At 62.6% G+C, this 56266-nt stretch carries 53 protein-coding genes (1 of these 53 cut by a window edge); 31 read left to right on the forward strand and 22 right to left on the reverse strand.

Annotated features, from left to right (window positions below; all coding sequences use genetic code 11):
* Positions 1 to 250: 250 nt before the first annotated feature.
* Positions 251 to 1015, reverse strand: a complete 765-nt coding sequence (locus GJ700_RS31970; protein ID WP_154381751.1) for an SDR family NAD(P)-dependent oxidoreductase — start codon at positions 1013 to 1015, stop codon at positions 251 to 253.
* A 108-nt stretch (positions 1016 to 1123) separates the two neighbouring features.
* Here GJ700_RS31970 and pyrF point away from each other — a divergent pair, with 108 nt between their 5' ends.
* A complete protein-coding gene (gene pyrF / locus GJ700_RS31975) occupies positions 1124 to 1945 on the forward strand; it encodes an orotidine-5'-phosphate decarboxylase (RefSeq protein ID WP_371868228.1) in 822 nt (273 codons plus the stop codon).
* A gap of 97 nt (positions 1946 to 2042) precedes the next feature.
* Here the strand turns inward: pyrF and sbcB are convergent, their stop codons facing one another.
* Positions 2043 to 3488, reverse strand: coding sequence for an exodeoxyribonuclease I (gene sbcB / locus GJ700_RS31980; protein WP_154381753.1), 1446 nt, complete (start codon positions 3486 to 3488; stop codon positions 2043 to 2045).
* Between the two features lie 90 nt (positions 3489 to 3578).
* Positions 3579 to 4541 carry a GGDEF domain-containing protein gene (locus tag GJ700_RS31985; protein ID WP_154381755.1) on the reverse strand — a complete coding sequence of 321 codons (963 nt, stop codon included), beginning with the start codon at positions 4539 to 4541 and terminating at the stop codon, positions 3579 to 3581.
* Positions 4542 to 4646: 105 nt separating this feature from the next.
* On the opposite strand from GJ700_RS31985, the gene GJ700_RS31990 reads away from it, so the two are divergent.
* Positions 4647 to 5420 carry a helical backbone metal receptor gene (locus GJ700_RS31990; protein WP_154381757.1) on the forward strand — a complete coding sequence of 258 codons (774 nt, stop codon included), beginning with the start codon at positions 4647 to 4649 and terminating at the stop codon, positions 5418 to 5420.
* A 56-nt stretch (positions 5421 to 5476) separates the two neighbouring features.
* On the opposite strand, the gene GJ700_RS31995 is transcribed toward GJ700_RS31990, so the two are convergent.
* From GJ700_RS31995 to GJ700_RS32005, 3 genes are all read right to left on the reverse strand, one after another.
* A complete protein-coding gene (locus GJ700_RS31995; protein WP_154381759.1) occupies positions 5477 to 5836 on the reverse strand; it encodes an HPF/RaiA family ribosome-associated protein in 360 nt (119 codons plus the stop codon).
* A 169-nt stretch (positions 5837 to 6005) separates the two neighbouring features.
* Entirely contained in the window at positions 6006 to 7265 is a 1260-nt protein-coding gene (locus GJ700_RS32000) for an MFS transporter (RefSeq protein WP_154381761.1), read from the reverse strand.
* Positions 7266 to 7422: 157 nt separating this feature from the next.
* A complete protein-coding gene (locus GJ700_RS32005) occupies positions 7423 to 8445 on the reverse strand; it encodes a CDP-6-deoxy-delta-3,4-glucoseen reductase (RefSeq protein ID WP_154381763.1) in 1023 nt (340 codons plus the stop codon).
* Between the two features lie 13 nt (positions 8446 to 8458).
* Here GJ700_RS32005 and GJ700_RS32010 point away from each other — a divergent pair, with 13 nt between their 5' ends.
* Both GJ700_RS32010 and GJ700_RS32015 read left to right on the forward strand, forming a co-directional pair.
* Positions 8459 to 9355 (forward strand): SDR family oxidoreductase, encoded by an 897-nt coding sequence (locus GJ700_RS32010; RefSeq protein ID WP_154381765.1) that lies wholly within the window; start codon positions 8459 to 8461, stop codon positions 9353 to 9355.
* 546 nt (positions 9356 to 9901) lie between these two features.
* Positions 9902 to 10147 (forward strand): hypothetical protein, encoded by a 246-nt coding sequence (locus GJ700_RS32015; protein ID WP_154381767.1) that lies wholly within the window; start codon positions 9902 to 9904, stop codon positions 10145 to 10147.
* Between the two features lie 74 nt (positions 10148 to 10221).
* Here the strand turns inward: GJ700_RS32015 and GJ700_RS32020 are convergent, their stop codons facing one another.
* The 4 genes from GJ700_RS32020 to GJ700_RS32035 all read right to left on the reverse strand — a co-directional run bounded on the left by GJ700_RS32020 (position 10222) and on the right by GJ700_RS32035 (position 16066).
* A complete protein-coding gene (locus tag GJ700_RS32020; RefSeq protein WP_154381769.1) occupies positions 10222 to 11160 on the reverse strand; it encodes a glycine-rich domain-containing protein in 939 nt (312 codons plus the stop codon).
* Positions 11161 to 11404: 244 nt separating this feature from the next.
* Complete coding sequence (locus GJ700_RS32025; RefSeq protein WP_154381771.1) at positions 11405 to 12265, reverse strand: glycine-rich domain-containing protein; 861 nt, start codon at positions 12263 to 12265, stop codon at positions 11405 to 11407.
* Between the two features lie 123 nt (positions 12266 to 12388).
* Positions 12389 to 14110 carry a sensor histidine kinase gene (locus GJ700_RS32030; RefSeq protein WP_154381773.1) on the reverse strand — a complete coding sequence of 574 codons (1722 nt, stop codon included), beginning with the start codon at positions 14108 to 14110 and terminating at the stop codon, positions 12389 to 12391.
* A gap of 177 nt (positions 14111 to 14287) precedes the next feature.
* The gene (locus GJ700_RS32035; protein WP_154381775.1) at positions 14288 to 16066 is read right to left on the reverse strand and encodes a glutamine--tRNA ligase/YqeY domain fusion protein; all 1779 of its coding nucleotides are present in this window, start codon (positions 16064 to 16066) and stop codon (positions 14288 to 14290) included.
* A 145-nt stretch (positions 16067 to 16211) separates the two neighbouring features.
* Here GJ700_RS32035 and GJ700_RS32040 point away from each other — a divergent pair, with 145 nt between their 5' ends.
* From GJ700_RS32040 to GJ700_RS32060, 5 genes are all read left to right on the forward strand, one after another.
* The gene (locus GJ700_RS32040; protein ID WP_154381777.1) at positions 16212 to 16505 is read left to right on the forward strand and encodes a DnaJ domain-containing protein; all 294 of its coding nucleotides are present in this window, start codon (positions 16212 to 16214) and stop codon (positions 16503 to 16505) included.
* Positions 16506 to 16592: 87 nt separating this feature from the next.
* Entirely contained in the window at positions 16593 to 17099 is a 507-nt protein-coding gene (locus GJ700_RS32045; RefSeq protein WP_154381779.1) for a hypothetical protein, read from the forward strand.
* Entirely contained in the window at positions 17099 to 17875 is a 777-nt protein-coding gene (locus tag GJ700_RS32050) for a hypothetical protein (protein WP_154381781.1), read from the forward strand. The genes GJ700_RS32045 and GJ700_RS32050 overlap by 1 nt, the downstream gene beginning before the upstream one ends.
* Positions 17875 to 18747, forward strand: coding sequence for a hypothetical protein (locus tag GJ700_RS32055; RefSeq protein ID WP_154381783.1), 873 nt, complete (start codon positions 17875 to 17877; stop codon positions 18745 to 18747). The genes GJ700_RS32050 and GJ700_RS32055 overlap by 1 nt, the downstream gene beginning before the upstream one ends.
* 5 nt (positions 18748 to 18752) lie before the next feature.
* Complete coding sequence (locus GJ700_RS32060; RefSeq protein WP_154381785.1) at positions 18753 to 19652, forward strand: hypothetical protein; 900 nt, start codon at positions 18753 to 18755, stop codon at positions 19650 to 19652.
* Positions 19653 to 19661: 9 nt separating this feature from the next.
* On the opposite strand, the gene GJ700_RS32065 is transcribed toward GJ700_RS32060, so the two are convergent.
* Positions 19662 to 20567 (reverse strand): LysR substrate-binding domain-containing protein, encoded by a 906-nt coding sequence (locus GJ700_RS32065; RefSeq protein WP_154381787.1) that lies wholly within the window; start codon positions 20565 to 20567, stop codon positions 19662 to 19664.
* Positions 20568 to 20663: 96 nt separating this feature from the next.
* Here GJ700_RS32065 and GJ700_RS32070 point away from each other — a divergent pair, with 96 nt between their 5' ends.
* A complete protein-coding gene (locus GJ700_RS32070) occupies positions 20664 to 21884 on the forward strand; it encodes an MFS transporter (protein WP_229507369.1) in 1221 nt (406 codons plus the stop codon).
* Positions 21885 to 21888: 4 nt separating this feature from the next.
* On the opposite strand, the gene GJ700_RS32075 is transcribed toward GJ700_RS32070, so the two are convergent.
* Positions 21889 to 22578: a hypothetical protein gene (locus tag GJ700_RS32075; RefSeq protein WP_154381791.1), complete on the reverse strand. Its 690-nt coding sequence runs from the start codon at positions 22576 to 22578 to the stop codon at positions 21889 to 21891.
* A 164-nt stretch (positions 22579 to 22742) separates the two neighbouring features.
* On the opposite strand from GJ700_RS32075, the gene GJ700_RS32080 reads away from it, so the two are divergent.
* The gene (locus tag GJ700_RS32080; protein ID WP_154381793.1) at positions 22743 to 23063 is read left to right on the forward strand and encodes a hypothetical protein; all 321 of its coding nucleotides are present in this window, start codon (positions 22743 to 22745) and stop codon (positions 23061 to 23063) included.
* A 50-nt stretch (positions 23064 to 23113) separates the two neighbouring features.
* Here the strand turns inward: GJ700_RS32080 and GJ700_RS32085 are convergent, their stop codons facing one another.
* Entirely contained in the window at positions 23114 to 24349 is a 1236-nt protein-coding gene (locus tag GJ700_RS32085) for a CaiB/BaiF CoA transferase family protein (protein WP_154381795.1), read from the reverse strand.
* Between the two features lie 101 nt (positions 24350 to 24450).
* Here GJ700_RS32085 and ugpQ point away from each other — a divergent pair, with 101 nt between their 5' ends.
* Entirely contained in the window at positions 24451 to 25209 is a 759-nt protein-coding gene (ugpQ, locus tag GJ700_RS32090; protein ID WP_154381797.1) for a glycerophosphodiester phosphodiesterase, read from the forward strand.
* 4 nt (positions 25210 to 25213) lie between these two features.
* Here ugpQ and GJ700_RS32095 read toward each other — a convergent pair whose 3' ends face one another.
* Positions 25214 to 26911, reverse strand: coding sequence for a methyl-accepting chemotaxis protein (locus GJ700_RS32095; protein WP_154381799.1), 1698 nt, complete (start codon positions 26909 to 26911; stop codon positions 25214 to 25216).
* A 218-nt stretch (positions 26912 to 27129) separates the two neighbouring features.
* Here GJ700_RS32095 and alaS point away from each other — a divergent pair, with 218 nt between their 5' ends.
* The 6 genes from alaS (at position 27130) to GJ700_RS32125 (ending at position 34712) form a co-directional block, all read left to right on the forward strand.
* The gene (gene alaS, locus GJ700_RS32100; protein WP_154381801.1) at positions 27130 to 29739 is read left to right on the forward strand and encodes an alanine--tRNA ligase; all 2610 of its coding nucleotides are present in this window, start codon (positions 27130 to 27132) and stop codon (positions 29737 to 29739) included.
* A gap of 198 nt (positions 29740 to 29937) precedes the next feature.
* Entirely contained in the window at positions 29938 to 30165 is a 228-nt protein-coding gene (locus GJ700_RS32105; RefSeq protein WP_154381876.1) for a sulfurtransferase TusA family protein, read from the forward strand.
* 237 nt (positions 30166 to 30402) lie between these two features.
* Positions 30403 to 31152 carry an electron transfer flavoprotein subunit beta/FixA family protein gene (locus GJ700_RS32110; protein WP_154381803.1) on the forward strand — a complete coding sequence of 250 codons (750 nt, stop codon included), beginning with the start codon at positions 30403 to 30405 and terminating at the stop codon, positions 31150 to 31152.
* Between the two features lie 33 nt (positions 31153 to 31185).
* A complete protein-coding gene (locus GJ700_RS32115) occupies positions 31186 to 32118 on the forward strand; it encodes an electron transfer flavoprotein subunit alpha/FixB family protein (protein WP_154381805.1) in 933 nt (310 codons plus the stop codon).
* Positions 32119 to 32218: 100 nt separating this feature from the next.
* Complete coding sequence (locus GJ700_RS32120; protein ID WP_154381807.1) at positions 32219 to 34009, forward strand: acyl-CoA dehydrogenase; 1791 nt, start codon at positions 32219 to 32221, stop codon at positions 34007 to 34009.
* Positions 34010 to 34091: 82 nt separating this feature from the next.
* Positions 34092 to 34712, forward strand: coding sequence for a LysE family translocator (locus tag GJ700_RS32125; RefSeq protein ID WP_154381809.1), 621 nt, complete (start codon positions 34092 to 34094; stop codon positions 34710 to 34712).
* On the opposite strand, the gene GJ700_RS32130 is transcribed toward GJ700_RS32125, so the two are convergent.
* The gene (locus tag GJ700_RS32130) at positions 34709 to 35704 is read right to left on the reverse strand and encodes a proline dehydrogenase family protein (protein WP_371868229.1); all 996 of its coding nucleotides are present in this window, start codon (positions 35702 to 35704) and stop codon (positions 34709 to 34711) included. The genes GJ700_RS32125 and GJ700_RS32130 overlap by 4 nt on opposite strands.
* 102 nt (positions 35705 to 35806) lie before the next feature.
* Here GJ700_RS32130 and GJ700_RS32135 point away from each other — a divergent pair, with 102 nt between their 5' ends.
* Entirely contained in the window at positions 35807 to 36709 is a 903-nt protein-coding gene (locus tag GJ700_RS32135; protein WP_154381811.1) for a helix-turn-helix domain-containing protein, read from the forward strand.
* Between the two features lie 3 nt (positions 36710 to 36712).
* Here GJ700_RS32135 and GJ700_RS32140 read toward each other — a convergent pair whose 3' ends face one another.
* Both GJ700_RS32140 and GJ700_RS32145 read right to left on the reverse strand, forming a co-directional pair.
* Positions 36713 to 37306: an outer membrane lipoprotein gene (locus GJ700_RS32140; protein WP_154381813.1), complete on the reverse strand. Its 594-nt coding sequence runs from the start codon at positions 37304 to 37306 to the stop codon at positions 36713 to 36715.
* A 93-nt stretch (positions 37307 to 37399) separates the two neighbouring features.
* Positions 37400 to 37819 (reverse strand): hypothetical protein, encoded by a 420-nt coding sequence (locus GJ700_RS32145; RefSeq protein ID WP_154381815.1) that lies wholly within the window; start codon positions 37817 to 37819, stop codon positions 37400 to 37402.
* A 212-nt stretch (positions 37820 to 38031) separates the two neighbouring features.
* Between GJ700_RS32145 and rpsP the strand changes: the two genes are divergently transcribed.
* The 7 genes from rpsP to GJ700_RS32180 all read left to right on the forward strand — a co-directional run bounded on the left by rpsP (position 38032) and on the right by GJ700_RS32180 (position 42450).
* Complete coding sequence (rpsP, locus tag GJ700_RS32150) at positions 38032 to 38280, forward strand: 30S ribosomal protein S16 (RefSeq protein WP_154381817.1); 249 nt, start codon at positions 38032 to 38034, stop codon at positions 38278 to 38280.
* Positions 38281 to 38295: 15 nt separating this feature from the next.
* Positions 38296 to 38844, forward strand: coding sequence for a ribosome maturation factor RimM (gene rimM, locus GJ700_RS32155; protein WP_154381880.1), 549 nt, complete (start codon positions 38296 to 38298; stop codon positions 38842 to 38844).
* An 11-nt stretch (positions 38845 to 38855) separates the two neighbouring features.
* Entirely contained in the window at positions 38856 to 39617 is a 762-nt protein-coding gene (gene trmD / locus GJ700_RS32160) for a tRNA (guanosine(37)-N1)-methyltransferase TrmD (RefSeq protein ID WP_154381819.1), read from the forward strand.
* A gap of 81 nt (positions 39618 to 39698) precedes the next feature.
* On the forward strand, positions 39699 to 40085 hold the full coding sequence (rplS, locus tag GJ700_RS32165) for a 50S ribosomal protein L19 (RefSeq protein ID WP_154381821.1): 387 nt from the start codon (positions 39699 to 39701) through the stop codon (positions 40083 to 40085).
* 80 nt (positions 40086 to 40165) lie between these two features.
* On the forward strand, positions 40166 to 40831 hold the full coding sequence (locus GJ700_RS32170; protein WP_154381823.1) for a CoA pyrophosphatase: 666 nt from the start codon (positions 40166 to 40168) through the stop codon (positions 40829 to 40831).
* A gap of 87 nt (positions 40832 to 40918) precedes the next feature.
* Positions 40919 to 41878 carry a CobD/CbiB family protein gene (locus GJ700_RS32175; RefSeq protein ID WP_154381825.1) on the forward strand — a complete coding sequence of 320 codons (960 nt, stop codon included), beginning with the start codon at positions 40919 to 40921 and terminating at the stop codon, positions 41876 to 41878.
* A 233-nt stretch (positions 41879 to 42111) separates the two neighbouring features.
* Entirely contained in the window at positions 42112 to 42450 is a 339-nt protein-coding gene (locus GJ700_RS32180; RefSeq protein WP_154381827.1) for a DUF3579 domain-containing protein, read from the forward strand.
* A 3-nt stretch (positions 42451 to 42453) separates the two neighbouring features.
* Here the strand turns inward: GJ700_RS32180 and GJ700_RS32185 are convergent, their stop codons facing one another.
* Complete coding sequence (locus tag GJ700_RS32185) at positions 42454 to 43071, reverse strand: hypothetical protein (RefSeq protein ID WP_154381829.1); 618 nt, start codon at positions 43069 to 43071, stop codon at positions 42454 to 42456.
* Positions 43072 to 43204: 133 nt separating this feature from the next.
* Here GJ700_RS32185 and GJ700_RS32190 point away from each other — a divergent pair, with 133 nt between their 5' ends.
* The gene (locus GJ700_RS32190; protein WP_154381831.1) at positions 43205 to 45913 is read left to right on the forward strand and encodes a M16 family metallopeptidase; all 2709 of its coding nucleotides are present in this window, start codon (positions 43205 to 43207) and stop codon (positions 45911 to 45913) included.
* 47 nt (positions 45914 to 45960) lie between these two features.
* Here the strand turns inward: GJ700_RS32190 and GJ700_RS32195 are convergent, their stop codons facing one another.
* Entirely contained in the window at positions 45961 to 46701 is a 741-nt protein-coding gene (locus GJ700_RS32195) for a GntR family transcriptional regulator (protein ID WP_154381833.1), read from the reverse strand.
* A gap of 362 nt (positions 46702 to 47063) precedes the next feature.
* On the opposite strand from GJ700_RS32195, the gene GJ700_RS32200 reads away from it, so the two are divergent.
* The 4 genes from GJ700_RS32200 to GJ700_RS32215 all read left to right on the forward strand — a co-directional run bounded on the left by GJ700_RS32200 (position 47064) and on the right by GJ700_RS32215 (position 53176).
* A complete protein-coding gene (locus GJ700_RS32200) occupies positions 47064 to 49715 on the forward strand; it encodes a TonB-dependent receptor (RefSeq protein WP_154381834.1) in 2652 nt (883 codons plus the stop codon).
* Positions 49716 to 49785: 70 nt separating this feature from the next.
* The gene (locus GJ700_RS32205) at positions 49786 to 50811 is read left to right on the forward strand and encodes a glycoside hydrolase family 18 protein (RefSeq protein ID WP_154381836.1); all 1026 of its coding nucleotides are present in this window, start codon (positions 49786 to 49788) and stop codon (positions 50809 to 50811) included.
* On the forward strand, positions 50808 to 51986 hold the full coding sequence (locus GJ700_RS32210; protein ID WP_154381838.1) for an acyltransferase family protein: 1179 nt from the start codon (positions 50808 to 50810) through the stop codon (positions 51984 to 51986). The genes GJ700_RS32205 and GJ700_RS32210 overlap by 4 nt, the downstream gene beginning before the upstream one ends.
* Positions 51987 to 51988: 2 nt before the next feature.
* Positions 51989 to 53176, forward strand: a complete 1188-nt coding sequence (locus GJ700_RS32215) for a DUF5009 domain-containing protein (protein WP_154381840.1) — start codon at positions 51989 to 51991, stop codon at positions 53174 to 53176.
* A 152-nt stretch (positions 53177 to 53328) separates the two neighbouring features.
* On the opposite strand, the gene GJ700_RS32220 is transcribed toward GJ700_RS32215, so the two are convergent.
* From GJ700_RS32220 to GJ700_RS32230, 3 genes are all read right to left on the reverse strand, one after another.
* Positions 53329 to 54636, reverse strand: a complete 1308-nt coding sequence (locus GJ700_RS32220) for a tetratricopeptide repeat protein (protein WP_154381842.1) — start codon at positions 54634 to 54636, stop codon at positions 53329 to 53331.
* Positions 54637 to 54731: 95 nt separating this feature from the next.
* Positions 54732 to 55859, reverse strand: a complete 1128-nt coding sequence (locus GJ700_RS32225) for an ABC transporter ATP-binding protein (protein ID WP_154381844.1) — start codon at positions 55857 to 55859, stop codon at positions 54732 to 54734.
* Positions 55860 to 55861: 2 nt separating this feature from the next.
* A protein-coding gene (locus GJ700_RS32230) for an MFS transporter (protein ID WP_154381846.1) crosses the window boundary here: on the reverse strand, positions 55862 to 56266 show its 3' portion. Its footprint extends 912 nt past the window's final position; the window shows 405 of its 1317 coding nt (coding positions 913–1317); its start codon lies off the right edge, out of view; its stop codon occupies positions 55862 to 55864.

Below are 56266 nucleotides of genomic sequence, written 5' to 3' on the forward strand. Positions count from 1 at the left end.
TGCCATGAGAGCAGTGGTTTAGTTTTTGGGTTTGGTCGCACAAACACAATAACTCTTCCTTACTGCTCTCTTGCGTTTACGGCATGCTCATCCCGGCAATCCGTGAAGAACCAAAAAAAAGCCCGCTGTTGCGCGGGCTTGAAACTATTTTCTTTGGAGGAGAATAGTGGAGACAGGTGTAATTATGTTGCATCGCCACATATATGTCTAATTTTTAGTTTCCATACCTGATATAAATTTTAAGAATATCTCAGTCGCGTACGGGAACCGTGTAGTTCAGTGCCAAGCGGCCACCGTCGACAAACAGCGTCTGGCCTGTCATATAGCTGGCGTCATCGCTGGCCAGGAAGGCGGCAATCGACGCGACTTCTTCCGGTTCGCCGCAGCGGCCCATCGGCGTGCGGGACAAAATCGTGTGGCGCGCTTCCGGACTGCCCAGCACGGCTTTTTTCGCCAGTTCCGTCAGGATGGTGCCGGGGCCGATGCCGTTGACGCGCACGCCGTGCTGCGCCAGGCTCAGCGACATGACCTTGGTCAGCTGGTTGATGCCGCCCTTGGACACCACGTAGGGCACCTGGTCGGGAATCGCCAGTTCCGAATTCACGCTCGACATATTGATGATGCAGCCGCTTTGCTGCTTGACCATCACGCGGGCCGCCGCCTGGCCGCACAGGAACATGGATTTCAGGTTGATCCGCAACACGCGGTCGAAATCGTCTTCGGTGAGGTCGAGGAAATCGGCCTTGTGCGTGACGCCGGCATTGTTGATCAGGATATCGATGCGGCCGAACACGGCCAGCGTTTCCGCCACCAGCGCATCGACATCGGATTTCTGGCTGACGTCGCCGGTGAAGAAGCGGGCCTGGTCGCCCAGTGCTTCGGCAGCTTGCGCGCCTTCCGGTTTGATGTCGACCAGCATGACTTTGGCGCCTTCGGCGACGAGGCGTTGTGCGCAGGCCAGACCGATGCCTTGTGTGGCGCCGGTTACGATCGCGACTTTATTGGATAGTTTCATTCGCGCGGTCCTTTCAATGGGTTGTGTGGCGGAATTTTACTCCAGCGGCCGTGCGTATCGGGCAGGTTATAATTGCGGGTTTGCCATTCACTGTCCAGGAGGGAAGTCGTGACTTTTATCAATAAACTCAATGCCGCATGGGCAAGCAACGACTCCCTGCTGTGCGTGGGCCTGGATCCGGACATGGACAAGCTGCCGGCGCAATTCCGCAACCAGCCCAACGGCATCTATGAATTCTGCAAGGAGATCATCGATGCGACGGCCGACCTGGCGTGCTCGTTCAAGCCGCAGATCGCTTACTTTGCCGCGCTGAGCGCCGAGCGCCAGCTGGAAGACATTTGCGCCTACCTGCGCGACAACTACCCGCACATCCCGCTGGTGCTGGACGCCAAGCGCGGCGACATCGGCGCGACCGCGCGCCAGTATGCGCGCGAAGCGTATGACCGCTATGGCGCGGACGCCGTCACGGTCAACCCGTACATGGGCTTCGATTCCGTCGAACCGTACATGGAGTGGGCCGACCGCGGCGTCATCATCCTGTGCCGCACGTCGAACGCGGGCGGTTCCGACCTGCAATTCCTGGACGTGGGCGGCAAGCCGCTGTACCAGCACGTGGCGGGCCTGGTGGCCAATAAATGGAATGCCAACGGCCAGTGCGCGCTGGTGGTGGGCGCGACGTTCCCGGAAGAACTGGCGCAAGTGCGCGCCATCGTGGGCGACATGCCGCTGCTGGTGCCGGGCATCGGCGCGCAGGGTGGCGACATTGCCGCCACCGTCAACGCGGGCCGCACGGCGGCGGGGACGGGCATGATGATCAACTCGTCGCGCGCGATTCTGTACGCGGCGCCGCAGGCGGGGGAAGACTTTGCCGCCGCGGCGCGCCGCGTGGCGGAAGAAACCCGCGACGCGATCAATCAGTACCGCAAGTAAGCAATCCCGGGCGTCAACGCGGCGCTTGCATGGCGGCTTCCGCTGCGCGGAAACCGCCCTACGGGGGCAAGCGTATCGGCGGTTCAGGCGGGGTGCATCAATAGCGCTGAGGCGCCACCATCTCCGCATAATCGTACAGCGCCCCCAGCACTTCCTCGCCGCGCTCGTCGACGTTTTCCGACAGCTGGTCGATTTCCGTAAATAACTGCTCCACGGTGCGGGCCCCGCCGGCGCCATCGAACAGGCGGGCGGCGCGGTGCTGTTCCCATTGTTCCATTTCGTGTTCCGACAACGTGTGCGGGAAGTTGCGGGCGCGGTAACGGAACACCAGTTCGGCCAGGCGGCCATCCTCGAATGGCGGCGTGCGGCCCGCCAGTTGCGCGGCCGGCAGGCGACGCAGCGATTCCAGCTGGCGCCGGTCGGCGCTGCCGATAAAGCCGCCATACAAATCTTCATCGACGTCGACGTCGCCGGCGTCTTCCTTGCGGAAAATCTGCGCCCACAGCGCGGACAAATCCGGTCCCGTGGCGGCCAGGTGCGCGTGGCGGCGGCCCGCTTCCAGGTCGATGTTCCAGCGCTGCGCCATGGCGGGCGACAGCGTCTTCAAGTTCGACACCAGCATTGGCGATTTATTCAGGTGGATGCTCTTGATCGGCAGGCGCGTGACGCCTTCCGGCAAGTCCGCGCTGCGCGTGAACATGCGCAGGCGCACCGTGTCGGCATCCAGTCCGAACAGCTCCGTCGGATCCTGCGCGCAATCCCACACCAGCACTTCATTCTTGTTGGTCGGGTGCACGCCCAGCGGGAACACCAGCGCCAGGCAACCGCGCTCGGCCGGGAACATGCCGGACACGTGCAGGAAAGGCTGGCGCAGCGCGGGCGCCACGTGCATGCCGATTTCATCGGCCACGCGGTCTTTCTTATGCAGCGCCAGGCAGAAATCGAACAGGCGCGGCTGTTTCGAGCGCAGCAGGCGCGCCAGCGCAATGGTGGCGCGCACGTCGGACAGCGCATCGTGCGCCGCTTCGTGCGCCAGGCCATTCGCCCTGGTCAAGTCTTCGAGGCGGAAGCTGGGCTTGCCGTCCGGCTTGACCGGCCACTCGATGCCTTCCGGGCGCAGCGCGTAGGTCATGCGCACCACGTCCAGCAAATCCCAGCGGCCGCACTGGTTTTGCCATTCGCGCGCATACGGGTCGATCAGGTTGCGCCAGAACAGGAAACGGGTGACTTCATCGTCGAAGCGGATCGTGTTGTAGCCGACACCGATGGTGCCCGGCGTGGCGAAGGCCTGCTCGATGGTGGCGGCGAACTGGTGTTCCGGCACGCCTTGTTCGAGGCACTGCTGCGGCGTGATGCCGGTGATCAGGCACGCTTGCGGATCGGGCAGGAAATCCGGCGCCGGCTGGCAAAACAGCATGATGGGATCGCCGATCTCGTTCAGTTCCGCGTCCGTGCGGATGGCCGCGAACTGGGCGGGGCGGTCGCGGCGCGGCTGCGCGCCGAAGGTTTCATAGTCGTGCCAGAGGAAGGTGTGGGTGCTCATAATCTAGTGGAATGCGGTTGTGCGGCGCCATGATACGCGATTGGCGCGCGCGGCCGGCATTGCGGGCCGTGTTTTACTCGGTGAGCCGGGTCAGGCGGCTGTTACGCGGTTGCGGCCGGCTTCCTTGGAACGGTACAGCGCGGCATCGGCGCACGCGATCAGCGCCTGCTCATCCTGGCCTTCGGTCAGGCTGGCCACGCCCAGCGATGCGGTAATGTGCGGCATCGGCAGCCGCATGTCGTGGAAGATCACGGACTGGCGGATGCGGTCGCACAGGCGCTCTGCCACCACCACGGCGACGTCCGCGCCCGTGTCCGGCAACAGCACCAGCATTTCTTCGCCGCCGTAGCGCACGGCGAAATCCGACGGCCGCAGCGCATTGCTGATGGCTTGCGCGGCGGCGCGCAGCGCCTGGTCGCCGGCCAGGTGGCCATGGCTGTCGTTGAATTTCTTGAAGTGGTCGAGGTCGACCATGATCAGCGACAGCGGCTGTTCCGTGCCGTGGGCCTGGCCCACCATCGGCGGCAACAATTCATTGAGCCAGGCCCGGTTGTACAAGCCCGTCAAGCCGTCGACCATCGACATTTGCCGGTAAAACTCGCCCACCTTCTGGCGCCGGCGCAATTGCGCATTGGCGGCGCGGACCCGGAAGGACAGCAGGCGCAACAGGTTGCGCGCCGTGCCGTTCGATTCGTCGATCAGCTTCCACACGGTCTCGGCATCGATGGCCAGCACGTCGGAATCTTCCAGCGCCGTGATGGCGGTCAGGTTGGCTTCCTCATCCAGCACCGACTGCTCACCGGCGCTTTCACCCGGCAACACCTTGTTGATATTGCCGTCCGCCATGCCCATGCGGGCGTCCGCCGCCACCGATAACGCGCCGCTCAGCACGATATATAGTGCGCGTCCGCCCGGGTTCAGCGGGCGGCCCGCCGCCACGTGCATGATGGGGCAGGGCGCCAGCAGTTTGCGCACGACGGCCTGGTCGGCGCCCTTGAACAACTGGATATTATCGATGGTGTAGGGCGATGCGCTGAACGTGATGGGCTTCAAGATAATTACCTGCGGAAATGATAGCCAGATGATATCCGATGCTGGCGCATGGCGGCCCCGCTGTGTTTCAATACCGCCACGCTCACCAATCGCCATCCTATCGCCATGACTTATACCGACGCCATCGGGCAAACCTTTGCCGCCGCGCCCGGCGCACGCATCGTGTCGCTGGTGCCTTCCATTACTGAATTGCTGTGCGACCTGGGACTGGCGCCACAACTGGTGGCCCGTACGGGGTTTTGCATCCACCCGGCCGACACCGTGCGCGCCATCCCGAAAGTGGGCGGCACCAAGGATGTGAACCTGAACAAGATCCGCACGCTGGCGCCGACCCACGTCATCGTCAACATCGATGAAAACGAAAAGCCCGTGTTCGACGCGTTGCGTGAATTCGTGCCGAACGTGGTGGTCACGCATCCGCTGGCGCCGCTGGACAACGTGCCGCTGGCCCGGCTGATGGGCGGCATCTTTTGCGTGGAAGACAAGGCTGACGCTTGGTGCCACGCGTTCGAACAGGAATACGCGGCCTTGCAGGCGCTGCCGAAGGGGCCGCCGCAAACCGTCCTGTACTGCATCTGGCAAGACCCGTGGATGAGTATCTCGGCCGACACGTACATCGCCCGCATGCTGGCGGAAATCGGCTGGCGCATCCCGGACCTGGGTCCGGACCGCTATCCGGCCTTCGAATGGAACGATGCGCTGGTGGCGGGGATCGACCAGGTGCTGCTGTCATCCGAGCCGTACCGCTTCACGGAAGCGCACGTCGATGCGCTGGAAAAGCAGATCGGTAAACCCGTACAACTGGTGGATGGGGAAATGATGTCGTGGTATGGCAGCCGGGCGCTGCAGGGATTGCGCTACTTGCGGCAATTGCTGTAGCAGAAATGCAAAGGCCGCCGTTGTCCGGCGGCCCGCCCAGGTTTTACAGCGAAGAATCAGGCTTCTTCTTCGTCTACGATTTCCGGTGTCACCGGTGCACGTTTGTGCTCGGCACGTTTGCCCAGGGCGCTGTCGAGTGCGCGTTTGAGCTTGTCTGCGGCGCCGTTAATGGCTTGGTGCAGGGTGGCAGCGTGGTCGCTGACAGCGACGGGTTGCAGTCCGTTGACACGGGCTTCAATCAGGCAACGGTTGTCGCCATCCAGCGATTTTTCGCGGTTATTGTCGCTGAGGTGGACTTCAACACGGCTGATGTGTTCAGAGAATCGGCTGATGGCAGTTTGCACGACGGTTTGTACGTGGCTATCAAGGCCGGCATGACGTTCAATGGTTTTATCGCAATTGACGTTGATCTGCATATACTGCTCCCGTTTGTTCATCAATACAGCACCGGAAGATGACCGGCCTGTGAAACCATCTTACTCCTTTTGCCACAGAGCGCCAATTTAGTGCAGCGCGGAACTCAGGAATTGCCCCGCGGCGGTGCGCAAGCCTTACAATTGACAAGTTGCCCGGGGACGGTCCACGTCAGGCCGCTGCGGATTTTTCCGCCGCTTCCCGTTCCGCGTGGGGGAACCGGTCCATGCGCGACAGCACGGGGAACAGCACACTCCACAAGCCCGTGACCGCCAGCGTGGCCATGCCGCCGAACACCACGGCGCGCGTCAGGCCGAACCAGCCCGCCGTCACCCCCGACTCGAATTCGCCCAGTTCATTCGACGCGCCGATAAACACGGCGTTGACGGCGCTGACGCGGCCACGGATCGCGTCCGGCGTTTCATATTGCACCAGCAAGTGGCGCACATAGACGCTGATCATGTCGCCCGCGCCCATCAGCAGCAAAGCCGCCAGCGCCACGGCAAAGCTGGTGGTGGCGCCCAGCACCACGGTGCACGCGCCAAACAGCGCCACGCCGCCAAACATCCAGGCGCCGACGCGCCGCGTGATGGGGAAAAACGCCAGCGCAATCGAGCACAGCGCGGCCCCCGCGCCGGGCGCGGTGCGCAGCAAGCCCAGGCCGCCGGGACCCACGTGCAGCACGTCGGCCGCCAGCGCCGGCAACAGCGCGGTGGCGCCGCCGAACAGCACGGCAAACAAGTCCAGGGAAATGGCGCCCAGCACGATGGGGCGCGACGTGACGAAACGCATGCCTTCGAGCACACTGTGCCACGTGGCCGGTTCCTTGCTGATGGCTTGCTTGACGGATTTGGTCAGGCACATCAGCGCCACCGACAGCGCCAGCAGCGCGGACGAGACGACGAAGACCATGGTGGCGCCGTAGTAATACAGCAAACCGCCCAGGGTCGGGCCGAGGATGACGGCCACGTGGAAGGTGGATGAACTGAGGGCGACGGCCTTGCTGAAACTGTCGGCCGGCACCAGGTTGATGACCATCGCTTGCGCGGCCGGCGTCATGAAAGCGCGCGCGCTGCCGAACAGGGCCAGGATGGCAAACACGGGCCAGACGGTCTTGGCGCCGCTCAGCGTAAAGGCCAGCAACAGCAGGCCGCACAACAATTGCGCCGCCATGCACAGCGCCACGATAGTGCGCCGGTTATAGCGGTCCGCGATTTGGCCGGCAGGCAGGATCAGCAGCAGGAACGGGGCGAACTGGGCGAGGCCGATCAAGCCCAGGTCAAACAGATTGCCCGTCAGCGCATAAACATGCCAGCCGATGGCGACGTGCTGCATTTGCACGGCCAGGGTGCCGAGCAGGCGGGCGGACAGGTAACTGGTGAAATTGCGGTGCTTGAGGACGGAAAAACCGGTGGCGTCAAAGGCGGGCATGGCGGGAAATCAGGCGGGCGGGACAAGCCTGCTATTGTGCCTGATATCGCTAACGCGCGCTGATGCCTGCGTCGCCACAAGCTCATACCGCATCGCAATGCAAGCAAGGCGGCTTTGTATAAGCCGCCCTCCGGGATGATGCGCTTGCAGGCCCGGATTATTTGGCCAGGTCCGCCTCGGTGGTGAACGCATCGGCATAAAACTCTTCATCGGGCAGCTTGCACTGGGCGACGAAGTCGGTTTTCGCGGATTCCACCATGATGGGTGCGCCGCAGGCATAGACCTGGTGGCCGGACATGTCCGGCAAGTCCGCCATCACGGCGTGGTGGACGAAACCGGTGCGGCCCGTCCAGTTATCTTCCGGCAACGCATTCGATACCACCGGCACATAGTCGAAGTTCGGCAGCTTGGCGGCCCAGTCACGGCACAGCGCATCCATATACAAGTCCTGTGGACGGCGTCCGCCCCAGTACAGCGTCATCTTGCGGGTCGAACCGATCTGGACCAGGTGTTCGACGATGGCCTTGATGGGCGCAAAGCCGGTGCCGGACGCCAGCAGCACCATCGGCTTGTCGCTGTCGTCGCGCACGAAGAACGTGCCCAGCGGCCCTTCGAAGCGCAGGATGTCGCGCTCTTTCATGGTCGAGAACACTTGCTCGGTAAAGAAGCCGCCCGCCATGTGGCGGATGTGCAGGGTGATCGGGCCGTTGTCCGGGGCGGTCGCCATGCTGTAGCTGCGGCGCTTGCCGCCTGGCAGCATGAATTCAATGTACTGGCCGGCGCGGTATTTCAAGCTTTCGTTGGCGGGCAATTGCAGTGAAATCACCACCACGTCCGGCGCCACTTTTTCAATCGACGACACACGCGACGGCATTTTCTTGACCGGGTAATCGCTGCTGCCGGCCACTTCGCGCGCTTCGATGACCAAGTCGGCATGCGGGGTGGCGCAGCAGAACAGTGACAGGCCGGCCGCCGCTTCTTCTTCCGTCAGCGCGCGTTGCTGGTGCGCCTTGTGCGTCACGTTGCCGGAAATGACTTTGCCTTTGCACGAACTGCACGCACCGTTCTTGCAACCGTAGGGCAGGCCGACACCGGCGCGCATGGCCGCGGCCAGGATGGTTTCATCTTCGTCGCAAGTGAATTGGTGGCCGCTCGGCTGAACAGTAATCTGGAAAGTCATACAATCCTTACTTATGAAAAACGTCAACGTTAATAAATTTGCCCGTCCGCGCTTGCTGATCGTCGGCTGCGGCGATGTCGGTATGCGCCTGTTGCCGCTGGTACGGCACGCCTTTCGCGTCATTGCCATCACCAGTCAACCGGAGCGCTGCGCACAATTACGGGCTGCAGGCGCCGTGCCGCTGGTGGCCAACCTGGACCACCCCGCCACGCTGCGCCGCCTGAAAGGGCTGGCGCGCCATGTCGTGCACCTGGCGCCGCCGCAGTCCGCAGGCCAGTGCGATGAGCGCACGCGCCATCTGACCGCCATTTTACCCGAGCGGGGGCGGCTGGTTTACATCAGCACCACGGGCGTTTACGGCGATTGCCAGGGCGCGTGGGTCGATGAAAGCCGTCCCGTGGCGCCCCGCAATGCCCGCGCGATCCGCCGTGTCGATGCCGAACAAGTGTTGCGGCACTGGGCGCGGCGCAGCGGCAGCACGCTGGCGATCCTGCGCGCGCCCGGGATTTATGCGGAAGACCGCCTGCCGCTGGAACGCCTGAAAGCGGGCACGCCGGCGTTGCGTGAAGAAGACGATGTGTACACGAACCACATCCATGCCGATGACCTGGCGCGCGCCATTGCGCTGGCATTGTTCAAGGGGTTGCCGGGCAGGGTGGTCAATGCGACCGATGACAGCGACATGAAGATGGCGGCGTATTTCGATGCGGTGGCCGATGCGTATGGCCTGGCGCGGCCGCCACGCTTGCCGCGTGCGGAATTGCAACAGTTGGTATCGCCCGCATTGCTGTCGTTCATGTCGGAATCGCGGCGTTTGCGCAACAACCGGTTGAAAAATGAACTGGGTTTGCGGTTGCGCTATGCCCGGGTTGTGGATTGCCTACAACAGCGCAAGGTGTGTGTCAGCTAGCAGGCGCATAATCAATCCGACAACGTTCCTGTAGGAGACCCTATGCAAACCACCCCGCACCCATCCAAGGAACAGGTTCGCTTATATATGATGTTGCGGGGGCGGGCCCATCAGCCGCCACCGGCTCCGAATGAAATCCGGCGCCAGCTGGGATGGAGTTGGCGTTGCGAAGATGCTACGCCTTGCTTGATTTTTCCCTCACCGCAATTCGGGCTGTTTTTCCCTGGTACATTGGCGCAACTGAGTGCGGCCATCGCGGTCGAGTGGATGTTCCTCGCGTCCGGTTTCTATGGCCGGCGATAACGAAAAATCACGATTTTCGTATTTAACAATTCCTATCACAGCTGGCAAGTGAGAAATCTATCGAATTCTCACAAATTTCTCGCCAGATTAGCCTATAAGCAATAAAAACGTGTATCATACGGGTCATGTGCTATAAAACATAGCAAAACCCCCTTGTGGGATAGCGCGCGACCGTATTTATCCCGTTAAATATTTTGTGAAAGTGTGGCTTTTGTACAACATTGGCTGCCAGGAACCGACCAAATGACTACCTCGCTCAAGGAAATCACTTCTTCGCCCACGTACAACCCTAACCGTGTACTGGATGCCATCATTGAAAAGCTGCAGTTGAAAAACGATGCGGCACTGTCGCGCGCGCTGGAAGTGGCGCCGCCAGTGATCAGCAAGATTCGTCACAACACGCTGCCGATCGGCGCCACCATCCTGATCCGCATGCATGAAATCAGCGATTTCAGCATCCGCGAACTGCGTGAAATGATGTCTGCCTGATCGGGCACATCGGAAATAAAGCGGGCCGCCACCTGTCGCCAGGTTGCGGCCCGTTGTTATTTGTAGCCAGTACTTTACGCTGCCGGCGTCAGGCGCGGACGTTCCATGTACATGTCCGCGACCTGGCGGGCAGAGGCGCCCGGTACACCGGAATAGGCTGTTTGTGCGGAAGGCACGCCGGAATACGCGGTTTTTGCCTGGGCTGCCGGCACACCGGAGTATGCCGTTTGTGCGCGGGCGGCGGGAACGCCGGAGTAAGCGACCGCCGGCACGCCGGAGTAGGCGGTCTTTGCCTGGGCAGTGGGCACGCCCGAGTAAGCCGTTTTCGCCTGGGCGGTCGGCACGCCGGAGTAAGCGGTTTTCGCCTGGGCGGTCGGCACACCGGAGTAAGCGGTTTTAGCTTGCGCGGTTGGCACACCGGAGTAAGCCGTCTTGGCCTGGGCGGCAGGCACACCCGAGTAAGCGGTTTTTGCCTGTGCCGCCGGCACGCCCGAATACGCAACGGTTGGCACGCCGGAGTAGGCGGTTTTCGCTTCGGCGGCAGGAACGCCGGAATACGCGACAGTCGGCACGCCCGAGTAAGCCGCGTCCGCTTGCTGCGCAGGAACGCCCGAGTAGGCTGCTTCTGCTTTCAGGTAGCTTTCGCCAAACGTGGCTTCGTACAATTCCTTCATGCGGTCGCCGACGCGGTGGTGCACTTCTTCGTCATCTTCGCCGCGCAAGCCGATGTAAGGGAAGTGGTGCAGGAAATAGCCAAATACGGCTTCGCAGTCGACTGCGTATTTCATCGTGTCGAGGATGTGGTAGTGCCAGAACTTGTCGACGTCCATCAGCGGCGCGGTCTGCTCGTGCGGGAACGTCTTCATCAGGTACAGGAACCGGCGATATTCGAATTCCACCGCGTTGGCTTTTTGCAGAGACCAGCCTTCACCGGACGCTTCGTGCATCAGCTTGACTTTGATCGGCTCGAGGTCGAGGTCCGCAATGGCTTGAAAGCTTTCTGCTGAGATCATGGGTGACATCCCTCTATAAAAGGTTCAGTTGTAGAAAAGATTGGATATACGCAGGAGTTGGCTGAAGGGGCCGGCGCGCTCAGGTTCGTAGGGTTGGGAACGAGAGTTGATTCGTGTCAACGAAATCTAGTATAAGCAGACTGTAGTGGATTGCAAGCGAGTGTTGCAATCGTGCGCGGGGTCAATAAATGCTTGTGGGAACAAAGACTTAGTGTTCCCACGTTCCTACCAAGACAGTAGTGAATCAGGCGGTTACAGGCAGGCGTGGACGGGTGGTATAAAACGCTGCAATGTCCGCCTTGCCGCTGGCAATGCCGGAGTACGCGGTTTCGGCACCAGCCTGCTGAGCCTGGCCCTGCGCCGCAATGCCGGAATAAGCGGTCTTGGTGGCAATGCCAGAATAAGCGGTCTGTGCCCCGGCTTGTTCTGCCTTGCCCTGCGCTGCAATGCCGGAGTAGGCGGTTTTGGCGGCAATCCCGGAATACGCGGTTTGCGTGCCAGCCTGATCAGCTTTGCCTTGCGCCGCAATGCCGGAATAGGCGGTTTTGGCGGCAATGCCCGAATAAGCGGTCTGTGCGCCGGCTTGTGCTGCTTTGCCCTGTGCCGCGATCCCCGAGTAAGCGGTTTGGGCTGCGATGCCGGAGTAGGCGGTTTTGTCCTGTGCCGCAATGCCGGAATACGCCGCGGTGGCGATGCCGGAATAAGCCGCATCGTTGCCTGCCGCGGTGCGGATGTAATCTTCACCGAACGTTTCTTCGTACAGTTCCTTCATGCGCTGGCCAACGCGGTGGTGCGCTTCTTCGTCCGCTTCGCCGCGCAAGCCGATGTAGGGGAAATGGTGCAGGAAGTAACCGAACACGGCTTCGCAGTCGGCGGCGTATTTCAGCGTATCGAGGATGTGGTAGTGCCAGAACGTGTCGACGTCGACCAGTGGCGCGGTCTGTTCGTCGGGGTATTTTTTCATCAGGATCAGGAAGCGGCGGTATTCGAACTCAATCGCGTTGGCGCGCTCGAGGCTCCAGCCTTCGCCCGATTCCTGGTGCATCAGTTTGACTTTGATTGGTTCCAGGTCCAGTTCAGCAATGGCTTTGTAAGCATCATTCATCAGTTCGTTCCTTTCGGTTGTTGAGCAGGGCACTACAGGAACGATTCTTGTCTTTTTGAAACTAATGGGATTTGATTTTCGTCAACATGAGTTCGGGAAATTCCTAATTGCAACAGAATTGTCCTAGGCGAACTGTTCGAGGCGGGGATAGGCGGCGCCCGGCTGCAGCAGCGGCGCCGATACCCGTACCACGGTGCCGGTGCCGGGCGCGCTGTGGATCGAGCACGTGCCGCCCAGTAAATTGATGCGTTCTTCAATGCCGACCAGCCCGAACGAGCCGAATTTATTGCGGCTGCGCGCATGCAGGCCGACACCGTTATCACTGATGGTCATGCTCAGCATGTTGTTTTCACGACGCAGTTCGACTTTCACAAGGCTGGCGTGGGCATGCTGCAGCACGTTGCTGAGCGATTCCTGCAAGATGCGGAAATACGCCGTGGCGCAATGGTCGTCAATACCCTCGTCGCCACCGCTTTCGATGAATTCGCAGACAATGCCCGAGCGCTGCCGGAATTGCGCGATTTGCCATTCCACGGCCGCGCCCAGGCCCAGGTCCAGCACGTTGGGCCGCAAGTCATTGATGATCTGGCGCACGCTGCGGATGGTGTGATCGATTTGCGCCAGTGTGCCGCGCGCCCGGGCATGCAGGCGCGGGTGGCGGTGGCTGGTGCGCGTGGTCAGTACGTCCGCTTCGATCCGCAGCGCCAGCAGGTTCTGGCCCAGGTCGTCGTGGATTTCACGGGCGATGCGCTTGCGTTCCTGCTCCTTGATTTGTTCGGCGTGCGCCGCCAGCCGGCGCAATTTATGGTGCGACAGTTGCAGTTTGGCCTGGCTGTCGCGCAATTCCTTGGTCATGGACTTGGCCATGCGGATCGCCCGCAGCCGCGATGACGACAGCGTGTGGAACAAGGCGTAAATCAGCATGCTGCCGCAGAAGCCCGTCAGCAGGGCCAGCCAAGGCAGGAACATGTCGAAGTGCGAATACAGCGCATGCTTGGATGCGGTGAATTCCGCACGCCACACGCGCCCGTTAAAGTCGATCGGCAAGATGTAGCTCAACGTATCCTGCTCGGCTGGCCCGCCCATGCCCCGCTCCATGCTGTCGAACAGCAGCGTATGATTTCCCTCGGATTCCTGGTCGCCGATGTCTTGCAGGATCAGCCGGGTATTGCGCACCGGCATTTCCTCCAACGCACCCAGCACCAGCCGGTAGACGGAAAAACCGATACCGATCGAGCCCACGTAAGCGGCGCGGCGTTGTTCGATGGTCGCGAGCGGCAGATTGGGGCGGTAGACCGGCATGCGCATGGCCAGCACGGCGTCGCGATTGTTGTCGTCCAGTCCGATCGGCACGCCGGATGAAGTCAGCATGCCGGTGTCGCGTCCGCGCGCCAGCGCGCGCGCCACAGCCGGCCTGGCGGCAATATCGAAGCCTACTTTCCCCTCCAGTCCCGCCAGCGGTTCCAGCAGCGTAATGATGGCGGCCTCCGGTTTTGCCCCGGCTGGCACGTGTTGCGCATAATTGAGGGTGGTGATGGCCGGGAAGTGGCGCGGCAAGTCCAGTCCCCTGACATAGCGGTGGAAGCCGTCGCGGGTAATGGTGTCGGCCGACTGGAAGTAGCTGGCCGCGCCCCGCAGCACGTCGGTATACGCTTTGATGGCGTTGGTGATGATGTACTGGCTGTTGCGTGCGTGGCTGCGGAAACGCGCATTGACTTCGCTGTCCAGGGATCTCGCCGTGGCGCCGTACAGCAAGACACCTACGCCCAAGGACAGCAGGACGCCACTCCACCAGAGTGGTTTGGTTGGGGCGAACAGTCTGTTGCGGGCCATATTCAAGGGCATGCGTTATGCCGAAGTGGCTAATGGTTAAGATTTCTTCCAATCAATTAGTTACATAATATATAAATAAAAGGTGACTTTCGTCAAGAACAGTTTTTGCAAATATTCGGTGTATTAGACAAAGATCAATAAAAAAGCCGCCCGAAGGCGGCTTTTTCCAAACAGGTATTGGTTTGGTATTTATTTTGCAGTCCAGCTGTCTTTCAGCGTGACGATGCGGTTGAACACTGGTTTGCCGGGCTGTGAATCCACGCGGTCGGCCACGAAGTAGCCATGGCGTTCGAACTGGAAGCGCTGGTCGCCTGCGGCGTCCTTCATGCCTGGTTCCAGATAAGCCGTCACGGTTTCCAGCGCATTCGGGTTCAGCGCCGCCATGAAATCCTTGCCGCCGGCATCCGGCTGCGGATCCGTGAACAGACGGTCGTACAGGCGCACTTCGGCTTCCAGGCAGTCGGCTGCGGAGACCCAGTGGATATTGCCCTTGACCTTGTAATTGTCGGAACCCGGCGTGCCGGATTTGCTGTCTTCAAAGTATTTCACGCGCACGGCGATGACGTTGCCGTTGTCATCCTTGTCGTAGCCGGTGCATTCGGTCACGAAACCGTGGCGCAGGCGCACGCGGCTGCCTGGCTGGTCACCCACCGGCGGCGTATAGCGGAAGTAACCCTTGGTCGGGGTTTCCATGAAGTCGTCCGCTTCGATCCACAGTTCACGCGTGAACGTGAAGTTGCGCACGCCCATTTCCGGGTGGTGCGGATGGACCGGGCACGAGCATGGTTCGCTGGCGTCGGCCGGGAAGTTTTCCACGATCAGCTTCAGCGGACGCAGCACGGCGGTGGCGCGCGGCGCTTTCGGGTCCAGGTCTTCGCGCACGCAGCCTTCGAGCGTGCTCATGTCGATCCAGCCATCCGACTTGGTCACGCCGATGCGTTCCGCAAACAACTGGATGGATTCCGGCGTATAGCCACGGCGGCGCAAGCCCACGATGGTCGGCATGCGGGGATCGTCCCAGCCCGTGACGACGCCGTCTTCCACCAGCTGGCGCAGCTTGCGCTTGGACGTGATCACGTACGTCAGGTTCAGGCGCGAGAATTCATACTGTTTCGGCACCGGCAGCGTGAAGAAGCCGCCTTTCGACAGGGTTTCCAGCAGCCAGTCGTAGAACGGGCGGTGGTCCTGGAATTCCAGCGTGCAAATCGAGTGCGTGATGTTTTCCAGCGCATCGGAAATCGGGTGCGTGTAGTCGTACATCGGGTAAATGCACCAGTCGTCGCCCGTGCGCACGTGGTGTTCGTGGCGGATACGGTAGATCGCCGGGTCGCGCATGTTCATGTTGGGCGACGACATCGCGTCTTCGCTGATTTTTGCGCGCAGGATGTGCTCGCCATCCTTGTACTTGCCCGCTTTCATGTCGCGGAACATTTGCAGCGATTCTTCGCGCGGACGGTTGCGGAACGGGGAGTTCACGCCCGGCGTATTGAAGTTGCCGCGGTTGGCCGCCATTTCCTCGGCGCTCTGGCTGTCGACGTAGGCATAGCCTTCGTTGATCAGGTATTCCGCCATCGTGTACAACTGGTCGAAATAATCGCTGGCATGGTGCAGGTGCACTTCATTGCCGTTGGGGCCTTGCCAGTTCCAGTCAAAGCCCAGCCATTTGACGCTGTCGATGATGGTGTCGACGTATTCCTGTTCTTCCTTTTCCGGATTGGTGTCGTCGAAGCGCAGGTGGCAGCGGCCGTTGTAGTCGCGCGCCAGGCCGAAATTCAGGCAAATCGACTTGGCGTGGCCCACGTGCAGGTAACCGTTCGGTTCCGGCGGGAAGCGCGTGATCACATTCGGCATGCCGTCGCGGGTATGGGTGCCGGCCGCCAGGTCATTTTCAATGATGGCGCGCAGGAAGTTGGATGGCAGCGCGGGTAGCGCAGCGGCCGATGCAGGATTTTTTTTGTCGTTGCTCATGTAAAAGTGAGAAAAACCGGATTTTTTGAAAGCGAAATGGTACGCATTTTACCGTACCGGCTACCCGGGGCGGGACGGCATACGCTTTTCTGTAGGATAATTCGTCTTTATAACATCACGGCATACGACCCTACGGAGCTTCCTTATGGAAAATTACTATCTCGTGCTCGGTGTCGCGCCCAACGCCTCAGACGAGGAAATCAAGAAGGTTTACCGTTCACTGGCGATGCGCTACCACCCGGACCGCAACCCGGAACCTGGCGCGGACGTGCGCTTCAAAGGCATCGCCAAGGCATATGAAGTGCTGTCGGACCCCGATAAACGGGCCGAACATGACCAGAGCCTGAACCACCGCATCATCATCGACCCGGAAGCGGAAGCGTACCAGTTGTGGCGCGGCGTGTTCGGCTTGCATGGCGTGACGATCCCGGTCGCATAAGCAGATACACCGATGGCAGGACGAGCAGGTGGCTTCCGCGGCGCGGAAGCCACCGGTACCGCCAATCAATATTGAAAGAGCAACAAAATGAGAAGAGTCCACCCTGAATTCGCCTATCAGGCGCGCGAACTGGAAGGCCAGATCGAAGGCATCCTGGGCGATCCGCCCGACCGCAAGAATTACAAGATGATGCTCGATGCGCTGGTGTCCGAATACGCCGCGGGCGGCGGTATCGAAGACGTCAACATGATGGCGTTCGCGCTGGTCGATCACATCCGGTTCGACAATCCGAAAGCCATGGTGGCCGAAGCGCAGGATTACGAAGATGGCGACCCGGCCCGCGTGTTCTCGCTGGCGTCGTGCCCGGACGGCGTGGCGGCAAAGATGTATGCTGCAATAGAAGAAAACTTCCCGGAAATCGGCCGCCAGGCCGTCATCACGGCGTTCCTGCACAAGCATCCGCGCATGTGGGACGACGACGATGTTTCGCTGGACCAACTGGCTGCAGGCGATGAAGGCGACGATGAATTTGACGACGAGGGCGAAGTGACTGACGACTTCGCGAACATGTTTGACCAGGAAGGAGACCATTAATGTCCGACAAAAATCTGCCAGCCATCAGCAAGCAGGTAACGGAACTGGTGCTGGCCGGCTCGCTGAGCCACGCGGAACAGGCTTTTGCCGACGCGGCCGACCAGTTCGGCGATTACGCGGTGGCCGAAGTGCTGTCGACCATCCCGCCGCAGGTGACGGCGCTGCACATGGCGGGCTTTGACGGCGGCAAGCTGTCGCTGACGACGTTATTAGTGCCACCGAAGGCGTGGGCCGACAGCCTGGCGTTCTTTGCCGCGACGTTCCAGGACGACTTGATCGAAGACGACCCGGAGCGCCTGGCCGAGCAATTGTTTGCGCACATCCACGGCGTGGTGTTTTCCACGGAAGACCAGGAACGCCGCGAAGAATTGCTGCGCGAAGCGTCCGCCACCGACCATGGCTGCACCGCGTTTGCCGTGCTGTTCTCGCTGGCGCCCAAGGAAATCCTGGAACTGGCCGGCGAAATCATTTCCAAGGGCCCGTATGTCAGCGCGCAAACCACGTCCGACAACGACGTCGTGCCGCTGGCGCTGGAACTGGCGAAAGCGTCGGAAGATGGCTGGGACCGCGCCCTGTTCGAACTGTTCCCGGACTTCCGCCACAGCGCCGACCTGGCCGACGCGGAATTTTCCGACGACCCCGACGAGGAACCGAAATTCCTGCAACGCACCACCCGTGAATTGCTGTACCGCCTGCGCAAGCAAGTACCAAGCACGCGCAGTGCGCCGAAAGCGGCCAGCGGCCGCCGCAGCATGGGCACGGGGATCTTCTCCTGATGCTGCCCGCACTCGTCAAGGAAAGCCTGCCGCGGCTTACGCGCGCAATCAAGCTGTTGCCGGGCGATCCCCGCCCGGATGCGGCCTTTATCCTGGCCGACGAACTGACCGGCATCACGGCCATGGTGGCGGAAAAATTCACCAACGAACGCACGGCCGACGGCATCCAGCGCGCGCTGCACCTGACGGTGGGCGGCGTGTCGCTGGGGCTGGAATCCGTGCTGACGGTGGATTCGGACGCGGCGGCGCTCGACTTCCTCATCGATAACGGCGCGGAAGCCGCGTTCCAGGCGGGCTTCCGGCAAATCAAGGACCTGGCGCAAATGCCGGAAGATACGCTGGTGGGCGAATACGACAACGACCCCGTGTATGCGCAGCGCCGCTTGCGCGACTTGTTCGTCGACATTTGCCTGGCCGATCCGAACCAGAACTGGTCCGGTCCGGAACGCTTCGAAACGCAACTGAAGCAGCGCAAGGAAGTGCAAGCCATCGTGCGCCTGGCCGGCTGGCTGCGCCGCCACCATGACGGCGGCGCCGTCAACGACAGCGACTTGAATGCGGAAGGCGTGATTGCGCTGGCCATCATTTTTGCCGTCGAGGGCGGCGGCCGCATCGTGGCGCGCACCGGGCAGAAAGAGTTCGAACGCTTCGTCAAGGCGGTCCGCAAGAACAAGCCGGATTACGAAGAGGGATGGGCCGCGCTGGTGGCCAAGGTGCCGGCGCAGCACCACCCGGTACTGTTGCAGCGCATCGAGTCGTACCGCACCACGTGCACGGTGCTGCAAAACATCCGGGGCCGCACGGCCATGAAAACGCTGTTTGCGGAACTGGAAAACTATGCCGGTTCCGAGCTGGACGCGGACTACGACTGACCGGCATGAAGGCCAGCGCCTGTGTCCCCAGCCCCGCACGCCGCAAGGTGCTGCGATGGGGCGCGGGAACGCTGGCGCTGGCGGCCTGTCCCTTGCTGCCGGCGCAGGCGCCCGCGCACGTGCCGGCGGTGGTGCGCTGCCCCCGCGTCGACAACGATATCGACCAGGTTTGCAAGGAGATGCTGCACCTGGCGCTGGACCATGCATCCGGCGCGTATACGGTGCAGCCGTGGCCCATGCGGGTCGAGCGCAACCGCGCCCTGCATGAACTGGCGCGCGGGCAATATCTCGACGTGGCGTGGGCCGTCACCAGCCGCGAGCGGGAAGCGGCGCTGCTGCCGGTCCGCATTCCGCTGGACCGGGGCTTGAGCGGCTGCCGTATCGCGCTGGTGCCGCGCGCCGACGCCGAGCGCTTTGCCGCGGTCACGCGGTTGGCGGACCTGGCGCGGTTCCGGGCCGGATCGGGTTTCGACTGGGCGGAAACCGCCGTGTTGCGCGCCAACGGCTTGCCCGTCGTCACCGGCAACCATACCGCCAGCCTGCCCGCCATGCTGGCGGCGCGCCGCTTCGATTACTTTCCCCGTCCGTTGCGGCAAGCGTGGGTGGAGGCGCAGCACTATGCGAAGCTGGGGCTGGTGGTGGAGCCGCATCTTGCGCTGCATTTTCCCTCCGCGCTGTATTTCTTCGTCCACCCGGCCAATGGGGCGCTGGCGGCCGTGCTGGAGCAGGGCTTGCGCAAGGCGATCGATGACGGCGCTTTCGAGCGGCTGTTCATGGCGCAGCACGGCCCCTACCTGCAGCGCGCCGGCCTGGCGCGGCGGCGCATCTTCACCCTCGACAATCCGGGGCTGACGCCGGAAACGCCGCTGGCTGAACGCGAGCTGTGGTATTTGCCGCCGTTGTGACGCGGCCGGTCATGCGGCGCCGGTGTGCCGAGCCGCCGCCGTGGCCAGCCCGATGAAGGCTTCCACCAGCGGGCTGGCGTCATCCCTGCGCTGCGCCAGCAGCAGCGCGGTGGTGGCGGCGCTGTCGGCCAGCGGGCGGTAAGCGACACCGGTCATGCGGATGCGGTCGAACGGCTGCGGCAGGACGCTGACGCCCAGCCCGGCCGCCACCAGCCCGATGATGGTGGACGCTTCGCCCGCTTCCATCGCGATGTGCGGCACGAATCCGGCGCTGCGGCACAGGCGGAAAATCTGGTGGTAAATCCCGGTGCCGGCTTCCTTCGGGTACATCACGAACGGCATGCCCTGCAAATCGGCGACACGGATCTTGCGGTGCCGCGCCAGCGGCGCATCGGCCGGCAGGATCAGCACCAGCGGATCTTCGCGCAGCATGGTCAGCGCGATGGCATCCGGCAGCGCCACTTCCGGTGGCCGCACGAATCCCAGGTCCAGCTTGCGCCCTTCGATGGCGTCCAGCTGGTGCAGGGTGGCCATTTCATGCAAGGTCAGCGCCACGTGCGGATACAGTTGCCGGTACTGGCGGATCACTTGCGCAAACAGGGGCGTGAACGGGGTGGAAAACGTGAACCCCACGCGCAATTCGCCCGCTTCGCCGCGCGCCGCCCGCCGCGCCGTGACGACTGCCTGTTCCGACTGGGCCAGGATCTGGCGCGCGTCGGCCAGGAACAGCTTGCCCGCTTCCGTCAGCCGCACCCAGCGCTTGTTGCGTTCCAGCAGGCGCGCGCCCACTTCCAGTTCCAGCGCCTGGATTTGCTGGCTCAGCGGCGGCTGGCCGATGTGCAGCCGTTCGGCCGCCCGCGTAAAGCTCAGCTCTTCGGCGACGGCAATGAAATAACGGAGGTGGCGCAATTCCATATATCGTTTTTAAATATTACTGACGCCTGAAATATATATTGGACAGTATTACAGGGCAATCCTACCATGGGGCCATTGTTTGTCGCAGGAGGCCCCATGGCCATCGCCGCCGGTACACCCGCATTCACCCGCTCCACCCGCGCCATGTTCCTGGGCGGGTTTTCCACCTTTGCCCTGCTGTATTGCGTGCAGCCGCTGATGCCGGTGCTGGGACACGAATATGCGCTGACGCCGGCGCAGAGCAGCCTGGTGCTGGCGGCGTCGACGGCCGCGCTGGCGCTGGCGCTGGTGGTGTCGACCGTGGTGTCGGCGCGGCTGGGACGTACGCCGCTGATGGTGGGCGCGATGGTCGTGGCGGCCATTCTTACTTTGTTGAGCCCGCTGGCGCACAACTATGGCCAGCTGGTGGCGCTGCGTGCCATGACCGGGCTGGCGCTGGGCGGCATGCCGGCCATTGCCATGGTGTACCTGTCTGAAGAAATGGAAGCCGGTTCGCTGGGCGCGGCGATGGGCGTGTACATCAGCGGCGGCGCCTTTGGCGGCATGGCGGGACGGATGCTGACGTCCGTGCTGTGCGATATGTATTCGTGGCGCGTGGCGATGGCGGCGCTGGGCGTGGCGGGCTTGCTCGCCGCGTGGGAATTCTGGCGCAGCCTGCCGCGTTCGCGCCACTTCACCCGCGGCGCCATTCACTGGAGCGGCGCATGGCAGGGCTGGTCGCTGCACTTGCGCGATGACGGCATGCGGTTGCTGTTTGCGCTGGCGTTCGTGCTGATGGGGTGCATGGTCAGCGCGTACAGCTATATCGCATTCCGCCTGCAAAGCGCGCCGTACGGCTTGCGCCAGAGCGTGACGGGGCTGGTGTCGTTCCTGTACGTGCTGGGTATCTTCAGTTCCGTGTGGGCGGGACGGCTGGTCGACCGCCTGGGCCGCCGCAACGTGCTGTGGAAAATCATGGCGCTGATGCTGGGCGGCTTGCTGCTGACGCTGGCGTCGTCGCTGCCGCTGATCTTGCTGGGCATGGCGGTCTTCACGTTTGCCTTCTTTGCCGGGCACTCGATTGCCAGCAGCTGGGTGGGACGCCGCGCGCAAGCGCTGAGCCGTCCGCAGGCGGGGCTGGCGTCCGGGCTGTACCTGTTCTTTTACTACCTGGGTTCCAGCGTGGTGGCGTGGACCACGGGCTTGCTGTGGTCGCGTGGCGGCTGGACCGGCGTGGTGGCGCTGCTGGGCGCCTGCCTGTGCGGCGGACTGTTGATTGCGTTGCGGCTGCGCCAGCTGGAGCCGGTGGCGGAAGCGGCGCCCGCCATCGCCGCGTAAGCCATTACTTTTCGCGCGGACACGTCATCAGCTTGTAGTCGTATTTGGCTTCCAGGCTGGGGTCGGGTTTGTAGAAGCAGTAGGTCCCCATTGCGGTGCGGATTTTATACATGCGCATGCGGCCTTCCGGCACGGACAGCTCGCGGATCTCCGGGGCGCTGAACCACTTGGGCGGCACCGCTTCGCCTGCATCCTGGAACGCCCGTTCCAGTCCCGCCTGCAAGGTATCCGTGGGCCGCACCAGCCTGGCCAGCTTGCCTCCCCTTAGCTCATGATCCGCCTTGCCCGCGCCCCAGTCGCGGCGGTGCAGCAGCGCGTCAGTGGCGGCGGCTGGCGGGGCGTTGGCGAGGTCGAACGGGTCGGCAGGGGAGGATGGTGCCGTTGTTGCTGCCGGGGCGGAGGGCGCCGCGGTTTCCCTGCTGATCGGTTCCGCGCGGGTTCCGGCCGTGGCGGGCGGCACTGCCGGGCGCGGCGGCTGTGCCACGGGCGCTGCCCGGCCGGCATCGGGCACGGGCTTTTTTGATGCTGGCGGCGCGAGTGGCAACAGCCACTGGATCGGCTCCACCAGCTTGCCTTCCTGCGGCGGCACGGCGCGGAAACGCTGCGCCAGCAGCGCGCTGAACAGTGCGGCATGCAGCACGGCCATGACCAGCATCGCAAAGGGATTCAGCCGGGGTGGAGAGGAAAAAGTCATGCAGGAAATGTAACGTTGCCTGTGCGAATTTCTTATAAGTTTCACAAATTCTTACAACGGTGGCGTATTGCGCCGGCTCAAACAAGCGAACGCAACTGAATCAGCGGCGGACGGTCAGATGCATTCCAGGCACGCCGTGCCTGCCAACGACCAAGGAGAGCGCCATGCAGCAACAGCTGAAGCAACGTTTTGACCGGGTGGAACGGGCCATCGGAGAAGCATCGCAAGCATGTTCCGCCGAGAGGAATTTGCCAGGGGAATTACGCGATTGCATACACAAGCTGGACCGGCAGGCGGACAAAGTGCAGCAGGAGGCGGCGGTGCTCGATGCCGCCGCGTTGGGCCGGATGGTGGAAGAGCTGGGCGTGCTGGGTGAACGGGCGCGCCGCGTGTGCATCAACGTGCCGACGTTGACCGCGCAAATGAAAAGCGCGGTGTTGCACGTGCATGAAGAGTTACAGGAGTTGAAGCGCGATCTGCATTGACCGTGTCTTGACGGTCTCAGGGCGCCTGTGGCGGCGCCCTGTTCCCTGCATCAGATGGCGCCTTTGCCCTTCAATTCGCCGATCTGTTCATCGCTGCGTCCCAATACTTCCCGCAACACTTGCTCCGTATGCTGCCCCAGCAGCGGCGGCGCCGTGCCGCCATCGGCCGGTGTGGCCGACAGCCGCATCGGGCTGCGCACCAGCTTGACGTGGCCTGCGGTCGGGTGCGGCGCTTCCACCACCATGCCGCGCGCCTGCACTTGCGGGTTGCGGTAGACGTCGTGCAGATCATTGATCGGGCCGCACGGCACGCCGACCGCTTCCAGTTTATCGATCCACCAGTCGCGCGCCTGCCGCAGCACCATGTCCGCCAGGATCGGCACCAGCTCGTCCCGGTTTTCCACCCGCAGGCGGTTGGTGGCGTAGCGTTCGTGCTGCGCCAGGTCGGGGCGGCCGCCTGCTTCGACGAACTTCTGGTATTGGCCATCGTTGCCGGTGGCGACGATGATGTAGCCGTCGCTGCAGGCAAAGGTCTGGTACGGCACGATGTTCGGGTGCGCATTGCCCCAGCGCTTGGGCGCCTTGCCGCTGTTGAGGTAATTGCTGCCCTGGTTGGCCAGCATCGCCACCTGCACGTCGAGCAGCGCCATGTCGATGTACTGGCCTTCGCCGGTGCGGTCGCGGTGGATCAGCGCGGCCTGGATGGCGATGGTGGCGTACATGCCCGTCATCAGGTCCGTCAGGGCCACGCCGGCTTTTTGCGGGCCGCCGCCCGGCAAGTCGTCGCGCTCGCCCGTGACGGACATCAGGCCGCCCATGCCCTGGATCAGGAAGTCGTAGCCGGCGCGGTGCGCATACGGGCCATCCTGGCCGAAACCCGTGACGGAACAATAGACCAGGTCCGGTTTCACGGCTTTCAGCGATTCGTAATCGAGGCCATAGCGCTTCAGCTGGCCGACCTTGTAGTTTTCCAGCACCACGTCCGAGTGCGCGGCCAGTTCGCGGATCAGTTGCTGGCCTTCCGCGCTGGCGATGTCCACCGTGACGGAGCGCTTGCCCCGGTTGGCGGACAGGTAATACGCCGCTTCCGTGGTGTCCTGGCCCTGGCTGTCTTTTGCATAGGGCGGGCCCCAGGCGCGCGTGTCGTCGCCTGCGCCGGGGCGTTCGATCTTGATCACGTCGGCGCCCAGGTCCGCCAGGTTTTGCGAACACCATGGTCCCGCCAGCACGCGCGACAGGTCCAGCACGCGGATATGTCCCAGCGCTTTCGGTGTCATTGCTGTCATTGCCTTTGCCTCGAAGAGTCGTAGAGACCGCCAGATTAGCCGGTTGTGTTAAGGTTGGAAATCACGGGTGCGACATGCATTTTCATAAATAAGAGGTAACTATGCCCTGGATATATCCCCGGGTCCTGGCCCATCGCGGCGGCGGCAAGCTGGCCCCGGAAAACACCATCGCGGCGCTGCGCTGCGGCCTGGCGTACGGCTTCCGCGCCGTGGAATTCGACGTGATGCTGTCGAAGGACGGCGTCGGCGTCATCATGCACGACCCGGAGTTCGGCCGCACGGTGGCGGGGCAGGGCAGTGTGGCGCGCACCGCCGCGTCGGACCTGGTGCGCAAGGACGCGGGCAGCTGGTTCGGCGCGGAATTTACCGGCGAACCGGTGCCCCTGTTCACGGAGTTCGTCGATTATTGCCGTTCGCAGCGCATCTGGATGAATATTGAAATCAAGCCGGCGCCCGGTTTCGACGACGAGACGGGGCGCTGGGTGGCGCAAAAAACGCGCGCCCGCTTCATCGAGGAAGTGCGTGCGGGCGACCTGGCCGCCGTGCCGCTGCTGTCGTCGTTTTCCATGGCGGCGCTGGCCGCCGCGCGCGACGCGGCGCCGGACGTGCCGCGCGCCTGCCTGTTCGACACCGTGCCCGCCGACTGGCGCGAACAGGCGCAGGCGTTGCAGGCGGTGGCGATCCATACCAACCACAAGCACCTGACGCCGGAACTGGCGCGCGACATCCGGCAGGCGGGCTATGGCTTGTTTTGCTATACCGTCAATGACCCGGAGCGGGCGCGCACCATCCTGGACTGGGGCGTCGATGGTTTTTGCACGGACCGTATCGACCTGATCGGCCCGGGCTTCGCTGATTGAAACGTCAAAAGCGCACGTAATTCGATTCGTCCGGTTCCCAGTTATTGGCGCTGTCCGGCACCGGCGCCAGCTTGCCCCGTTTCGGCTGGTAGCGCTTGGTGGGGGCGCCTTTGGGCGGTGGCGGACGGTGCGCGGCGCGGGCCGGCTCTTGCTGCGTCACCTTGAAAAAACCCATGGTGCGCTGCAAGTCTTCCGCCTGTACGCTCATTTCCTCGGCGGTGGCTGCCAGTTGTTCCGATCCCGCCGCGTTTTGCTGGGTGGCCTGGCTCAACTGGTTCAGCGCGGTATTGATCTGGCTGACGCCGGTCGACTGTTCGTCGGACGCGGCGGAAATTTCCTGCACCAGTCCCGAGGTTTTCTGGATATTCGGCACCATCTGGCTCAGCAGGTGGCCGGCCCGTTCCGCCAGTTCCACGCTGCTGCCCGCCACTTCGCCGATTTCCGCCGCCGCCACCTGGCTGCGTTCGGCCAGCTTGCGCACTTCGGCCGCCACCACGGCAAAGCCCTTGCCATGTTCACCGGCGCGGGCCGCTTCGATGGCGGCGTTCAGCGCCAGCAAATTGGTTTGATAGGCAATGTCGTCGATGATGAGGATTTTCCGGGCGATCTGGCGCATCGCGTCCACCGTGCTGGACACGGCGGCGCCGCCCTCGACGGCCTCGCCGGCGGCCTTGCTGGCCATGCCGTCCGTGACGCGGGCATTTTCCGTGTTTTGCGAAATCGAGGCCGTCATTTGCTCGACCGAGGCGCTGGTTTCTTCCACGCTGGCTGCCTGCTCGGTGGCCGCCTGCGACAGCGATTGCGCCGTGCTGCTGACTTGTTCGGATGCACTGGCCAGCGCATCGGCGCTGGAATTGACATTCCCGACGACGCCGGCCAGCCGCTCGACCATGGATTTCATCGCGTACAGCAGGCTGCCGCGGTCGTCCGGGTGGGTATTGATCTGCACCGTCAAATCGCCGCCCGCCACCCGGGTCACGATCTCGGCCGCGTAGCGGGGATCGCCGCCCAGCTGGCGCAAGGTGGAAAACATGATGGCCAGCGACAGGCCGGTGACGGCAATGCCGGCCACGGCAAAGACGATGGCCATGGTGTGCTGCGCGGCATCCATGTCGGTGTGCGCGGCGGTCACCGCATCGGTGGCGATTTTCATGTTGAGGTCGACCACCTTGTCCAGTGCGAGGCTGACTTTTTCCACGTGGGGGCCCACGTCGGCAACCGCGTGGCGGAACTGTTCCCACGCGGCCTTGTCGGTACTGCCTTCAGGCAGTGCGGCCAGCCGCTCGGCCGCCGCGACGACGCGCTCGCCCAACGCCTTGCGCGGCTCCCACGCGGACAGGAAATCCTTGTACAGCGCCGCTTCTTCCGGCGTTTGCGGCAGGGGATCGTAGATCTTGCGGCCGGCTTCGACTTCCGCGAACCCGGCCCGCATGGCGGAGACTTCGGCGCCGATTTTAGAGGAAGCCTTCGGATCGTCGGCATGGCGGAACACCGACACGGCGCCGATGCGGATCGCGCGGTTGCCCAGCTTGATCTTGTTCAGCCCTTGCAGCGACGGCATGCGCACTTCGGCCACTTCGGTAAAGGACGCTGCCGCGCTGCGCATGCCGAACAGGCCGGCGCCGCCGACCAGCGCGATCCCGGTGATCGCCATGGCCAGCAAGAACAGCAGTTTGGTGCGGATATGAAGGGTGTTCAGCATGACGCTCTCCAGGTCAATACTGCGGCGGGTGGGGTTTCAGTATAGGGAAGCTTGGCGCGGTGCGGCGCAACGTCTTGTAATTGTTGCATCATCGCAACGATGGGCAGTGGCGCCATATATGGAATCAGCACCGGGCCTGTGCCGCCGGCCCTGATTTGCGGCAGGCATATACCGTATAATCAACCCTTTGCACCAGCAGCCAACTTACCGATTACGACATGAAATCATCTGAAATCCGCGAGAAGTTCCTTAAATTCTTCGAATCCAAGGGTCATACGATCGTCCGTTCCAGCTCGCTGGTGCCAGGCAACGACCCGACCCTGCTGTTGACCAACTCCGGCATGGTGCAGTTCAAGGATGTGTTCCTGGGCCAGGATACGCGCCCGTACACCCGCGCCACCACCGTGCAGCGCTGCGTGCGCGCCGGCGGCAAGCACAACGACCTGGAAAACGTCGGCTACACGGCGCGCCACCATACGTTCTTTGAAATGCTGGGCAACTTCAGCTTCGGCGATTACTTCAAGCGCGACGCGATCAACTATGCGTGGGAATTGCTGACCAAGGTGTACATGCTGCCGGCTGAAAAGCTGACCGTGACCGTCTACATCGAGGATGACGAAGCGTACGATATCTGGGCCAATGAAATCGGCGTGCCGAAAGAACGCATCATCCGCATCGGCGACAACAAGGGTTCGCGTTACGCATCGGATAACTTCTGGCAAATGGCCGACACCGGTCCATGCGGTCCGTGCACGGAAATCTTTTACGACCACGGCGCCGACATCTGGGGTGGTCCTCCGGGCTCGGCCGAGGAAGACGGCGACCGCTTCATTGAAATCTGGAACCTGGTGTTCATGCAGTTCAACCGCGACGAAGCGGGCGTCATGCACAAGCTGCCGAAGCCTTGCGTCGACACCGGCATGGGCATGGAGCGCCTGGCCGCCGTGCTGCAGCACGTGCATTCGAACTATGAAATCGACCTGTTCCAGAACCTGATCAAGGCCGCCGCCCGCGAAACCGGCGCGACCGACCTGGAAAACAAATCGCTGCGCGTGATTGCCGACCACATCCGCGCCGCCTCGTTCCTGATCGTCGACGGCATCATCCCGGGTCCGGAAAGCCACGGCTACGTGCTGCGCCGTATCATCCGCCGCGCGCTGCGCCACGGCCACAAGCTGGGCCAGACCAAGGCGTTCTTCTACAAGCTGGTGGAAGACTTGAACATCGAGATGGGCCAGGCGTATCCGGAACTGGCGGAAGCCAAGGACCGCGTGGCGCAAACCCTGAAGGCTGAAGAAGAGCGTTTCGGCGAAACGCTGGAACATGGCATGAAGATCCTGGAAGCGCAGCTGGCCAAGGATCCGAAAAACCTCGACGGCGCCACCGCCTTCCTGCTGTACGACACCTATGGCTTCCCGCTGGACTTGACGGCCGATATCTGCCGCGAGCGCGAAATCACGCTGGACGAAGCCGGCTTCGCCGCCGCGATGGAAGAGCAGCGCAATAACTCGCGCAAGGGCGGCAAGGGCCAGATGGCCGTTGGCGTCGAATACACGGGCGAGAAGAACAAGTTCGTCGGCTACGACCAACTGCTGCACACGTCGAAAGTCGTGGCGCTGTACGCGAACGGCGCGCCAGTGCAGGAATTGCAGGCGGGCCAGCAGGGCATCGTGGTGCTGGACGTCACGCCGTTCTACGCTGAATCCGGCGGCCAGGTGGGCGACCAGGGTGTGATCCAGTCCGCCGGCGCGAAATTCACCGTGGCCGACACGCTGAAGGTCAAGGCCGACGTGTTTGGCCACCATGGCGTGGTGGCGTCCGGCACGCTGAAAGTCGGCGACGCGGTGGGCGCGGAAGTCGACCAGCACCTGCGCGGCCGCACCATCCGTAACCACTCGGCGACCCACCTGATGCACAAAGCCCTGCGCGAAGTGCTGGGTGCGCACGTGGCGCAGAAGGGTTCGCTGGTTGACCCGGACAAGGCCCGTTTCGACTTCTCGCACCATGGTCCGCTGACGGCCGAGGAAATCGCCAGGGTGGAAGCCATCGTCAATGCGGAAATCCTGGCCAATGCGCAGACCCAGTCGCACAACATGTCGTTCGACGACGCCGTCAAGCATGGCGCGATGGCGCTGTTCGGCGAAAAGTATGGCGACGAAGTGCGCGTGATGGACATCGGCTCGTCGAAAGAGCTGTGCGGCGGCGTGCACGTGCACAGCACGGGCGACATCGGCCTGTTCAAGATCGTGTCGGAAGGCGGCGTGGCGGCAGGTATCCGCCGCGTGGAAGCCGTGACGGGCGAGGGCGCGCTGGCGCTGGTGCAATCGATGGCGAAGAAGCTGAACGAAGCGTCCGCCGCGCTGAAAACCAACCCGGATGAACTGACCGCGAAAATCGTCCAGGTGCAGGACCACGTGAAAGCGCTGGAGAAAGAACTGGCGGCGCTGAAGTCCAAGCTGGCTTCCGGCCAGGGTGACGAACTGGCCACCCAGGCGGTCGACATCAAGGGCGTGAAAGTGCTGGCCGCGACGCTGGAAGGCGCCGACGTGGCGCGCCTGCGCGAAACCATGGACAAGCTGAAAGACAAGCTGAAAACCGCCGCCATTGTGCTGGCCAGCGTGGCCGACGGCAAAGTCAGCCTGATCGCCGGCGTGACGCCGGATGCAACGGGCAAGGTCAAGGCCGGTGAACTGGTGAACTTCGTTGCCCAGCAAGTGGGCGGCAAAGGCGGCGGCCGTCCAGATATGGCCCAGGCAGGCGGTACCGATGCTGCGGCGCTGCCAGGCGCTTTGGCTGGTGTGGCAGGCTGGGTCGAGCAGCGCGTTTAAGTTGTAAAGCTAGCAAACATGCGGTTTGTGCAGGTGCACAAGCCGCATGTCAAGGTCTCGCTCGTTGTGTGCTTGCAACGCACTAGCAACTATTTTGGTGCACCGCGTCAAAAATGGTGAATTGGAGTAGACTGTGATTTATCAGCACAACTTCTGAGCGGGATAGTGATGAGTGACACTCTGGTTGATACCGAAATCATGGAATTTCAAAAAGAACTCGATGCACGCGGGCTGAATTGCCCGCTGCCGATTCTGAAAGCAAAAAAGGCGCTGGCTGAGCTGCAAAGTGGCGAAATTTTGCGCATTATGGCTACCGATCCCGGCTCGGTGCGCGATTTCCAGGCCTTTGCCAAGCAGACCGGCAACACGCTGTTGTCGCATGCGCAGTACGGCATGGAATTCGTCTTCCTCATGCAGCGCAAATAACCGCAGGATCACTTGATTCAATATCCCCGCCCGGGCCGCCCAGCGGTGGCCTACCACCCGCAGTAACTCCGCAGAAATCCAGTGACGAAATGATGCGTAAAATTTTTTTAGATGGATTACACTAACAAAAAAACGCACGATCGTGCTTAAATTCTGCTTGCCGCTGGAATATCTTTTATAATCTAGCCCACATTTTAGTCAGTAATATCTTTATTAAATTTTCCCAAAGGCACAGCTATGAAAGTCTTGGTACCCGTCAAACGCGTGGTCGACTATAACGTCAAGGTACGCGTCAAGTCCGACGGCACTGGCGTCGATATCGCCAACGTGAAAATGTCGATGAACCCGTTCGATGAGATCGCTTTGGAAGAGGCGACCCGTCTGAAAGAAGCGGGCAAAGTGACCGAAGTGGTGGCCGTATCGGCCGGCGTAGCCCAGTGCCAGGAAACCCTGCGCACCGGTATGGCGATTGGCGCCGACCGTGGCATCCTGGTGGAAACCACCACCGAGCTGGAGCCGCTGGCTGTGGCCAAGCTGCTGAAAGCGCTGGCTGACAAAGAGCAGCCGCAACTGATTATCTTGGGCAAACAAGCCATTGACGACGATTCCAACCAGACCGGCCAGATGCTGGCTGCGCTGCTGGGCTGGCCACAAGCCACCTTCGCATCGAAAGTGGTGCTGGAAGACGGCAAGGCTGTCGTGACCCGTGAAGTGGACGGCGGCCTGGAAACCCTGTCGCTGACCCTGCCAGCGATCATCACCACCGACCTGCGCCTGAACGAGCCGCGTTATGTGACCTTGCCGAACATCATGAAGGCCAAGAAAAAACCGCTGGAAACCGTCAAGCCGGAAGACCTGGGCGTCGACGTGACCCCGCGCCTGAAAACCCTGAAAGTGGCCGAGCCTGCCAAGCGCTCCGCTGGCATCAAAGTGCCGGACGTGGCGACGCTGGTTGCCAAGCTGCGCACCGAAGCCAAGGTCATCTAAGACCGCTCGTTCATACTCTTCAAGGAATTCATCATGGTCGCATTAGTTATCGCAGAACACGACAACGCCAGCCTGAAGGCTAGCACCCACCACACCGTTACCGCGGCTGCCCAGTGCGGCGGCGACGTTCACGTGCTGGTCGCAGGCAGCAATGCCGGCGCCGCCGTGGAAGCGGCCAAGCAAATCGCCGGCGTGACCAAAGTGCTGGTCGCCGAAGGCGCGCACTTCGCGGACGGCCTGGCGGAAAACGTCGCCGAGCAGGTGCTGGCCGTTGCCGGTTCGTACTCGCACATCCTGGCCCCGGCCACCGCGTACGGCAAGAACATCCTGCCACGCGTTGCCGCCAAGCTGGACGTGGCGCAAATTTCGGAAATCACCAAAGTCGACAGCCCGGACACGTTCGAGCGTCCGATCTACGCCGGCAACGCGATCGCCACCGTGCAATCGTCGGACAAGGTCAAAGTCATCACCGTGCGTACCACCGGTTTTGACGCCGCTGCCGCCACCGGTGGCGCCGCTGCTGTCGAGAGCCTGTCGGCTGTCGCCGACTCCGGCAAGTCCGCATTCGTTGGCCGTGAACTGGCCAAGTCGGACCGTCCGGAACTGACCGCCGCCAAGATCATCGTTTCCGGTGGCCGCGGCATGGGTTCGGGCGACGCGTTCAAGATCCTGGAACCGCTGGCGGACAAGCTGAACGCCGCCATGGGCGCATCGCGCGCCGCAGTCGACGCCGGCTTCGTGCCGAACGACTGGCAGGTTGGCCAGACCGGCAAGATCGTCGCGCCACAGCTGTACATCGCCGTGGGTATTTCGGGCGCGATCCAGCACTTGGCTGGTATGAAAGATTCGAAAACCATCGTGGCCATCAACAAGGATCCGGAAGCGCCGATCTTCTCCGTTGCCGACTATGGCATCGTGGGCGATCTGTTCGAAGTGGTTCCTGAGCTGGTCAAAGAACTGGGCTGATCGCTGAAGAGATCAACCGAGCCACGCGGGCAGTAATCAGCCGCGTGGCTTTTTTTCCGCCCTAGAATAAATTAGACATCACACGTCCTTGGAGAAAGACATGGCCTATCAAGCCCCTATGAAAGACATGCTGTTCGTGATGAACGAACTGGCCAACCTGGAAGGCGTGAGCCAATTGCCGGGCTGCGAAGACGCGACGCCGGAGACGGCTGAAGCCGTGCTGGAAGAAAACGCGAAATTCGTCACCGGCATGGTCGCCCCGCTGAACCACGCTGCCGACAAGGAGCCCAGCTTCTGGAAAGACGGCACGGTCACCACCTCCAAGGGCTTCAAGGAAGCATTCAAGCAATTCGCGGAAGGCGGCTGGCAAGGCTTGCAGCACCCGACGGATTTCGGCGGCCAGGGCTTGCCGAAACTGGTGGGCACGCCATGCGTGGAAATGCTGCACGGCGCCAACCTGTCGTTCGCACTGGTCGGCCTGCTGTCCGACGGCGCCATCGAAGCGCTGCTGACGGCCGGCAGCGATGAACAGAAAGCCACTTACCTGGAACCGCTGGTGACCGGCAAATGGACCGGCACCATGAACCTGACGGAGCCGCAAGCCGGTTCCGACCTGGCCGCCGTGCGTTCGCGCGCCGTGCCGCAGGGTGATGGCACCTACAAAGTGTTCGGCACCAAGATCTTCATCACCTACGGTGAGCACGACATGGCGGAAAACATCGTGCACCTGGTGCTGGCCCGCACGCCGGACGCACCGGAAGGCGTGAAGGGGATTTCGCTGTTCATCGTGCCGAAGTTCATGGTCAACGCGGATGGTACGCCAGGCGCGCGCAATGATGTGCAGTGCGTATCGATCGAACACAAGCTGGGCATCAAGGCCAGCCCGACCTGCGTGCTGCAATTCGGCGACAACGGCGGCGCCATCGGCACCCTGGTGGGCGAAGAAAACCGCGGCCTGGAATACATGTTCATCATGATGAACGCGGCCCGCTTCGGCGTGGGCATGCAGGGTATCGGCCTGTCGGAAAACGCGTACCAGCAGGCGGTGACGTTTGCCAAGGACCGTGTACAGTCGCGCGACGTGGCGGGTTCGGCCGGCCCGGTCGCCATCATCAACCACCCCGACGTGCGCCGCCTGCTGATGAACATGCGTTCGCAGACGGAAGCTGCCCGTGCGCTGGCTTACGTGGGCGCATCGCTGTACGACGCCGCGCACCATGCCGCCGACGCGGGTGTGCGCGCGGAAAACCAGGCCGTGTATGAATACCTGGTGCCGGTCATCAAGGGCTGGTCGACGGAAATGTCGCAAGACGTGACCCGTGACGGTGTGCAGGTGCACGGCGGCATGGGCTTCATCGAGGAAACCGGCGCGGCGCAGCACTTCCGCGACGCGAAGATCCTGACCATCTACGAAGGCACGACGGCAATCCAGGCCAACGACCTGGTGGGCCGCAAGACCGTGCGCGATGGCGGTAAAGTCGCCAAGGGCCTGATCGCGCAAGTGCGCGCGACGGCGGCGCAACTGGCCGAAGTGCAGGGCGATGCGTTTGCCGCGATCGCCAAGCAACTGGTGCAGGGCGCGGCCGACCTGGAAGCGGTGGTGGAATACGTGGTTGCCAACACCAAGTCCAATCCGCGCGCCGTGTTTGCCGGCAGCGTGCCGTACCTGAAGCTGGCCGGCTTGGTGCTGGGCGGCTGGCAGATGGGCCGCGCCGCGCTGGTGTCGCAACAGAAACTGTCCGCCGGCGATGGCGACAAGGCTTTCTACGAAGCGAAAATCGTCACGGCCCGCTTCTTCGCGGACCACTTCGTCAGCCAGTCGTCGGGCATCCGCTTGTCGATCGTCGAAGGCAGCGCCGGCACGCTGGCGCTGGACGTCGACCTGTTCTAAGCACCGCCATGGCGTAACGCGAAGGCGGCCTGCGGGCCGCTTTCGCGGGATACAATGGGGGTTCTGCTGAAAGGATGCCGCCATGGATTACGCCACGCTTGCCTTGTTCATTCCTGCCTGCTTTGCGCTGAATATGGCGCCGGGGCCCAATAACCTGCTGTCGATCAGCAATGCCACGCGTTATGGCTTTCAGCGCGCCTGCCTGGCGGGAACCGGGCGGTTGCTGGCATTTGCCGGGATGATTGCGCTGGCGTCAGCGGGCTTGGCCGTGGTGCTGCATACGTCCGAGCTGCTGTTTTATGCGATCAAGACCCTGGGCGCGGCGTACCTGCTGTACCTGGCATACCAGCTGTGGCGCGCGGCGCCGGGTGGCAATGACGAGGTGGCCGCGCCGCCCGTGCCGCTGTGGCAACTGGCGCGCCAGGAATTCCTGGTCGCTGCGGGCAACCCGAAAGCCATCCTGATCTTCACGGCGTTCCTGCCGCAATTCGTCGACCCCGCGCAACCGATGACGCTGCAATTCACGGTGCTGGGCGCCCTGTTCCTGGCGCTGGAAATGGCGGCCATCGCCATCTATGCGTGGATGGGCACCCGGCTGAAGCGCTGGTTTGCGCAACCGCGCGGCAAGCGCATCTTCAATCGCGCCTGCGCCGGGCTGCTGGCATCGGCCGGCATCGGCCTGATGCTGTCGCGCCGCGTTTAGCGGGGACCCAGCACGTCCGTGATGGCCTGGTACACCCGCACCGGTTCCTCGGCAATCCGGTTCAGGACATACAGGAAGTGCTCTTCGCCAAACACCGCGTATTCGCGCGTGGCGTATCCCTGCGCGCGCAACGCGGCCACCTGTTCCGTGCCCAGGCCGTCCAGCGACTCGAATTCGTACCGTCCCGGCGCGATGCCGTCCTGCGCGATCAATGCCGTCACGTCGTGCTGGATCGCCCGGTCATGCGTGGCGATCGAACACAAATGGCCGGAGCGCAGCAGGGTGGCCGCATAAGAACGGTAGGCTTGCGCCAGTTCCGGGCTGTTGCGCGGGTAGGAGACGCTGTCGGGTTCCTGAAACGCCCCTTTCACGAGACGGATGCGGCCGGGGATTTCCATCAGGCGCGGCAAGTCTTGCGCGCTGCGGTGGCGCCGCGCCGGCATCGTGATGCCGACGTTGGCGTAGCCGTCGCCATGCAGCCGCGCATACAGGCGGTAAATGGCGTCCGTGCGGTCGAAGTTTTCCATCGAAATCATCGCTTCGCGTCCGGAGCCTGCAGCCGCCTGCACCAGGCGGCGCGCATTGCGGTAGCCCAGTTCCTCGTCAACCAGCAAGCCCAGGTGCGACAGGTCGAACGAGATCGAGCAATCGTGGCCAGCCGCATCCAGCGCCCGCACCAGGTCCAGGAACACGTCCGTCTCGGCATTCGCCAGCGCTTCGTCATGCACGCTTTCGCCCATGTATTCGGCGGACGCCTTGTGGCCCGCCGCCTGGATTTGCGCGACGCGGCGGACCGCATCGGCCACCGTGCGGCCGGCCACGTAGCGTTGCGATACCTTGTGCATGTATGCCTGCAAGACGGGATCGCTGCAAAAGCGCTCCTTGGCATGCTGGTCCAGCGCCAGCGTGCGCAACGCGGTGGCGGCCTGGTCGACAATGGGTTGCCATGCGGCGGGAAAAGAGGGGATGGCAGGAGTGGAAAGCGAGGGCACGGCAGGTCCTTTCAACGTCAGTGGGTGACGGCCATCTTGCCGCGCCTGGCCGCGTGGCGCTTGTCTGAAATTGCTGATCCCGTGCTAAAGTGGATATCGATCATGCGACACGATATCACTCCGTCAAATAACGCGCCGCATATGGCGGCCAGTGTGTTCGCCGGCTTGTCCGCGACCGGACTGGCGCCGTTGCGCCGGATCGAGCTGGGCGACGGCATGTCGCTGGCGCTGTGGCGGCGCGCGACGACCGGGCTGGAAATCGCCTATGAACAGCCGGGTCACCACACGCTCGCGTATTACTTGCGGGCCGGCAGCGGCACGCGGCGGCAGGGCGACAACAGCGCCTTGCGCGATGGCGACATCTGCAGCCTGCCCGACCGTCACGTGTCGCACTGGCTGGTGCGCGGCGAACTGACTTTCCTGCACCTGTATTTCACCCCGCAGCAAATCGAACGCCGCGCCGTGCTGGAACTCGATTGCGAACCGCGCGCCGCACAATTGCACGACCGGCGCTATGTCGAAGCGGAGAGGCTGGCGCACCTGTGCCAGTCGCTGATGGCCGAACCGGGGCACGATCCCGATGGCCTGCTGCGCGCGAACACGCTGGCGCATGAAGCGCTCAGCGCCTTGCTGCACGCGCAGGGCAGGGGCGTCGGCGATGCCCAATGGCGCGGCGGCCTGCCGCCGTACCTGCGGCGCCGGCTGGCCGATTACATCGAAGCGCACCTGGACCAGCCGCTGTCCCTGGGCGCGCTGGCCGCGCAAGCGTGCCTGTCCGAATTCCACTTCCTGCGCGTGTTCCGCGCCTCGTTCGGCATGCCGCCCCATGCGTGGATTGCCATGCGCCGCATCGAGCGGGCGCGGCAACTGCTGCGCGGCACGGATTGCACCATGCAGCGCGTGGCGGACGATTGCGGTTACGGGGATCTGGCCCACTTCAGCCGGCGCTTCCGGCAAGCGGTGGGATGCGCGCCGACCCGTTACCGGGCGGCGCTCAGGGGATGACGCTTAACGGCGCACCACGGTGTGGTTGGTTTCCTTCACCAGGTCGCCGTTGGCGAAGCCAGGATCCTTGGCAAACGTGAAGTCGCCCTGCGTGCCGTTGTCGAACTGCACTTTTACATGCCACTGCTTGGTGGTCTTCATGTGTTCTTCGACCTTGTTGCCGGCATAGGCGCCGCCCGCCGCGCCGGCAATGGTGGCCAGCTTCTTGCCGCTGCCGCCGCCGACCTGGTTGCCCAGCAGGGCGCCCGCCACGCCGCCGGCGATCACGCCGACCGCGCTGCCTTCGCCTTTTTTCTCGACCACGTTGACGCCCACCACGCGGCCGCACTCGTTGCAGGCGACGGCTTTCGGGTTGGCGGCATTCAGGTGGGACTTGGCGGCAGCCAGCGCCTTGTCGTATTCGGCTTTCGCGTCGCGCTGGCATTGCATGCGCGCGCCGGAATCCTTTTCTTCGCTGCACAGCTTCTTGTCTTCCGCATAGCGTGCGGCAGCTTTCTTGGTGTCGGCCGCGTAGACTTCCTTGGCGGTCGGCTGGGCAAGCGCGCCGGCGGACAGGCCGGCCAGCATCAGCGACAGGGTGAGGGTGCGAATGTTCATGGTGTTCTTCTCCGGTAACTGGTGGTCAACGCAGTATAGCGTTGACCAATAGCCGCACGGAAATGAAATGGCAACGAATTGCAACAGAGAAATTCAGCCGTAAGCGCCGCCCGTGTACAGCAAATCGAACAGGCGTGAAATCGTGGCGATCAGGCCGGTGGCACCCACCATCATGGTTGCGACCAGGATCACGGCCAGCGGCCAGCGCGCGTTCGACTGCTTGCCCGAATGCGGGTTGTAGCGCGCATCCCACTTGTCGTCCGGCGTCAGTCCCAGCACCAGCGCTTCCAGGAAGCCGATCAGGATCGAGATGAACAGCGGCAGCAGCTTGAAGTAGATGTCGGCCTGCGGCGCGACCGCCATCACGATGCCGACGCAGGCAATGCTGGCCGTGTGCAGCAAGCCGCCCATGTCGCCCCAGCCTTTCAAATAATAGCGGTGGACGCCGGCGCCCCCCAGCAGGGCGGCGAGCAGGGTGGCGAAAGTCTTGTTCTTGTGTGGAGCAAAGGACATGGTGGCTGGCGGAGCTGAAAAACCGCAGTATCGGGCAAAACGCGGCCGCCGCACAGCATTTTTTCGCTATAAATGCTTGTCCTTGCGTTCATAGTAGGGGATAATCTTTGATTGCCCCAAACCCATCCTTGTCAACATCAGCTTGATGCACGGAGAGAAAGCACGCTATAATCTGCGGCTTTTTCCGTCTCAGCACATTTTTTGGAAATATTATGGTCGTTATTCGTTTAGCTCGTGGTGGCGCCAAAAAGCGCCCGTTCTACAACATCGTTGCAACCGATTCGCGTAACCGTCGCGACGGCCGCTTCATCGAGCGCATTGGTTTCTACAACCCAATGGCTTCCGGCGCAGCTGAAGGCTTCCGCATCACCGAAGACCGTCTGGCCCACTGGACCAGCGTTGGCGCGCAACTGTCGCCAGCCGTGGCACGCCTGGTTGCTGCCAACAAAAAAGCAGCTTAATACTGCTTGACCGGTTTGGCTGACGTGAAGGCATCCGGGGTGCAAATCCCCGACGACCTGGTGCAAGTAGGCTTTGTCTACGGCGCCTACGGTATCACTGGCGGAATCCGGGTACGCCCGTTTTCCGAAGAAGCGGATGCCTTGCTGCACGCTAAAACCTGGTGGCTGGATAAACCCGGCCTGCATGAAGTCGACGTGCGCCGCGCCAAGCTGCATGGCGGCGACGTCGTCACCACGATCGTGGATGTCAGCGACAGGAATGTTGCGGAAGCGCTCAAAGGCGCCGCCGTCTACATCCGCCGCTCGGATTTCCCGGTCCTGGAAGAAGACGAGTTTTACTGGTCCGATCTGATCGGGCTGGCTGTAGAAAACCTGCAAGGCGCAAGCCTGGGCGTCGTCGCCGACATGATGAGCAACGGCCCGCAGTCGATACTGCGTGTCGCGCCAGTCGTGCCTGACGGTGAAACCGCGCCGGAACGCCTGATTCCGTTTGTTGACCAGTTCATCATCAAGGTGGACCAGGAAGCAAAGAAAATCACGGTGGACTGGGGCCTGGATTACTAACCGGGGACGTCATGCAATTCGATGTTGTGACGCTGTTCCCGGAAATGTTCGCTGCGCTGACGCAATCGGGTGTGACCCGCCGCGCGCACGAACAGGGCAAGTGGAGCCTGTCGCTGTGGAATCCCCGTGATTTCACGACCGACAATCACCGCACCGTGGATGATCGCCCCTATGGCGGCGGCCCCGGCATGGTGATGCTGGCCAAACCGCTGGAATTGACCATCGCTGCCGCGAAGCAGCGCCAGGTCGATGCCGGGTTGCCGGCGCCCCGCGTGGTGTTCATGTCGCCGCAAGGCAAACAGCTGACGCACGAAAAAGTGGTGCAGCTGAAAGCCGAACCGGGCCTGGTGGTGCTGTGCGGCCGCTATGAAGCAGTGGACCAGCGTTTGCTGGACCGCTGCGTCGACGAGGAAATCAGCCTGGGCGACTTCGTGTTGTCCGGCGGCGAATTGCCGGCCATGGCGCTGATGGATGCCGTGGTGCGCCTGATACCGGGCGTGCTGAACACCGATGCCTCCGCCGTTGAAGACAGCTTCGTCAACGGCTTGCTGGATTCGCCGCATTACACGCGGCCTGAAACGTATGAAGGCGTGACCGTGCCGCCCGTGCTGTTGGGCGGTAACCATGCCGAGATCGTCAAGTGGCGCCGCCAGCGCATGCTGGAGGCCACCAGCCGGAAACGGCCGGACTTGCTGGTCAAGGCGCGCGCAGCAGGTTTGCTGACGCGCCAGGATGAAAAGTTTTTGGCGGATTTAGAAAAATCCGCTATGTAGCAGGCTTCACGCCTGCTTGTTTAACCCCATCCTCTACCGGGCGATGTGCGCGCCGGCAAGATGGTCATTGGAGTCATTTAAATGAACCTGATTCAACAACTCGAGCAAGAAGAAATCGCTCGCCTGGGCAAAAACATTCCTGAGTTTGCACCTGGCGACACCGTGGTCGTTAACGTGAACGTAGTCGAAGGCACCCGCAAGCGCGCCCAGGCTTACGAAGGCGTTGTGATCTCCCGTCGTAACCGTGGCCTGAACTCGAACTTCATCGTTCGTAAAATCTCGTCCGGCGAAGGCGTTGAGCGTACCTTCCAGCTGTACTCCCCGCTGATCGCTTCGATCGAAGTGAAACGCCGTGGTGACGTACGTCGCGCCAAGCTGTACTACCTGCGCGACCGTTCGGGCAAATCCGCACGTATCAAGGAAAAACTGCCAAACCGCCGTCCAGCAGCGGCAAAAGCAGACGCGTAATCGCGTTCTGGGTTTGGGGGAAAGGGGCGCCTGGGTGGCGCCCCTTTTTTGCTTATAGCACATGATAACGCGAGGCAGCCTTGGCCAAATTAGCATTCGACCCGCAGCAGTTACCGATAGAAGCCATCGCCGGCGAAGCCGCCGTCGCGCTGGAGCGCCTGGCGCCTGACTGGCTGCGCGCGCGCTTCGCGCAACCGCCCGAGTGGACGCCGGAAGCGGCCGATGAGGCGCAGATGTCACGCAAGGCGCAGCCGACGCCGGCAGCCGTGCTGATACCGCTGGTGGCGCGCGAGGACGGACTGCATGTCTTGCTGACGCAGCGCACCGCGCACCTGACGGACCACGCCGGCCAGATCAGCTTCCCGGGCGGCCGTGCGGAAGATTTCGATGACGGCCCGGTCGACACGGCGCTGCGCGAATCGGAAGAGGAAATCGGCCTGGCGCGCAGCCACGTGGACGTGCTGGGAACCTTGCCCGTGTATTACACCGGCACCGGCTATGCCGTGACGCCCGTGGTGGCGCTGGTGCATCCGCCGTTCGAACTGACGGCCGACCCGCACGAAGTGGCGGAAATCTTCGAGGTGCCGCTGTCGTTCCTGATGGATGGATTGAACCACCAGCGCATCCTGGCGGAGCTGGCCGATATCCGCCGCCGCTTTTACGCGATGCCGTACCAGGGCTATTACATCTGGGGCGCGACGGCCGGCATGCTGCGCAACCTGTTCCACTTCCTGCGCGCGGAATAAGCAGGGACGGCCTTTAGTGTTTGATTCCGGCGGGGCTGTGCGTTATCGTAGCGGGCATTAAGTAGCCGCGTAAATTAAGGACCACTGATGACATTTCTTTCCATTCTGTGTGCACTGCTGCTGGAGCAGATGAAACCGCTCCGTGCGGATAATCCCATCTATGCCGAGATCAAGTCGCTGGCAGTGCGCATGGAAGCGTGGTTCAACGCGGGGCACGCCAGCCACGGCCGCATGGGCTGGTTCCTGATGATGGCTGCGCTGGTGGGACCGACCGCCATCATTTACTGGGTGCTGCTGTACTACAAGCTGGTGCTGGTGGCATTTGGCTGGAACGTGCTGATGGTGTACCTGACCCTGGGCTTCCGCCATTACAGCCACTATTTCACGTCGATCCAGCTGGCGCTGAATGCGGGCGACGAATCGGCGGCCCGCACGCTGCTGGCCGAATGGACCAAGACCGATACGGTCGGCATGGAAGCGGGCGAGATTGCCCGCATTGCCGTGGAAAAGGCGCTGATCACCACGCACCGCAGCGTGTTCGGCGTGTTCTTCTGGTTCCTGATGCCCTTGGGCCCTGCCGGCGCCGTGCTGTACCGCGTTTCCGAATATTTGTCGCGCGCGTGGAATGAGCCGGAACACATGCGCAACGAAGCATTTGGCGAATTTGCCGCCAGGGCGTTTTACTGGATCGACTGGATTCCCGTGCGCCTGACGGCCGTCGCGTTTGCCGTGGTCGGCAACTTTGAAGATGCGATTTACGCGTGGCGCAATTTCGCGCACCGCTGGTCCGACGAAGCGCGCGGCATCATCCTTGCCGCCGGCGGCGGCGCCATGGGCGTGCGCCTCGGCACGCCGCAGGAAACCGCGGCCCGCGTGCTGCCTGCCGATGCCGCCACGGTCGACAGCGGCGACATGGAAGGCGAGGCGCTGCCGGGCGAAGAGCCGGGCGTGCGTTCGCTGCAATCGACGGTAGGCCTGGTGTGGCGCGCGCTGGTGCTGTGGATGCTGTTGCTGCTGTTGTTGTCGGGCGCGGTCTGGCTCAGCTGAGCTCCACTCCCTTCCGATGCCGGCGCGGGCCGCTTGTCCGCGCCGCGCCACATTCCTTCCACTGAAAGAAAACCGATACTCTGCCAGAGTTACAATAGCAGCTTTGGCGGAGCTGCTTCCCTGTTACAGCCCGTCAATGCGGCTTTCAAATCAAGTACTTACTCGCTTAGGTCTTCTATAAGATATAATACCTAAGATTTTTCACGCACCCCCTGGTTTCCAGCGAGTCCCATATGGCCGAGTCAGCGCAACCCACGAAAGAACGGGCCAAAGAGTTCTTTATCCTAGGTCTCACAGCGGATGGAAAACAATTCCGTCCCAGCGATTGGGCAGAACGCCTGTGCGGCGTCATGTCCTGCTTCCGTCCCGAAGGCAGCGGCGGGCCGAACGCCCACCTGCAATATTCGCCGCTGGTGCGGCCCACTGTCGTCAATAACACCAAAGCCGTCGTGGTCAGCCACGAATTGCGCGAAGTGGAGCCGATGGCGTACCACTTCGTCGTCAACTTCGCGAAAGATAACGGCTTGCAGCTCGTCGATGCCTGCTTCCTGCCGATGCCGGGCGATCGCTAGAAGCTAACCGCGCGGCGGCAACGGCTGCTGCGCCATGCAGTGCACCAGTTTGCCGACAAAGCGGTCGCGCAGCGATGCATATTCGGCATAGTTGCGGAATTCGCGCATCGCGGGCGGCTGCGCCAGGATATACGCGGTGCCGATCACGCCGGACTCCTGGTGCGCGAAACTGTAAAAGCTCAGCGGGCCGCCGCCATCGATGCCGGCCTGGTTCAGCGCCATCACTTCCACGCCATCCTGGCGCGTCACTTCCAGCGGATTCGCACCTTCGCCGCGCGTATCGGAAAACATTTCCATGTAAGCCAGCACGGCCGCCCGGTCTTGCTCGAACTGGCCATCGGCGGACTTTTCCACCTTCAGGTTGACCAGCGGCGCGCGGCTGTCCTTGTGCAGCATGAGGCGGTAGCCGTCGACCGTCGACACTTTGGCGGCGCCATTGCGGGTCTGCACTTCGCGGAACTGCTTGTTGGCCGGCAGGCGCGCGCTGGAGGCGACGCGGAATTCGCCGTCGTCGAAACAGTGGGCCAGGCCGCCCAGGGGATCGGTCGCGCGTTCCTGGGCCATGGCGGGCGCCATGGCGATTGCAGTTCCCATTGCCAGCAGCGCTAACAGTCGTTTCATGCAGGTTGTTCAAAATGAATGAAGCCAGCAGTATAGACGCCGGAACCTGCCTGAAAATGCGCGCTTTGTCACACCGGCAAGTTGGCGTACGATAGCGACTCCCTTAGCGTTTCCTCAATATTGACTTGCGCCCATGACCCGACTTCCCGCTCTCCGCCTGTTGCCGCTGCTGTGCAGCCTGACTTTGCTGCCGCCCGCCCTTGCCCAATCCTTGCCGGCCGGCGTTACCAAAGGCCCGTCCGTCGAAGGCATCACGGAATACCGCTTGCCGAACGGCTTGAAAGTGCTGCTGTTCCCGGATGCATCCAAGCCCACCGTCACGGTCAACGTCACCTACCTGGTGGGATCGCGCCATGAGAATTACGGCGAAACCGGCATGGCGCACTTGCTGGAACACCTGATGTTCAAAGGCTCACCGAAGAACCGCAACATCCCGCAGCAGTTTTCCGAGCGGGGCATGGATTTCAACGGCACCACGTCATATGACCGCACCAATTACTACGAAGTGTTCCAGGCGGGCGGCGACAACCTGAAGTGGGCGCTGGAGATGGAAGCGGACCGCATGACGCGTTCGTACATCGCCAAGAAAGACCTGGATTCGGAAATGACGGTGGTGCGCAACGAATACGAGAGCGGCGAAAACAGCCCGTTCGAAGTGCTGCTGAAGCGCATGCAAAGCGTGGCGTATGACTGGCACAGCTATGGCCGTTCCACCATCGGCAACCGCAGCGACATCGAGAACGTCAAGATCGACAACCTGCAGGCGTTTTACCGCACCTACTACCAGCCGGACAACGCCGTGCTGCTGGTGGCCGGCAAATTCGACCCGGCGCAAACGCTGGCCTGGATCGGCAAAACCTTTGGCGCGATCCCGAAACCCAAGCGCAAGCTGCCGCCCTTCTGGACGGTGGAGCCGGTGCAGGATGGCGAGCGTTCGTTCATGGTGCGCCGCAAGGGTGACATGCAAGTGGTCTTATTGGGCTACAAGATTCCCGCCGCCCTGCATGCCGATGGCGATGCACTGGCCTTCATGTCGGAAATCATGGGCGACACGCCGAATGGCCGCCTGCACAAGGCGCTGGTGGAAACCGGCAAGGCGGCGCAAGTGTTCAGCTTTGGCCAGACCGGCTATGCGCCGGGCCTGCAACTGATCGGCGCCATCGTCAAGGCCGGCCAGCCGTTGGAACCGGTCAAGGAGGAATTGATCGCCGCCGTGGAAAGCTTTGCCACGACGCCGCCCACGGAAGATGAGATGGAGCGCGTGCGCCGCAACATCGGTAACAGCATCGAGAAGGCGCTGAACGATCCGCAAAAGGTGGGCGTGACGCTGTCGGAACAGGTCGCGCTGGGCGACTGGCGATTGCTGTTCCTGGGCCGCGACAGCCTGCCGAAAGTCACGAAGGAACAGGTCAGCAAGGTGGCCGCCACTTACCTGAAGCGCGACAACCGCACGGCGGGCCTGTTCGTGCCGGAAGATGCGCCGCAACGGGTGGAAATCACCACGGCGCCCACGGTGGAAGAAGTCATGAAGGGCTACCAGGGCAAGGCGGCGACGCTGCAATCCGAAGTGTTCGACCCCAGCCAGGCCAATATCCTGGCCCGCACCGAACTGGCGACGGTGGGTGGCCTGAAACTGGCGCTGCTGCCGAAGAAGAACCGTGGCGAGACCGTGTCCGTCAGCCTGCGCCTGCACTGGGGCGATGAAAAGAACCAGTTCGGCAAGGCGATGATCGCGGCCGCCACCGGCCAGATGCTGAACCGGGGCACCAGCAAATACACGCGCGCGCAACTGGCCGATGCGTGGGACAAGCTGAAGATGACGGGCTCGGTGTACCAGTTCGAGACCACGCGCGCCAACCTGGACCAGGCGCTGCGCCTGGCCGCGCACGTGCTGAAAGAGCCGACGTTCGACGCGGCGGAATTCGAGCAATTGCGCCAGCAATGGCTGGTGCAGCTGGAAGCGTCGCGCAGCGAACCGCAGGCCGTGGCGGCCAATGCGCTGGCGCAGCACTACGCCCACTATCCGAAAGGCGACGTGCGCACGCCGCTGACCATCGATGAACAGATCGCGCAAATCAAGGCCATGACGGTGGACGACCTGAAGGCGTACCACCGTGAATTCTATGGCGCGTCGCACGGTGAAATGGCGATCGTGGGCGACTTCGACAAGGCCGCCGCGCAGGCCGTGGTGGCGCAGGAGCTGGGCAACTGGCAGAGCAAGGCGTCCTATGCGCGCATTGTCGACAGTAATGTGCCGCACCCGCCGCTGGACCAGTTGCTCGATACGCCGGACAAGGAAAACGGCTTTTACACGGCGCGCATCGACCTCGACCTGAACTCGGAAGACGACGATTACCCCGCGCTGGAACTGGCCAATTACATCCTCGGCGACGGCGGCCTGAAGTCGCGCATCATGGACCGCATCCGCCAGAAGGATGGCCTGTCGTACGGCGGCGGTTCGTCGCTGGCCGTCAGCGATATCGACCGCGCCAGCCACCTGTCGGTGTCGGCCATCGCGGCGCCGCAAAACCTGAACAAGCTGAAGGCCGCGATCCGCGAAGAACTGGCCCGCGCGCTGAAGGATGGCTTTACCAAGGCGGAAGTGGACGGCGCCCGTTCCGGCATCCTGCAGCAGCGCCTGCAAAACCGGTCGCAGGATGGCGTGCTGGCGGCCGGCTGGACCACGTTCCTGTATTTGAACCGCACCTACGCATGGAGCAAGGCGTTTGAAGACAAGCTGAAGGCGCTGACGCCGGCGCAGGTCAATGCCGCCTTCCGCAAGGCGGTGGATTTGAACAAGCTGAATGTGGTGCTGGCGGGGGACAGCAAGAAAGCTAAATAGCCCTTCAATTCCGTAGGGCGGTTTCGCGTCGGCGAAGCCGCCATGCGTTACGGTGTACTCAGCTCCGCCACGAAGTCATACAGGTCGCCCCGGAAAATCGAGCGGCAAAATTCCACCGCCTGGCCGTCGCGCAAGAAGCCCAGCCGCTCGACGGCCAGTCCCGCATCGCCTTCCTTCGCTTGCAGCAGCTTGGCCTGTTCCGCGTTCAGCAACAGCGCCGACAGGCGCTGCAGCGCGCGTACCGGGCGCTTGCCCGCGTGTTCCAGCGCTTCATACATCGACACGCCCACCGCATCGAGCGAGGGCAGGGCGCTGGCGACGATGGTGGCGTATTCAATGCACATCGGGATCTCATCGGCATAGCGGATGCGGTTGAAGCGGAACACGGGCGCGCCCGGCGACAACCGCAGCCGCAGCGCTTCTTCCGGCGTCACCGTGCCTTCCGCCCGTTTCAGCCACACGCTGCGCGGCGTGCGTCCCCGCGCCCGCATGTCTTCCGAAAACGACGTCAGCTTGGCGAAGTTTTTCTCGATACGGGTATTGATGAAATTGCCGGAGCCGGGCCGCCGCACCAGCAAGCCTTCATCCACCAGGCCGTCGATGGCCTTGCGCACGGTGATGCGGGACACCGATAAATCCGCCGCCAGCTGGCGCTCGGCCGGCAACGCTTCGTCCGGCGCGAAGATCCGCTTGTCGATCGCTTCGCGCAGCGCGCGCTGCAATTGCTGGTACAGGGGCTGGCTGCTGGTCTCCGCCAGGTGCTGCATGATCTGGGCAAGCGTGGTCATGTAGTGGTCTCATTGTCGGACGTCCTCGGCGGGGACGACATCATTATATTTTTGCCTTCCGATAATACCAAAAAAAGACCGCGACAAAGCGGTTCGCATGCCACCACGCTACCGCTTAGAGGGAGATAGCGCTAACTTACTGAAAACTATGACGAAGTGGTCTGTGTTGGCACTACAACATGCGAAAAAAATACGGAAACTGGTAGTGTTCTGGTATTAGTTCAGGGTATATTGGCGTTCAATTGGTTTTGTTAGTGGTTGTAAAGAAGATCTGCAGGATGTCGCGGGGAGCGCGGCGGCCGGAATACGGATCTCGTTAATCTGACCGGGCTACTTTGGTAGCCCACATCAAGGGGGAGTACATGAAACGCAATCTGACGCCGATCGCCAGCGCGGTCGCTATCCTGATCACCAGCACCGCACTGACGGCGCACGCACAAGACGCCAGCAAAGCAGCGGACAACGTCGTGATCGTGACCGGTGTGCGCGCGGCACTGGCGCAATCGATCAACCAGAAGCGCAACGCCGAATCGCTGGTGGAAGTCATTACTGCGGAAGACGTGGGCAAGATGCCGGACAAGAGCGTCGCCGACTCGCTGCAGCGCGTACCGGGCGTATCGGTGGCGACTGCCGGCGGTACCGAAGGCGGTTTTGGTGAAAACGACCGCGTCAGCCTGAAAGGCACGCCGTCCAACCTGACCCTGACCACGCTGAACGGCCACACCGTGTCGTCCGGCGACTGGTATATCTCCAACATCACCAGCGGCGGCCGCTCGGTATCGTACTCGATGTTCCCGTCCGAGCTGATCGGCCGCGTGACTGTGCATAAGAGCGCGCAAGCCAACCTGACCGAAGGTGGCGCCGCCGGTACCGTCGATATCGAAACCCGCAAGCCGCTGAGCTTCAAGAAAAACCTGACCCTGATGGGTTCCGTGGAAGCCGCTTACGGCGACGCGGCCAAGAAGACCGACGCGCAGATCAGCGGCCTGGTCAACTGGAAAAATGACGAAGGCAACCTGGGCGTGCTGGTGCAAGCCTTCGATGAAAAGCGTTCGCTGCGCCGCCTGGGCCAGGAATTCCTGTGGTGGGACAAGCTGTCCGACGGCATGTCGCCGGCCTGGGTGAAAGCCAATCCGGAAGTGGACGGCAAATACCTGTCGATGCTGACCGGTTCCGCACTGTTCCAGCAACAGCGTGAGCGCAAGGGCGGCATGGTCGACGTGCAGGTGAAAGTCAACAATGACTTCACTTTCGACATCAGCGGCCTGTACACCAAACTCAGCGCGGACAACATCAACGCCAACTTCATGTTTTCGCCATACCAGGCGCTGACCAATAACTGGTCCGGCGTGGGCGCCGTGGTGCCATCGAAGTGGACCGTGACCGGCAACCAGATCACGTCGATCACGTTGCCGTCGACCTGCCCGGTGGCGGACTGCTCGAAAATGGGCCCGTCGGTACAGGACATCATCGCCCGTCCCGGCTCGTACAGCGATTCGAAATTCCTGAACCTGGACTGGAAATACCGCGCCAATGAAGCGCTGTCGTTCACCGGCCAGATCGGCACCACGCGCGGCACCGGCTATGCGCGCGACTATGGCTATGAAGCGTGGCTGGCTTATTCCGGCGCCACCATGACCATGCACGGCCTGGATGCGCCGGCCAACGTCACGATCGATAATTCCGGTACATTCAGCCCGCGCACCGGCGCCGACTTCTTCGGCGGCTGGGCCTCGGACACCACGGCCAAGGACAAGGAAACCTACGGCCAGATCGACGGCAACTGGAAAACGCCATGGGATGTGGTGCCGACCGTGCGCTTCGGCGTCCGCACCGCCAAGCATGACCGTGGCCTGACCTGGCTGCAGGGCGACGTGGCGGGAGCTGGCGCGCAACTGGCCAACCGTCCGACCGGCCTGACCAACTATCCGGCCAGCCCGCTGGCCAACGTGCTGGACAAGCCATGGACCTTCACCGCCGACTCGATGAAGGTCTGGGGCGACAAGTACGTGACGTTCGCCAGCCACTCGTACCAGAACGAATTCAAGATCGGTGAAAAGGCCAACGCCGTCTACGCGATGGGTGACCTGGCCGCCGGCAACTTCACCGGTAACTTCGGCGTGCGCTATGTGCAGACCGACATCGACGTCGACAACGCGTCGCCGAACACGGTCTGGAGCCCGGTACACACGTCCAACACGTACAAGGACATCCTGCCGAGCGTGAACTTGCGCACCGACCTGTCGAAAGACGTGGTGCTGCGTGCTTCCGCCAGCCGCACCATGGCCCGTCCTGACTTCGGCGCACTGGGTTCGCTGTCGCTGAACGACCTGACCCGTTCCGGCACCGGCGGCAACCCGAACCTGAAGCCGATTTATTCGAACAACGTGGAAGCCGGTGTCGAGTGGTACTTCATGCCGAAGTCGCTGCTGGCCGTGAACCTGTATGACATGCACCTGGGTTCGTACGTGACCTTCGGCGCGTCGACGCAGCAGTTCTTCAACCAGTCCGTGAAAGCCATCACGAACTACAACATGAGCTCCGCGCTGAATACCAAGGCCCGCGTGAAAGGCGTGGAGCTGCAGTACAGCCAGGACCTGGGTAACGGCTTCGGCGCCAGCGCGAACTACACGTACGCGGATGGCCAGGAAACCGGCAAGGCGCCAAAATCGGCTTGCGCGGACCTCGGTGACTGCAGCATGATCGGCACGTCGCGCAATTCGTACAACGTGTCCGCGTTCTATGAAAACAGCCGCTTCAGCGCCCGCCTGAACTACAGCTACCGCTCGGCGTTCCTGAATGGCCTGGACCGCAACAGCGCAATTTACCAGGATGCGGTGGGTACGGTATCGCTGGCGCTGAACTACAACATCAGCGACAACCTGACCCTGTCGTTCGAAGGCAAGGACTTGAACGATCCGCTGCTGAAGTCGTATGCAACCAGCAAAGACCAGCCACGCGCGTTCTACAAGAACGGCAAGCAATTCTTCCTGGGCCTGCGCGGCAAAATGTAAGTTTCCTTCAGCTTGACGCTGCATTTGGCAGGGCTTCCTCCGGGAGTCCTGCCTTTTTTTCGAGATATCCATGCGCTCAATTTCCACGCTCCTGCTGCTTGCCGCCCTGGCGCCGCAAGCTCATGCGGCAGAATTCCCCGCCTTCGTCTACAGTCCCTATAAACACCTGGCGATGTGGAACGATCCCGCCAACAACGTCATCACCGCCGCGCCCAATGGCGTGAAAACACCTTATATCGCCGATGGCGCATTGCCATTCGGCAAACAGCCGTTGACCTGGGCATTCGCCAGCGGCGAGTGCGGCGATGAGCATTGGGGCGGGCAGCCTGCGCAGGCCGTGGCCGACGCCAACGTGCCATCGTTTGCGAAGGCAGGGATCGGTTACATTATTTCCACGGGCGGGCAGGGCAACGTATTCACCTGCGCGACGGACGACGGCATGGAGCGCTTTATCCGCCGCTATGAATCGCCGCAGTTGATCGGTTTCGATTTCGACATCGAAGCGGAACAGACGCCTGAGCAGATCGCGTCGCTGGCGGACCGTATCGCGGTGGCGCAGAAACTGCGGCCGCACTTGCGCATGAGCTTTACCGTGCCGACGCTGGCGGCATCCGACGGCAGCCGCATCAGCCTGAATCCAACGGCGGAAGCCGTGCTGGCGGCCGTGCGCAAGGCCGGCATACAAAACTATGCACTGAACCTGATGGTGATGGATTACGGCCCCGCCGCGAAAAAAGCCTGCGTGGTGCACAAGGTGCGTGGCAAGGCCCGCTGCGACATGGGCGCCTCCGCATTGCAGGCGGCGCGCAACGTGCATGCAAAGTATGGCGTGCCGTATGAACAAATTGAATTGACGGCCATGATCGGTGTAAACGACGTGGTGGAAAATGTCTTCACCCTGCGCGACGCCCAGGCGGTGGCGCAAGGGGTATTGCGCATGAAACTGGCGGGGCTGCATTACTGGTCGCTGGACCGCGATACGCCATGCGGCAAGCCGGTGAAAGGCGCGGACGCCACGTGCAGCACGATGCCGGGTGTCCCCGCCGGCGCCTACCTGCGCGCGATGGCGCGCACGCTGGGCCAGGTGGCGCAATGACGTTGCGGGCGGTACCGGATACGGGCCATTCCGCCACCGCCAGGGCGGCCGCCGCGCGGCGCTACCCGTCGCTGGACGTGCTGCGCGGCCTGACTGTCGCGCTGATGATCATCGTGAACACGCCGGGCGACTGGAGCACCGTGTACGCGCCGCTGCTGCACGCGCAGTGGCACGGCTTCACGCCGACCGACTGGGTCTTTCCCACGTTCCTGTTCGTGGTCGGCAACGCGCTGAGTTTTGCGCTGCCCAAGTATGCGCAACTGGGCACGCGCGCCGTGCTGGCCAGGGTGGGCAAGCGCAGCGCCATCATGTTCGCGCTGGGTTTTTTACTGTTCTGGTTCCCGTTCGTGGCGCCGGACAGCGCGGGACACTGGGGCCTGATTTCCCTGTCCGGTGCGCGAATTCCCGGTGTCTTGCAGCGCATTGCCCTGTGCTTTGCGCTGGCGTCGCTGCTGCTGCATTTCGCGAAGGAGGCGGGGGCGTGGCTGTATTGCGTATTGGCGCTGCTCGGTTACTGGGCGGTACTGGCGCTGGGCGGCGATTTGACGATGGCCGGCAATGCGGCCGTGAAATTCGACTTGTGGCTGCTGGGCGGGCGCCATTTGTACCAGGGCGAAGGCATCCCGTTCGACCCGGAAGGACTGTTGGGCACGATACCCGCCACGGTCAACGTGATCGCCGGCTATTTCGCGGGGCGCCTGTTTGCCGACAAAGGCGCGACGTGGGAAACGCTGGCGCGCCTGATGCTGGCGGGCGTGGCGTGCATCGCCGTGGCGCTGTGCTGGGACCAGGTGCTGCCATTCAATAAAAAGCTGTGGACCAGTTCCTACGTGCTGCTGACGGTGGGGCTGGACTTGCTGGTGCTGCCGCTGATGATTTACCTGGTGGAGATGCGCGGCGACAGTACAGGCAGTGCAGGGCGGGGCTGGACGTACTTCTTTGAAGTGTTCGGCAAGAACACGCTGTTCATCTACCTGCTGTCGGAATTGGCGGTCGTGGTGCTGGTACGTACGCACATCGGCGGCCGCGATGCCTATGGGTGGCTGTACAGCGTGACGTTCCAGCCGCTGGCCGCGCCGCAGCTGGCGTCGCTGCTGTTTGCCGTGGCCTTCATGCTGGCGTGCTGGCTGGCCGGTTACTGGCTGGACCGGCGCAAAATCTATATCAAGGTATAGCCATGACGTCCGTCCCTTCGCAACGCCTGGTCAGCCTCGATGCATTCCGTGGTTTTGTGATCCTGGCCATGATCTGGGTGAATTACGTTGCCGGCATGCCGGGCATCCCCTACTGGCTGGAACATGCGGGACCGCGGGCCGATGGCATCACCTTGCCGGACCTGGTGTTCCCCGCCTTCCTGTTCATGGCCGGCATGGCCATTCCGCTGGCCTTGCGGCGCGACGCGCCGGATGGCTTGACGTTGCCGCTGCTGGGCCGTCTGCTGTGGCGCGCGGTCAGCCTGATGGTGGCCGGTGTCGTCATGGCCGAAGCGTGGCGCTATGACGATGGGGCCGCGCTGCTGCCCCGCGCGCTGTACTTCACGCTGTTTTATGGTGCGATGCTGCTGTTGTGGCGCCAGGCGGGCGGGCGTGGCTGGCCGTTCTGGCTGGGCGCCGCGCTGATGGCGGCGTTGCCGCTGCTATATCGCGGCAAGGCGGATGGCGATGCCGGTTCGGTCTACCTGCAGCACAGCTGGTGGGGCATCCTCGGCATGATCGGCTGGGCATACCTGGTGTGCGGCGTGCTGTACCTGGCCGTGCGGGGACAGGATGCCGCATTGTGGGGCTGCCTGCTGTCGCTGCTGGCGCTGTACGCGGGTGGCACCGATGGCTGGCTGCCGCTGCCCGCGCCGCTGGACGGCTTCGTCAATATCCCGCAAGTGCTGGGCTCCACGTCGGCCAACATGATGGCGGGCGTGCTGGCGGGGCGGATACTGCTGGCGTCATCGGCGGTAGCGCCGCAACGCGCCATCGCGCCGCTGGCTGCCCTGGCGCTGGTCCTGTTCGCGGGCGGCCTGTTGCTGCGCCCCTTTTACGGTATCAATAAGATCCATGCGACCGCGCCGTACACGCTGGTCTGCGCAGGCGTCACGCTGGCGCTGTTCGTGCTGTTTTACTGGCTGTGCGACGTGCTGGGCTGGCGCGGCTGGTGCGCCTGGCTGTTGCCGGCGGGCGGCAATGCACTGCTCGCGTATATCGCGCCGGACGTGTGGGAGCAACTGGCGGCGCTGTTGCACGTGCCGAGGTTCTGGTGGCCGCTGTGGCAGCAGGGCGGGGCGGCGGGGTTGGTGAATGCGGCGGTGCTGGCGCTGGTGATGGTTGCCGTTACTGCGCTGGCGACCCGGTTTGGCTTGAAATTACGAATGTAGCGGTGAATCCGCCATGCATGCGTCGACGTAACGCAAGCATGGCGGCAATCCGGAGGATTACCGCCCTGCGGATTCGGATGCCATGGGCGTAAAAAAGCCGCCACGTGCATATGGCACCGTGGCGGCTTTTTGCGAGGCGCAAGCCTCAGGGATTACTTGGCGGCGGCTGCCGGGGCAACAGGCGCGGTGCGGTTCGCCCACATGGTCCAGTAGCGAGCCAGGTCGCCGCGGCCGTCGGCCGGGTTCACGGTGGCCAGGACTTTCGTGGCTTCTTCCTTCTTGCCGGCCATGGCGTAGGCATAGCCCAGGCGCAGTTTGGCGTCTTCAGGGAACTTCGCGATGCCCTTGGCGATACCTTTTTGCATCAGGTCCAGGCCCTTGTCGTACTGGCCCATCGTCACGTACACGTAACCCAGGTTGACCAGGCCCACGCCGTCTTTCGACTTGGTGGCGGCGGCGATACCGCTGTCGATGTTTTTTGCATCGTCAGCCGCGCCCTTGTTGGCCTTGTCGCGCAGCGCCTTGTGCTTGGCGGCGTCAGGACCGGTGCCCAGGGAACCTTGTTCGAAACCGGCATCCATCGCGGCCTTGGCTTCCGTGAAGAAGCCGCCCAGCACGTCCAGGTCGGCCAGGTCATACAGGTCGTCGCCTTCCAGTTTCGGCAGCACGGCTTTCTTCAGGCGCAGCATGTCCAGGTCCATGCGCATGTTGTAGCCATCCTTGCCGCGGGTGCGGTTCAGCAGTTCGTTCCAGTTCGCTTCGGTCGGGTAGTACTTGACGAACAGTTCCAGCGCGGACATGTACGTCACCATGTCCTTGCCCTGGGCCGCCGCGCTTTGCAGCAGTTTCAGTTCGTCGACAGTCGGCGGCTGGCCGGCCGCTTCGTGGGCCGCGATATCTTTCTTCGTCTCGGTTTTCACGGCGGCGAAGTCATTTTTCAGGTACAGCGAGCGCAGGATTTGCAGGCGCGTCTTGTTCGCGTCGCCCGACTCCGTGCTGTAGCGGGTGTACCAGGTGATGGCCTTGTCGTAGTTCTTTTGCTGGAAGTACGTATTGCCGGCCGCTTCGATGAAGTTCAGCTTGTCGCGCTGCGACATGCGGCCGGAATCGATCATGGCTTCCAGCGCCGGCAGCAGCATGGCCGTGTCTTCGCTGGCCGAACCCACGCGCACGCGCGCATCGTTGAGGATGAAGGTTTCAAACGGGGTCAGGTTCGGCAGGGCTGCGCCCTGGTTGATGCGGTTTTTGATTTCCGCATAGTTCTTTGCGGCCATCAGTTCCTTGACCTGGTTCGGGTCAATCAGCTTGTACAGTTCAGGACGGATAGTTTCCTGTTTTGCCGCTTCCGGCGCTTTTTCTTCAGCGGCCAGTACGGGAGACATGCCAAGCACGGCCGGCGCAAAGTTCAGGCCGAGAACGGCTGCGAGCAGGCTGGTACGTGCGAAACGGAACTTGGTCATCGAGGTTACCCTTCATTCAGTCGAAAACAAACAGATATTGTCCCACAAAATAGCAGTTATGCTGAAATGTGGCGTGCGCAGGATTGTAACGTCTGTTACGCCGCGCAGGTGGACAGTTCAGGGGCGGGAACAGTGTTACCGTTTGTATCAAACAGCAGGCAGCGCGGCGGCGGCAGGCGCAATTTTGCCCGGCTGCCGGGCGCCGGCGGCGCCTGTTCCGACAGGTAGCGCACGGCCACCATGTCGTCCACGCCGGCCATGCTGACGTAGACAATCGCCTGGTCGCCAAGGAATTCCACGTGGCCCACTTGCACCGGCAGCAGGCCGGCATCTTCCGCGTCGTCCGGCAGCAATGCCGCATGTTCCGGCCGCACCCCGAGCGTGAAACGCGTGCCGCGCGCCACGTCGCCACCGCCGGCCGCCACTTCCACGATATCGCCGGACGGCAGGCGCACGGCGATAAAGTCCGGCGCGCTGGCCACCGCCTCCACTTGCAGGAAATTCATTTTCGGCGATCCCAGGAACCCGGCTACGAACAGGTTGGCGGGCCGGTGGTACAAGTCCAGCGGCGTGCCCACCTGTTCGATGCGGCCGCCGGAAAACACGACGATGCGGTCGCCCAGGGTCATCGCTTCCACCTGGTCGTGCGTCACGTAGATCATCGTCGTGCCCAGTTCCTGGTGCAGGCGGCTCAGCTCCACCCGCATTTGCACACGGAGGCTGGCGTCCAGGTTGGACAGCGGTTCATCAAACAGGAACACGTCCGGCTTGCGCACGATGGCACGCCCAATGGCGACGCGCTGGCGCTGGCCGCCCGACAAGTCTTTCGGCTTGCGCTGCAAATACGGCGTCAGTTGCAGCGTGGCGGCCACGCGCTCGACGGCCGCGCGGATGTCGGCCGGCTTGTGGCCCGCCAGCTTCAGCGCGAACGCCATGTTGTCGAACACCGTCATGTGCGGATACAGCGCGTACGACTGGAACACCATGGCGATGCCCCGCTCGCTGGGCGCGACATCGTTGGCCAGCCTGCCGCCGATCCGCAGCTCGCCGGCCGTGATGGATTCCAGTCCCGCGATCATGCGCAGCAGGGTGGATTTGCCGCAGCCGGACGGGCCGACGAACACGACAAATTCGCCATCCCTGATATCGAGGTCGACGCCATGGATGACGGTGTGCTTGTCGTCATAGCGCTTGACGACGCCGTGCAGTGAAACGGCAGCCATGGTCAGCCCGCCTCCGGTACAGGATGGCCGGATTCACCGGCATCGCCATTCTTCGCGTGCGGCTGCAGCGCTTCCATCGGGATGAATTGCGACATCACGGTGACAGGAATCGCGGCCAGCAGCACCCACAGGAAGAATTGCTGGTACCCCAGCGCGACCTGGACATCGCCGCTGATCCAGCGGAACAGCACGAAGCCCAGCTGCATGATGCCGGTGGAAAACGCGTAATGGGCCGTCTGGAATTTGCCCGGCGCCACCACCTGCATCATGTACAGGATCACGCCGACAAAGCCAAAGCCATAGCCGAACATTTCAACGCTGAGCGCAATGCCGATCAAGGTCAGGTCCGACGGCAGCGCGTGCGACAGGTAATAAAACACCAGGTTCGGCAAGTTCATCGCGAGGAT

This window comes from Pseudoduganella rivuli (assembly GCF_009674485.1).
Taxonomy (GTDB): Bacteria; Pseudomonadota; Gammaproteobacteria; order Burkholderiales; family Burkholderiaceae_D; genus Rugamonas; species Rugamonas rivuli_B.

Coding starts and splice junctions, on each gene's coding strand:
- GJ700_RS31970 (WP_154381751.1), bottom strand. CDS start 1,015: ATGAAACTATCCAATAAAGTCGCGATCGTAACCGGCGCCACACAAGGC.
- sbcB (WP_154381753.1), bottom strand. CDS start 3,488: ATGAGCACCCACACCTTCCTCTGGCACGACTATGAAACCTTCGGCGCG.
- GJ700_RS31990 (WP_154381757.1), top strand. CDS start 4,647: ATGACTTATACCGACGCCATCGGGCAAACCTTTGCCGCCGCGCCCGGC.
- GJ700_RS31995 (WP_154381759.1), bottom strand. CDS start 5,836: ATGCAGATCAACGTCAATTGCGATAAAACCATTGAACGTCATGCCGGC.
- GJ700_RS32000 (WP_154381761.1), bottom strand. CDS start 7,265: ATGCCCGCCTTTGACGCCACCGGTTTTTCCGTCCTCAAGCACCGCAAT.
- GJ700_RS32005 (WP_154381763.1), bottom strand. CDS start 8,445: ATGACTTTCCAGATTACTGTTCAGCCGAGCGGCCACCAATTCACTTGC.
- GJ700_RS32010 (WP_154381765.1), top strand. CDS start 8,459: ATGAAAAACGTCAACGTTAATAAATTTGCCCGTCCGCGCTTGCTGATC.
- GJ700_RS32015 (WP_154381767.1), top strand. CDS start 9,902: ATGACTACCTCGCTCAAGGAAATCACTTCTTCGCCCACGTACAACCCT.
- GJ700_RS32020 (WP_154381769.1), bottom strand. CDS start 11,160: ATGATCTCAGCAGAAAGCTTTCAAGCCATTGCGGACCTCGACCTCGAG.
- GJ700_RS32025 (WP_154381771.1), bottom strand. CDS start 12,265: ATGAATGATGCTTACAAAGCCATTGCTGAACTGGACCTGGAACCAATC.
- GJ700_RS32030 (WP_154381773.1), bottom strand. CDS start 14,110: ATGCCCTTGAATATGGCCCGCAACAGACTGTTCGCCCCAACCAAACCA.
- GJ700_RS32035 (WP_154381775.1), bottom strand. CDS start 16,066: ATGAGCAACGACAAAAAAAATCCTGCATCGGCCGCTGCGCTACCCGCG.
- GJ700_RS32040 (WP_154381777.1), top strand. CDS start 16,212: ATGGAAAATTACTATCTCGTGCTCGGTGTCGCGCCCAACGCCTCAGAC.
- GJ700_RS32045 (WP_154381779.1), top strand. CDS start 16,593: ATGAGAAGAGTCCACCCTGAATTCGCCTATCAGGCGCGCGAACTGGAA.
- GJ700_RS32050 (WP_154381781.1), top strand. CDS start 17,099: ATGTCCGACAAAAATCTGCCAGCCATCAGCAAGCAGGTAACGGAACTG.
- GJ700_RS32055 (WP_154381783.1), top strand. CDS start 17,875: ATGCTGCCCGCACTCGTCAAGGAAAGCCTGCCGCGGCTTACGCGCGCA.
- GJ700_RS32060 (WP_154381785.1), top strand. CDS start 18,753: ATGAAGGCCAGCGCCTGTGTCCCCAGCCCCGCACGCCGCAAGGTGCTG.
- GJ700_RS32065 (WP_154381787.1), bottom strand. CDS start 20,567: ATGGAATTGCGCCACCTCCGTTATTTCATTGCCGTCGCCGAAGAGCTG.
- GJ700_RS32070 (WP_229507369.1), top strand. CDS start 20,664: ATGGCCATCGCCGCCGGTACACCCGCATTCACCCGCTCCACCCGCGCC.
- GJ700_RS32075 (WP_154381791.1), bottom strand. CDS start 22,578: ATGACTTTTTCCTCTCCACCCCGGCTGAATCCCTTTGCGATGCTGGTC.
- GJ700_RS32080 (WP_154381793.1), top strand. CDS start 22,743: ATGCAGCAACAGCTGAAGCAACGTTTTGACCGGGTGGAACGGGCCATC.
- GJ700_RS32085 (WP_154381795.1), bottom strand. CDS start 24,349: ATGACAGCAATGACACCGAAAGCGCTGGGACATATCCGCGTGCTGGAC.
- ugpQ (WP_154381797.1), top strand. CDS start 24,451: ATGCCCTGGATATATCCCCGGGTCCTGGCCCATCGCGGCGGCGGCAAG.
- GJ700_RS32095 (WP_154381799.1), bottom strand. CDS start 26,911: ATGCTGAACACCCTTCATATCCGCACCAAACTGCTGTTCTTGCTGGCC.
- alaS (WP_154381801.1), top strand. CDS start 27,130: ATGAAATCATCTGAAATCCGCGAGAAGTTCCTTAAATTCTTCGAATCC.
- GJ700_RS32105 (WP_154381876.1), top strand. CDS start 29,938: ATGGAATTTCAAAAAGAACTCGATGCACGCGGGCTGAATTGCCCGCTG.
- GJ700_RS32110 (WP_154381803.1), top strand. CDS start 30,403: ATGAAAGTCTTGGTACCCGTCAAACGCGTGGTCGACTATAACGTCAAG.
- GJ700_RS32115 (WP_154381805.1), top strand. CDS start 31,186: ATGGTCGCATTAGTTATCGCAGAACACGACAACGCCAGCCTGAAGGCT.
- GJ700_RS32120 (WP_154381807.1), top strand. CDS start 32,219: ATGGCCTATCAAGCCCCTATGAAAGACATGCTGTTCGTGATGAACGAA.
- GJ700_RS32125 (WP_154381809.1), top strand. CDS start 34,092: ATGGATTACGCCACGCTTGCCTTGTTCATTCCTGCCTGCTTTGCGCTG.
- GJ700_RS32135 (WP_154381811.1), top strand. CDS start 35,807: ATGCGACACGATATCACTCCGTCAAATAACGCGCCGCATATGGCGGCC.
- GJ700_RS32140 (WP_154381813.1), bottom strand. CDS start 37,306: ATGAACATTCGCACCCTCACCCTGTCGCTGATGCTGGCCGGCCTGTCC.
- GJ700_RS32145 (WP_154381815.1), bottom strand. CDS start 37,819: ATGTCCTTTGCTCCACACAAGAACAAGACTTTCGCCACCCTGCTCGCC.
- rpsP (WP_154381817.1), top strand. CDS start 38,032: ATGGTCGTTATTCGTTTAGCTCGTGGTGGCGCCAAAAAGCGCCCGTTC.
- trmD (WP_154381819.1), top strand. CDS start 38,856: ATGCAATTCGATGTTGTGACGCTGTTCCCGGAAATGTTCGCTGCGCTG.
- rplS (WP_154381821.1), top strand. CDS start 39,699: ATGAACCTGATTCAACAACTCGAGCAAGAAGAAATCGCTCGCCTGGGC.
- GJ700_RS32175 (WP_154381825.1), top strand. CDS start 40,919: ATGACATTTCTTTCCATTCTGTGTGCACTGCTGCTGGAGCAGATGAAA.
- GJ700_RS32180 (WP_154381827.1), top strand. CDS start 42,112: ATGGCCGAGTCAGCGCAACCCACGAAAGAACGGGCCAAAGAGTTCTTT.
- GJ700_RS32185 (WP_154381829.1), bottom strand. CDS start 43,071: ATGAAACGACTGTTAGCGCTGCTGGCAATGGGAACTGCAATCGCCATG.
- GJ700_RS32190 (WP_154381831.1), top strand. CDS start 43,205: ATGACCCGACTTCCCGCTCTCCGCCTGTTGCCGCTGCTGTGCAGCCTG.
- GJ700_RS32195 (WP_154381833.1), bottom strand. CDS start 46,701: ATGACCACGCTTGCCCAGATCATGCAGCACCTGGCGGAGACCAGCAGC.
- GJ700_RS32200 (WP_154381834.1), top strand. CDS start 47,064: ATGAAACGCAATCTGACGCCGATCGCCAGCGCGGTCGCTATCCTGATC.
- GJ700_RS32205 (WP_154381836.1), top strand. CDS start 49,786: ATGCGCTCAATTTCCACGCTCCTGCTGCTTGCCGCCCTGGCGCCGCAA.
- GJ700_RS32210 (WP_154381838.1), top strand. CDS start 50,808: ATGACGTTGCGGGCGGTACCGGATACGGGCCATTCCGCCACCGCCAGG.
- GJ700_RS32215 (WP_154381840.1), top strand. CDS start 51,989: ATGACGTCCGTCCCTTCGCAACGCCTGGTCAGCCTCGATGCATTCCGT.
- GJ700_RS32220 (WP_154381842.1), bottom strand. CDS start 54,636: ATGACCAAGTTCCGTTTCGCACGTACCAGCCTGCTCGCAGCCGTTCTC.
- GJ700_RS32225 (WP_154381844.1), bottom strand. CDS start 55,859: ATGGCTGCCGTTTCACTGCACGGCGTCGTCAAGCGCTATGACGACAAG.